This is a genomic window from Kitasatospora sp. MAA4, assembly GCF_029893355.1.
Lineage (GTDB): Bacteria > Actinomycetota > Actinomycetes > Streptomycetales > Streptomycetaceae > Kitasatospora.
Window position 1 is genome coordinate 1 of sequence record NZ_JARZAI010000043.1, and the last position, 56,220, is coordinate 56,220.

Genomic DNA, 56,220 nt, shown 5'->3' on the forward strand with positions numbered 1-56,220 from the left:
GGGGGTGGGTGACCCCGGTTTTCTGCGGCTACCATGGGGGGGGGGCGGGGCGTGGGGGGCGCTGGGGGTGCCCCGGGGGGTGGGGGGGGCGGGGGGGCCCCCCCCGGCCGGCGCCGTGGTCCTGGCCGGTCCGGCGCAGCCGGCGCCGGCTCAGGACGGCTCGCTGCCCGGGCCGTTGTGCGAGCTGCGGGAGCTGCTCGACCTGCGGCCGACCGGACTGCTGGTGGTGGAGGACGTGCACCGGGCCGGGCCTGCGGACCGGGCCGAGCTGCGCGGGTTGCTCGAATACCCGCGGGACGGCCTGTGCATCGTGCTGACCTGTCGGCCGGAGGAGCTGGCCGAGCCGGGCCTGGTGCTCGGCGCGGCGCTGGAACTGCCGGCGGAGCTGGCCACCCTGCGGATCGCACTGCGCCCGCTCGACCACCGCGAGGTGCGCCAGCTGGCCCTGGAGGCCATCGGCGAGAGCTGCTCGACGGAGTTCACCACCCGGCTGCACCAGCGTTCCGGCGGGGTGGCGCAGGTGGTCGTGGACCTGCTGGCCGATCTGGCCCCGGGGTCGGAGGCGGACTGCGAGCGCCTGACGGCACGGCAGGTGGACGAGGTCGTACTCCCCGTGCGGCCGGCCGAACTGATCCTGGGGCGCACCTGCGCGCTGACGACGGCCCACCGGCCCATCGCCTGGGCGGCCGCGGTGCTGGACGAGCCGGCCGGGGCGGCCGCCCTGGCCGAGGTCGCCGGTATGCCGGGCGCGGCCGGCCACCTCGCGCTGCTGGCTGCGCTGCGGACCGCCGCGCTTCACCAACTCGGCCAGGACCGCTACGGGTTCCGGGTCCCGATGGCGGCCACCGCGGTGTACCGGACGGTTCCCGGCCCGGCCCGGCAGGCCCTGCACAGCCGGGCCGCGGCGCTGCTGGAGCGGCGGGAACAGGTGCCGTGGGCACAGCTGGCCAGGCACCGTTTCGCCGGCGGGCGCAACCACGACTGGGTGGAGGGCGTGGCCAGGTCGGTCGAGGAGGCAGCCGGGACGGGCGCCCATGAGTCGGTGGTCACGCTCCTCGAGGAGGCACTGGCCGAACCCGGCCTGCCCAACTCCGCCCGGCAGCGACTGGCCCCGACCCTGGCCCGCAGCGCAGTGTTGGGCCTCAGCTCGGAGCAGACGGCGGTGCTGCTGCGCCGCGTCGTCGACGAGGGCGCGCTGCCCGGCGCGGCCCGTGGCGAGATCCGGCTCGGGCTCGGCCTGCTGCTGCTCAACCATCTCGACCAGGGAGTCGAGGCCTATCGCGAACTGATCCGAGCAGCGGAGGAGCTGGAGAGTGACCCGGCGCTGGCGGCACGCGCGCTGGCGGCCCTCGGGGCGGTGGACGTGCCGGGCGTCCCGGTGGCCGAAGGCCTCGACTGGCTGGCCAAGGCGGCGGCCCGGGCGGAGGAGAGCGGGGATGCCGCCGCCCGGACGGCGGTGATGGCCAACCGCATCAGTCTGCTGACCTCCGTGGGGGATTCCGCGGCGTGGCGGCTGCTGGAGGGGCTGCCGCAGAGCAGTGACGATCCGCACTGCCTGCACCACTGCGCCCGGGCGCTGTGCAACGCCGCCGGCGGCGCGTTCTGGCTGGGCGAGTACGGCCGCTCGGCCGACCTGCTGGCCCAGGCCCTGGAGCCGGCGGTCCGCAGCGGGTCGCGGCGGGTCGAGAAGCTCGTGCGGTGGAGCGCGGTGCTGCTGGACTGGGCCACCGGGCGCTGGGACGGCCTGGCCGCTCGCGCGCGGACGCTGGTGGCCGAGGCGGAGAACATGCCGTCGGTCGTCAACGAGGCTCATCTGGTGCTCGGCGTGGTCGCGTTGGCGAAGGGCGACTGGGTGCAGGTCGGTACCTCGCTGGCGAGACCGGACCGGCCGGGCGGCGACGTCCCGCAGGCCGCGGCGGCGGCCGGCGCCCGGATCCGCCTGGCGCTGGCCCGTGGGGACGTGCCCGCCGCCGCCGAACGGGCGGGCGCCGTGTGGGCCGCGCTGCAGACCAAGGCGGTGTGGGCCTGGGCGGCCGGCCCCGCGCCCTGGGCGGTCGAGGCGACCGTGTGCGCAGGTCGGCCGGACGCGGCCCGCGAGATGGTGGAGGAGCTGGCGGCGGGTATCGCGAGCCGCACCGCCCCGCTGGCCGATGCCGCGCTGACCTGGTGCCGGGGCCTGCTCGCCGAGGCGGACGGTGACCTGGCGCGGGCCGCGGAGTGCTACCGCGAGGCCCGAGTCGGCCACCTCGCGCTGCCGCGCCCGTACGAGGCGGCGCTGCTTGCCGAGCGGATCGCCCGCTTGACGCTGGCGGCCGATCTCTCCTCGCCCGATGGACTGGATGAACTACGCCTCGCTGAGGGTGAGTTGGAGAAGCTCGGGGCCTCCTGGGACCTGGCCCGGGTGCGGACGGCGATGCGCGGACACCCGTCGGTCGACCGTCAGCCGGTCGGCCGGCCTTCGTACGGGGATCGCCTCTCGCCACGGGAGCAGGAGGTCGCGGCCCTGGCGGCCGGCGGCCTGACGAACCGTGAGATCGCCACCACCCTGTACCTGTCCCCGCGCACGGTCGAACAGCACGTCGCCCGGGCGATGCGCAAGCTGCGGGTGGCCTCCCGTGCCGACCTGTCCGTCGGGGACGGTCCGGGAGCCGAGTGAACCGCGCAGTACGGAAGCCCGTCGGCACGGATACCCGGTCTTGTTCGACGAACAGTTGCGTAGTGTCCGGGAGTTGACCGTCAATTCGGCGCGCTGCTTTGCTTCTGTTGCCCGGGGCGGCGCCGATTCGCAAGCCGTCCAGGTGGTGCGGAGGAATCGCGCTGACGATTGCTCAGCGATTCCCGATCCGCAGGCATATGACGTCTCATCGCCGTATTTCGGGGAGACGCACGTCCGCTTTCTGTCCTCGTGGACAGATCCGACCAAGGAGTCGAACACCAGTGCGTATCAAGAGCTTCTCCGCCATAGCCGCCGTCCTGGCGCTGTCGTGCCTGGCGCCGGTGGCCAGCGCCGCCGCCGCGACCAGGTCCGACGAGCCGTCCGCGGGCTCCGAGCAGCATGGTCTGGGCCTCAACATCTCCGCCCTGCGGGCCCACGCCTTCGGCGCCGGCGCGCAGGAGGACACGGCGCAGGCGCCCCTCCAGCGCGAGGGTGCCGTGCCGTCCAGCGCGGACCTGACCCAGTACGCACCGACGCCCGGTGACCAGGGGCCGGTCGGTTCCTGCGTGGCCTGGGCCACCGGCTACACCTCGTACGGCCTCCTGATGAACGAGCAGCACATCAGCGGCTTCCCGACGGCGCCCATGTTCATCTACGCGCAGATCGCCCAGGGCAACGACCAGGGCACCTACGCGGGCGTCGCCCTCCCCATGGAGCAGGCGCAGGGGATCGACACCAAGTCCGACTACTGGCAGGGGGACTTCGACTACACCACCCAGCCCGACGCCAACGAGCGCGCGAACGCGGCGAACTACAAGCTGTCCGGCTTCAAGACGCTGCCCGTCAGCGGCCCGGACGCCCGGGCTGCCATCGAGGACGCGATCTCCCAGGGCGAGCCCGTGCCGATCGGCTTCACGGTGCACCAGAGCTTCATGGGGCTGAACGCCCAGAGCGCGTCCAACTACAGCTACCTCCCGGGCAACTCCAGCAGCGACCCGGTGGTCGGCGGGCACGAGGTGACCATCGTGGCCTACAACGACCAGGGGGTGAAGATCGAGAACAGCTGGGGCAGCGGCTGGGGTGACGGCGGCTTCTTCACGGTGCCGTGGAGCTTCTTCAACACCGGCGACGTCGACGAGATCCACGCCGTGGGCGGACTCGTCCAGAACTGATCCACCCGGCCCCTCCCCGGCCGTGCTGCCGGGGAGGGGCCGGCCCGCTCCCGCAACCACGTTCTCGTTCGGAGAGGAATCCTCATGTCCGAGACAAGCTCCGCCCGTCTGCTCGCGGTGGCCGCCGGCCTGGCCGTCGCGGTGCTCGCCGCGCCTGCGGCAGCCGCCGCCACCCCGGCCGGCACCGCCACGTCCGGGATCTGGGCCGGCTACCAGGCCGGCGGCCCTCCCGGCAGCTTCACCTCCGTCTCCGCCTCCTGGGTCCAGCCCGCCGTGACGTGCGGCGCGCAGGACACCTACGCCTCCTTCTGGGTAGGCCTGGACGGCTCCGGCCCGCTGGAGCAGACCGGCACCGAGGCGGACTGCTTCAACGGCCAGCCCGTCTACCGCGCGTGGTGGGAGGTGCTCCCGGCCGCCGAGACGCCGTACTCGGTGACCGTCCAGCCCGGCGACCACCTGACCGGCAGCGTGGTCGACAACGGTGACGGCACGTTCACCATGACCGTGGCGGACAGCACCCAGAACTGGACGCAGAGCACCGTCCAGCAGGGGTCCGCAGGATCGCAGGACAGCACCGCCGAGGTCATCGCCGAGGCACCCCAGCTCGGTGGGCAGCGAGCGAGCCTGTCCAACTTCGGAACGGTGAACTTCACTGGCGCCACCGCCAACGGCGCCCCGCTCGGTAGTTACTCGCCCCTCGAAGTCGTGCTGGGCGACGGGGACGGAGGTGCCGTGCTGGCGCAGCCCGGCCCGATCTCCGCCGGGGACTTCGCCGTCACCTGGGAGAACGGCGGCTGACGCGCCGTCGGCCTCGCTCACGGCGCTCCGAGTGCGGCGGTGACGCCCGTGTCGCACAGGGCTCTTCTGGGGACGCCGAGTTTCTTCAAGGTGTCGGCGACGTGGTGCTCTGCGGTGCGCGGTGACACGCACAGGGCCTGGGCGATGTCCAGGTTGCTGGCGCCGTCGGCGAGGAGCAGTGCGACCTGCAGCTGTCGAGGGGAGAGCTGCCGGTCGCAGCCGCGTCGCCCGCGCGGGCGGGGGAGTGTCAGACCCAGGTCGCGCAGGGTCCGCTGGCAGCGGGAGGCATCCGCAGTGGCGCCCAAGCGTGTGTAGACGTCGGCGATTCGGGCCAACTGCTGGGTCGCGGCGTGCGGTTCGGCGGGCAGCCTGGTGTGGGCGAGGTACTCGTCGGCCTGCGCGGCCTGGTAGGGCCGGCCGGCGGCCTGGTAGATCAGCTGGGCGCGCTGGAACTGCTCGCCGGCCGCAGCGGCGGCGCCGGCGTCCGCCAGCAGCAGTCCGTGGCTGAGGGCGAAGGCGGCGGCCGCGGCGGGGCTGTCGTGGCCGGCGGTGGGGTGTTCGGCATGGGTGACCAGCTGGCGGGCGGCCTCCTGGTGCCCACAGGCCAGTGCGGCTCGCACGGCGACCGGGAGTAGGCCGCCGACCCAGGGGCGCGGTGTGCTGGGCAGGACGTCCGCAAGCGCGGCCCACGCGCCGTGTGGATCTCCCTGGGCCAGCCGGACGTGGGCGATGCCCGCGATGGCGCCGAGTACCTCGCCGGCCTCGGCGGGCGGCTCCTCCAGGGCTGCGGCGCGGCCGAACTCGGCCAGGGCGCGGTTCCACTGCCCGCGCACCGCAGCCAGGTTCCCGCGGACGACGGCGGCGGCCCGGTCGACCCGCGGCGTGCCGCCGGCGTCCGCGGCGAGCGCCGTGACCCGGTCGGCCAGGCCCGTCCACCGGCCGGCCAGCCAGTCGAGGACCAGCAGGCCGGTGCGGCCGCGCAGCTCCAGGTCGGCAGCGCGGCTGCGCCCGCCCAGGTTCTGGCACTCCGTCAGCAGGTCGGCGGCGCGTTCGTCGTGGCCGTGCTCCATCGCGGCGACGCCGACATCGTGGATCGCGCGCGCGTACTCCCGCAGTACCTCGCGATCGGCATCGGAGCGGGGCAACCGGTCGACCAGCGTCCAGACGGCCGGGTCCCCGTCCCGGGCCATCAGGCCCAGCCGGGTGCCCCGCACCGCGGCGTGTGCCACGGGGCAGGACAGCGCCGCGACGGTCCGCTCGGCGTGCTGCAGCCACGTCCGGTACAACCGGGGCTCGCTTCGGGCGAGCCCGGCCATGGCGCGCACGGCCAGTTCCGGTCGGCCGGCCAGCTCTCGCACGGCCTGCCGCAGCTCGGGGGAGCCGGACCGGTCGGCCTGGTCGACCAGGACCAGGCCCAGGGCGAGCCGGATCTCCCCGCGGACCTCCACCGCGAGGCCGGGGTCGGCCAGCAGCCGGCGGAGTTCGTCGGTGTTGGGAGCGACCTCGTCGCCGTCCCGCGCGAGGCGGGCCAGCGCCAGCGCGCAGCGGGCCCGCGAACCGGGGTCGAGCTGCGGCTCGGCCAGGACGGCCCGCAGCAGCGGCCCGGCGGTGCCGCCGTCGCCCCGGGCGGCGGCCTGCGCGGCGGCGGCCTCGGCTTCGGGCAGCCAGTCGGCCAGGTCACCCAGCGCCTTCGCGTGGTAGGCGACCTGCACCAGCGGGGGAGCCGGCTGAGCACCCAGGACCTGGCGGGCGGTGCGGTGCAGGCTCTCGCGGCGCGGGCCGGGGATGTCCTGGTACACGGCCTGCCGGGCCAGGGCATGGCGCAGTCCGTACCGCCCCGGGACGTGCTCGTGCAGCACCGCCGCCCGCAACCCCTCCGCCAGCGCGGCGGGCGCCAGCGCGGCGTCCACTCCGGCGACCTGCGCGAGCGTCCCGCAGCCGGCGGCGGTGCGGAGCACGGCGGCCGCGTGGGCGAGGGCCGTCGCCGCGGGGGACAGGCCCGCCAGCCGGCCCAGGACGGCCTCGGCCAGCGCCCGCGGCACCCTGGCGCGCTCCAGAGCCTCGACCACGTCGCCACCCGGCCGGCCCTGCCTGCTCCAGTCCGCCAGGGTGGCCAGGTCCTCCTGCACGACCAGCGGCAGCCCGGCGCTGCGCTCGAAGAGCGTGCGGGCGACGGCGGGTCCGGCCCAGGAGCCGAGGGCGGTGGACATGCCCTGTACGTCAGGTTCGGTCAGCGCCTCCAGGGCGATCTCCACGCCCGCCGTCCCGGGCGGACGGCGGTAGGGGGTGCCGAGCACCGGAGTGCCGGCCGGGAGGTCCTGGTGCCGGTAGGTCAGCAGCAGTCCGACGTGCTCCGGCACGTCGCGGGCCAGCAGGAACAGCAGATCGCGGGTGGCCGGGTCGGCCCACTGCACGTCCTCGACGACCAGCACCACCGGGCCCAGCGCCGCCAGGATCCCGCGCACCGCGCCCACGATCTGGAAGCGGGCGGCGCGGTGGTCGGCCGGTTCCGGCGGCGCGGGCGGCAGGCGATCGGCGAGCCCGGGCAGCAGGCGGGCCAGCGCACCGGTCTGCGGGGGCAGACGGTCCGGCGCGGACCAGCCGTCGGTCCCGGCGGACACCGCCTCCAGGACGGGCCCGTACGGCAGCGACTCGCGCAGCGGATGACAGCAGCCGGTCAGCACCCGTGTCCCCTGCCGGCGCATCGCGCCGGCGGCTTCGTGGACCAGCTGGGACTTGCCCACCCCGGCCTCCCCTTCCACCAGCGCCACGGCGGGCAGCTGGGACAGCACGTCGCGCAGTCGGGCCGCCTCGCGGCTCCGGCCGACCGTTTCCGCGCTCATCCGAAGCTCCCCTCGCCGACCGGCCCGGCAGCTCGCGCCGCCTCCGCCGTCCGCAGCGTGGCGCCGTGGTCGCCGCCGCCGGCACCCTCCTCGCTGACGGTGCCGTTCGCGAGCGCCGCGACGATCTGCCGGCCGCGGCCGTGCTCGTCGGCCGCGCAGCTGCTGGTCCACTCCCCGTCGTGTGCGGCCGGGCCGCCGTCCATGACGTCGACCTGCAGCTCGGTGCGCCCGTCGGTCGCGTGGGCCTGCAGCCGCAGGGTGGTCGGCGGCAGCGCGTGCTCGACCGCGTTGGTGACCAGCTCGGAGACCACCAGGAGGGCGTCGAAGACCAGCTCCTCCGCGAGTCCCCAGTCGGCCAGCACCTGCCGCGCGTGGTGCCTGGCCTTCGAGGGCGCCGTGGCGTGGTGCGGCAGGCTGTACTCGTCGTGCTGCTCGACCACCGGAGCGGCACTCACGGGAGCGGGCTGAGCGGGGATCGCAGTCATGATCGTTCCAAGCTGTGAGAACCAACTGGTCATGTGATCAGTTCTATGCGGCGCCCGCGTCCGCGACATTAGGGAAACCCCCTAACCCCCGCCCTGGTATCCCCGGCACTCTGCGTGAGTGACACCCGGAACGCATACTGGTTTGGTGGAGTACAGCAGCGCGCTGTACGAGCGCGAAGCCGAGATCGACGCTCTGGCCGGCCTGGTGACCAGGGCCCGGAGCGGGCGGGGAGGCTTTGCTGCCGTCGAGGGGCTGCCGGGCATCGGCAAGAGCAGCCTGCTCGCCGCGGTACACGCCGTCGCCAGGAGCCATGACCTGTGGGTGGCCACCGCCCGCGGCATGGAACTGGAGAGCGACTTCGCCTTCGGCGTCGTTCGACAGCTGTTCGAGCCGCTGCTGGCAGGGAGTGACCCTCAGCAGCGCCGGCAGCTGCTCTCCGGCGCGGCCGGCCAGGCCGACCCCGTCTTCGGGCCGGTCACGACCGGCGACAGCGCCGAGCATGACTTCGCCGTCCTGCACGGGCTGCTCTGGCTCACCACCAACCTGTCCGAGCAGCGGCCGCTGATGCTGCTCGTGGACGACATGCACTGGGCGGACGTCGCCTCGCTGCAGTTCCTGGCCTACTTACTGCCGCGGCTGGACGCGCTCGGCGTGTGCGTGGTGGCGGCCCTGCGGCGCGGCGAGCCCGGCAGCGGGCGCCAGCTGCTGGAGCGCATCACCACCGACCGGGCCTGCCTGCTGCTGCGTCCCCGGGCACTGAGCCCCGCCGCGGCCTTCAGCCTGGTGCGCGGTGAGTTCGCCCGCGGTTCGCCGGCCGAGCAGGTCGACGACGAGTTCCTGGCCGCCTGCCACAGCGCCACGGGCGGCAATCCCCTGCTCCTCAAGGAGACGGTGGCCACACTGATGCTCGAACGCGTCGCGCCGCAGGTCGGCAACGTCGGGCAGGTCGCCGAGGTCGGTCCGCGGGCCGCCGCCCGCTGGGTGTCGCTGTGGACCCGACGCCTCACCCCGGCGGCCCTGGCGCTGGCCCGGGCAGTGGCCGTCCTCGGTGACGGCGTCTCCCTCGAACAGGCCGCAGCACTGGCCGAGCTGCCGCTGACCACCGCCATGCAGGCGGGCGCCGATCTCCGGCGGATCGACCTGCTGCGCGCCGAGCCCGGTCCGGGGTCCCGGCCGGGGATCGGTTACACCCATCCCGTGGTCCGGGCGGCGGTCTATCAGGCGATGGCTCCCGAGGAGACCTGGGCGGCCCACCGGCGAGCCGCCGAGCTGCTCTTCGAGGACGGGGCCGAGGCCGAACAGGTGGCCGCGCACCTGCTGCGCTCGCCGCCCACCGGCCAGCCCCACCTGGTCCCGCTCCTGACGCGGGCGGCACACGAGGCGCGCACCCGCGGCTCCCCGCACGCGGCCGCCACCTATCTGCAGCGCTGCCTCGGCGAGGCGTCGGGCGACGACGACCGCCTGGCGGTGCTGTCCGAACTCGGCCTGACCCTTCAGCTGACCGACACCGAGGCCTCGGTGCGCTACCTGCGCCAGGCGCTGCCGCTCGCCCGGGACGGGCGCCGACACGCCATGATCGCCAGCCTGCTGGGCACCGGCCTGCTGCTGACCCAGCGCATTCCCGAGGCCCTCGACGTGTGGCGGCACGCCCTGGCCCAGCTACCGCCCGACGAGGCGGACCTCACCGCGAGGCTGCAGGCCGACATCCTGTCGATCCCCCTCCTGGAACCGGCCGGCCCCGGCCTGCGCCAGGACATCCTCCGCCAGGTCGGCCGGCAGCGGCAGCGGCAGCCGGGGCTCGCCCCGACCCCGGGTGGGCGCATCCTGGACTGCGTCATCGCCGGACACGACGCCATCGTCGGCGACCCTCGCGCGGTGCCGCGGGCGCTGCGTGCCCTGGAGGACAGCCGGCTCCTCGGGAAGGCCGTCGGCGTCACCCCTGCGGTCCTGGCCTGGTGGGTGCTGATCTGCGCCGACCGGCCCGAGGCGCTTACCAGCCTGGACCTTGCGGTCACCCAGGCCTACCACGAGGGTTCGACCGCCAGCCTCACCTCCGCCCTCACCTACCGCGCCCTCGCCTGGCTGCGCCGCGGCAGCCTGGCCGAGGCCGAGGCCGACGCGCTGGATGCCGTCTCGGCCACCGAGACCTCCGGCATCAGCCTGCACCGCCTCGTCCTCGGCCCGATCTGGGCCGAGGTCCTGATGGAACAGGGCCGGTTGCCCGAGGCCGAGAAGGCGCTGGAGTGGGCGCTGGAAGGCGACACGCTCCCGCTGACCGGCCTCATTTACCACCTGCTGCTGCGCCGCGCCCGGCTCCTGCGCCTGCTGGGAGACATCGGTGGGGCCCTGGAGACCGCCCTGGCCGCAGGCGAGGCCTTCATGGCGGCGGGCGGCCAGAATCCCGCGGTCCTCCCCTGGCAGTCCGAGGCGGCCCTCTGCCTGCACCTGCTGGACCGGGACGCCGAGGCACAGGTGCTGGCCCTGGAGGAGCTGCGGCTGACCCGTGACTGGAGCGCGCCGCTGGCACGAGGCCGCGCGCTGCGGGTGGCCGGGCTCGTCCACCGCGGTGAACCGGGCACCACGTTCCTCGAACAGGCCGTACAGCGGCTGGAATCGACCCAGGCCCGCCTGGAGTACGCCAAGGCCGCCGCCGAGTACGGGGCGTCCCTGCGCCGCGGCGGCCAGCGCACGGACTCCCGGCGTGTCCTCACCGAGGCTCTCGACGTCGCCCGCACCTGTGGTGCGACAGCGCTGATGGAGCAGGTCCTGGCCGAGCTCAAGGCCGGTGGCGGCCGCCCGCGCCGACACATGGTCAGCGGATCCGAGTCGCTGACCCCCAGCGAGATCCGGGTCGCCGAGCTGGCCGCGGCCGGCCGGTCGAACCGCGAGATCGCCCAGACCCTGTTCGTCACGCCCAAGACCGTGGAGGCCCACCTGGCCAGCTCCTACCGCAAGCTCGGCATCACCAGCCGACGCCAACTCGCCGACCAGCTCCCGCCCCCGACCTCGACCTGAGCCCCCGTGAGCGAGACCGACAAGGAGCCCCGCATGCGGCACACCACTGGCGCAGAGCGCACGACCCGGTCCTCCACCGGGAACGAGCGCAGCCGCAGGGCGCGTCGCCCGCGGTTCCTGCCCAGGCCGCGCATCTGGCACAAGCTGGCGGCCATCTTCCTGGCCCTCACCCTCCCACTCGGCCTCACCGCCGCCTTCCTGGTCAACGAGCAGAACAGCCGGATCACCCTCTCCCAGAACGAGGTCAACGGGCTCAGCGTGATCCGCCTGCTCAACCCGCTGCTCCTGAACGTCTCCACGCACCGCACCCTGGTGCGGCATCAACTGACCGGCGAGCCGGTCCCGCCGGGCCAGATCGCGGCCGTGGAGAGCACCATCGACCAGGAGTTCGGCGCCCTCGACTCCGTCAACCGCTCGCTCGGGTCGGTCCTGGGGACCTCCGCCCCCGCCCTCGCCCAGAGCGGAATGCCCCAGTTGCTCCCCGCCACGCTGACTCAGGAGTGGAACAGGATCAAGACCGGGCCGCTCGACCTGGCCACCAGCGAGGCCATGAACGAGCAGCTGACCACCGGCCTGATCAACCTGATCTCCTACGTCGGCGACCACAGCGGACTGCTCATCGACCCCGACCTCGACACCAGCTACGTGCTGATCGCCCTGTCCCTGTGGGAACCGCGGATCACCGACCACCTGGCCGACCTCGGGGACACCACCGAGGCCCAACTGGGACAGGCCTCGGCCACATCCGGCGGCGCGCGCGCCGTCGCGAACGCCGGTGACGACCTCGGGCAGGACATGGAGCAGCTCCAGACCACCCTGTCCCGGGCCTTCGCCGACACCCCCCACATCAACAACGACCGGAACCTCCAGCCCACGGTCGGTCCACTGCTCCAGCAGCTCGGTCAGTCGGTCACCAGCCTGGCCGCCGTCAGCAACCAGCTCGCCACCTCCAGCGGCCCGCAGAGCGTCTCGGCGAGCGCCTACACCACCCAGTTGGCCGCGACCCGGCAGGCGGACGGCCGGCTCTCCGACGCCCTGTGGGGCCAGGGGAACGCGATGCTGCACACCCGGGAGCACCGGGACTTCCTGCACAACGTGGCCACGCTCTCGATCATCGGCGCCGCCCTCGCCCTGGTCACCGCCATGACCGTGTTCATCGGCCGCCGCATGGTCAAGGATCTGGGCAACGTCGCCGAGGCCGCCGACTCCCTCACCCGGGGCGACCTCGGGTGGCGTGCCCGCGTGAAGAGCCGGGACGAGATCGCCACCGTGGCCGCGGCGTTCAACGCCATGGCCGCTCGGCTCCAGGACAGCTACACCGCCATCGAGCGCAAGGTCCGCCAGCGCACCAGCCAACTCGACCAGCGCAACGCCTCGGTCGAACTGCTTGAGGGCGTCGCCTCCGCGGCCAACGTGGCCGCCACACCGGAGCAGGCGGCCCAGGTCATCCTCGATCTGGTGTGCGCCTACACCCGATGGCCGGTCGGCCGCGCCGGCCTCGACCATCCCCCGATTCGGCCCCCCGACGACCAGCCGGCCACGCCCGCCACGGTCACCTCGGTCTGGCACCTGGACGCCACGGGCGGTCCGCTCAGGGAACTGCTGGAGGCTGTCCAGGCCTCGGCGCACGGGGGACTCGCCGATCAGGTCCGGACCAGTGGCGAACCCGCCTGGATCAGCGACCTCGACCAGGACCCGGATCTGGCGGCCGAGCGGAGGAACAGCGGGACGCAGCTGCGCAGTTACCTGGTGTTTCCGCTGTTGCAAGGCCAGCAGGTCTCCGGCGTACTCGAGTTCCTCGCCCCCGGGCCCACCGAGCCGGACGAGGCGCTGTGCAAACTCGTCCTCAATGCCGGCACCCAGCTCGGGCGAGTCCTCGAACGTGCCCACTCCGCACAGCAGTTGCAGATCTCCAAGGAGACCGCAGAAGTCGCCAACCAGGCGAAAGGCACCTTCCTCGCCACGATGAGCCACGAGATCCGCACTCCGCTCAACTCCGTGATCGGCATGACCGACCTGCTCCTGGACACGCGCCTGGAGAGCGAGCAGCGCGAGTTCGTCGAGATCATCCACGACAGCGGGGAGAGCCTGTTGATGATCATCAACGACATCCTCGACTTCTCCAAGATCGAAGCCGGCAAGCTCGACCTGGACAACAAGTCCATTGACCTGCGCCGCTGCATCGAGGGTGCATTCGACCTGATCGCCAGCCGAGCCGCCCAGAAGAACCTCGACCTCGCCTACATCGTCGACCCGAGCATCCCGCACGAGGTGATGGGCGACCCGCTGCGCCTGCGCCAGGTCATCGGCAACCTGCTCAGCAACGCGGTCAAGTTCACGCCCGAGGGCGAGGTGGTGCTCTCCGTCGAGCCCGGGCCGGACCTGGCCGACACCGCCGGCGGCGATCACCTGGACCACCTGGACCTGCACTTCGCCGTCCGCGACACCGGCATCGGCATCACCGCCGACCGCATGGAACTGCTCTTCCACGCCTTCGAGCAGCTCGACACGTCCAGCAGCAGGCGCTTCGAGGGCACCGGCCTGGGGCTGGCGATCAGTCAGCGCCTCACCGAACTCATGGGTGGAACGATCTGGGCGGAGAGCACCCCGGGCCAGGGGTCCACCTTCCACTTCACCATCCGTACCCGGCAGACACCCGCCGCGATGCGGATCCGCTCCAAACCGACCCGGCTGCCCGACCTCCAGGACAAGCGCCTGCTGGTGGTCGACGACAACGCCACCAACCGCATGATCCTCACTCTCCAGGGAGAGTCCTGGGGAATGGTCGTCCGCGCCACCGAATTCCCGCACGAGGCCCTCGACTGGATCCGCCGTGGCGATCCCTTCGACATCGGCATCCTGGACTACCAGTTCCCGGAGACGAATGGTGCCGCGCTCTCCCACGAGATCCGCCGCTGGCGGGACCGGGCCGCCCTGCCGCTCATCCTGCTCACCTCGGTCGGCCGCCACAGTGCCGAGACCCTCACCGAGTTCGACAGCTACCACACCAAACCCATCAAGGCGGACCACCTGTACGACGAGATCCGCAGCGCACTCCAGAGCCTGCCGCAGGCCGCCGCCCAGCCGTCCGCGTCCCGGCCGGCGCCGACCCGTGCTCCCCAAGCGCAGCCGCCCGCCCACGACCTGCGCATCCTGCTCGCGGAGGACAACCAGACGAACCGCGTGCTGGTGCTGCACATGCTCAAGCGGCTCGGATACCGCGCGCAGGTGGCCGAGAACGGCGTCCAGGCCCTGGACGCCCTCCGGCAGCAGCCCTACGACGTGGTCCTGATGGACGTCCAGATGCCCCACATGGACGGGCTCGAAGCAGCACGCCGCATCCACCGGGAATGGCCTCGCCAGACCCGGCCGCGCATCATCGCCATGACCGCCAACGCCATGGCCGGCGACCGCGAGGCCTGCCTCGCCGCGGGTATGGACGACTACCTCAGCAAGCCGCTGCGCCTGGGAGAACTCAGCCGCGCCCTGCGCCGCTGCCGGCCGAACGACCACCCGCCATCCGCCGACGCGGCGCCGTCGGAGGGGGAGTCGGCGTGGGAGCCGGAGGGGGAGCAGCCCCTCGACGCCGGCACCGTGCAGCGGCTCGTCGAGTCGCTCACGCCGGCCTTCGCCGCCGAGGTCATCGGGGCGTTCCTCGAGGACTCGCCCGCTCTCCTGGCGACCATCGGTTCGGCGATCCCGGCAGGCGATCCCGACGAGGTCCACCGCGCCGCCCACACGCTGCGATCCAACGCGACCACCTTCGGCGCAACTGTCCTGGCCGCCCTGTGCGCGGACCTCGAGCACCGCGCGGCACAAGGGGCGCTGGCCGAAGCCGCACCCGTGGTCCCACGCATCGAGACCGAGTACCGCAGATGCCGAAAGGCCCTGGAACGACTGAGAGCAGAGCTCACACCATGACCACGGACACAGGCCGCGTACTGGTGGTCGACGACGACCGCACCAACCGCATGATGCTGACCTACCGGCTGGAGATCAACGGAATCCACGCCACGGCCGCCGAGAACGGGCAGCAGGCACTGCGCCTCATGAGGGAGGAGACATTCCACGTCGTGCTCCTCGACATCGTCATGCCTCAGATGGACGGCTACACCACCCTGGAGATCATGAAAGGCGACCCCGCACTCCGCCCGACCCCCGTGATCGTGATCTCCCAGCTGGACGAGATGGACAGCGTCATCCGGTGCCTGGAGCTCGGCGCCGAGGACTACCTGCCCAAACCCCTCAACGCGTTGCTACTCATGGCCCGCGTCAACGGCATCCTGCTGCGCAGTCGGCTCAGCCGGATCGAGGAGGACCACCAACGGCAGGTCGCCCGGCTGATCGAGGCCGTCACCGCCGCGGAGAACGGCACCTTCGATCCTCCGTCGCTCGACGCCGTCGCCGAGCGCGACGACCACCTCGGAGAACTCGCCCGGGCACTGCAGCGGACGCTACCCAGCCTCCCCCGGTAGCGGCATCCCTCGCTACGGCAGCCTTTCCTGACGAACCGTCATTCGCCTCGTGTCGCGTTCTGTACTCTTTCGATGCTGTGCATGGGGGAGCTGTCAACGCGAACGCCGGGGGAGGCAGAGTGAGCGTCCAGGAGGCGCGGCGCGGCAGCGGGCAGGCGGTGCGGATCGAGGACGAGGACGAGCAGCGCCGGTTATCCGTCTACCATCTCGTCGGCTTGGCGGCCGGGGGCGTTTTCGGCTCGGGCTGGCTGATGGGCGCGCAGGAAGCGTACCAACAGGCCGGTTCCAGCGCCTGGTTGGCTTGGCTGGTCGGCGGCGGGCTGATGCTGGTGATGGCCTGGGTGATGGTCGAGCTGAGCACCGCCGCCCCCAAGACCGGCGGGCTGATCTTCCTACCCCTGCAGAGCAGCGGCCCACTGGTGGCGACCGTGATCGCCGCGGGGCTGTGGATCTTCTACGCGATCAACTCGGCCAGCGAGGCCCTGGCGATGACCCAGGGGCTCTCCTGGAAGTTCCCCTGGCTTCTCGCCGACCACGGTCTCACCCTCATGGGCTGGGGATACGCGCTGGCCTTCATGATGGTGATCTCCGCGGTCAACCTGATCGCGCCGCGGCTCCTCTTCCGGTTCTCCACCGGGCTGACGTTGGCGAAGGTCGCCATCCCCATCATGGCCGTCCCGCTGCTGCTCACGAGCGCCTTGCACCACGGCATTGTTCAATCGACTGCCCGCGGACACGGCTACGGTGCGGTCCTGGCAGCCGTGGTCGACAGCGGTGTCATCTACGCGTATGTGGGCTTCCAGGCACCGCTCGAGTTCGCCGGGAACATCAAGCGGCGCGGGATCGGCGAGGCGGCCCGACTGCGCTGGGCGGTCTTCGGGACGATAGCCGCCTCGACCGCGCTGTACATCGCACTTCAGGTGGTCTTCAGCAAGTACCAGATACTCCGGCAACCACACGCGCCCAGCGCGTCCCAGACCACGGGCAGGTCCGACTCGCCCTTCGTCGACTTCGCCTTCGCCGCCAACCTGAACGTGTTGGGGTGGCTGCTCAGGATCGACGCCGTGGCCTCGCCCTTCGGCGCCGGCCTCGTCTTCGGACAGTCGGTGACCCGCGAGGTCGCCGCGCTCAGCCGTGCGCACCTCACGCACCGGGGCCTGCAGAGCGCCCGCAAAGCCTCCCTGCGGCAGCGCTACGACGTCTACTGGCTGATCCTGCTGGTCGACTTCTTCATCGGGGCGATCGTGTTGCGGCTGGCCGGCGGGAACCGGGCCCCACTGACCGCGGTCACCGGGATCCTGACGCTGATCATCTATGCGTTCCCGGCTGTGGTTCTGGTGTCGCTGCGGAGCAACCTGGGGCTCTACTCAGCGCGGCGGCGCACCGTCCACGAGGGGGTGGCACGGGTGAGTTTCACGCTGATCGCACTGATCCTCTACGGTGCGGGCTGGGCGAGCATGTGGCGCGCCATGACATCCCTCGCCGCGGGCAGCATCCTGCTGCTGGTGCTCCCCGTCCTCTCGCGGCGGCTCCCGGTCCTCGGACGGGTCTACGACGCCAAGGAGCACATGACGCTACTGCGCCACTGGCGCACCAGTGCGGCGGCCCAGGCGGCGATCTGGTTGACCGCCTATCTGGGCGCACTGATGCTGCTGACGCTGCTGGGCAACTCCTCGGTCGGGACGCACCGAGAGTTCGCGGTGGGGGTGCTGGTGGTCGCCGTGGCACTCGGGGCATTCGAGGCCCTGGTCAGAACGTCGCGCCAGCACGTGGGGAAGGAGGCCCCCCTGCTGCCGGCACCGACACCCGCCCCCGCGGCCGCCGCCGCCCGGACTAACGAAGCGAGCGGATGACTTCCGCTGCCTCCTCGTCGTAACCGTTCTCCCGCAGCAACTCGACCGCGTCCTCGCGGGCGTGCGTGTCCGCCCAGCGACCCACCGTGGCGCGCAGCAGAAAGAGCCTCCTGCCGTCCGGCAGCGTGCTGTCAGGCTCGCGCAGCCGGGTGACGACGGCCGCCACGTCCTGGTGGCTGATCCGCTGCTCGTTCTCCAGGCAGCGCTCCAGCAGATCCCAGCCGTCGCGCGCCGCATCCCGGGCGTACAGGCGGACCGCGATCTCCGCGATGACCTGGGCCGACCCTTCGGGCCAGGTCAGCGGGTCGGAGGGGTCCGCCAGCTCCTTGAGGGAGAGGAAGACGGCGTCCGACCGCCCGTCGACGCGCAGCCTCGTGACGTAGTCGACGAACAGTCCGGGGTCGGCGCCGTCCCGCAGGACGTGCGCAGTGAGCTTCCGTGCGGTCGTCCGGGCCACCCGGTAGCGGTCGCTCGTGCGCTCGACCCTGCCGAGCAACTCGGCCAACTCGATCCCCGAGCGGCCGTCGACGTGCTCGGCCGCGACGATCCACAGCAGTCGCCGGCACTCCGCTTCGGCGTTGAAGTTCGCCAGAATCTTGTCCAGGTCGTCCACCTTCGATCGCGGTCGGGGCCCGGTCGCCCCGCCGGTCTCGATGGCGACGATGTCGGCGAGGAGGTCCTTGGTGGTCCTGGTGAGGGCCTGCGAGCGGTGCCAGGCGATGACGATCTCGGCCAGCTCGTCGTTGCTGCGCAGTGCCGCGGCGTGCCTGCGGATCTCGTCGCACTTCTCGGGCCGCGTCGTCGCCAACTGGCCGCAGATCTCGACGATGTCGTGCCGGGACAACCGGGCGCCGACGTGCTCGACCAGGGTGTCGGGACTGCCCGTCTCGCTGGCGATCAGCCGCGCGACGATGCGCCTCGTCGTGATCACCTGCTCCGGGTCACCCAGCTGCGCATCGACCCAGTTCTCCAGGATCTGCTCGGCGGGACTGAGCTGGTACAGCGCCCCGACCAGATCGTGGAACTCCGCCGGATCGGTGTCCGCCGCCTGCGTCGAACCGTGCCGGTCGATCGCGGACAGGGTCTGGAAGAGCAGCTTGGTGGCTTCCGCGTCGCAGCCCTGGTCACGCAGCAGGATGTAGAGCAGGACCTTGTCGAGATTGGTCCGTCCGGAGCTCGGCCGGGTGAAGACGCGCAGCGTCTTGTCCACCAGGCCCTCCGCCCGCCCGCACTCCCGGACGAAGACGGCGACATCCGGTGCGGTCCGCTGGCAGGCGACGTCGTGGACGATGCCGTCGGTCAGCGGCGTGCCCCGCCACGTCGCACCGCGGCCCTCGGCATCCCACTGTTTGCACGCCAGCTCCGCCGCGTGCTCGGCGCTCCGGCACAGGGCCGCAGTCGCCAGCATGTTGACGGAGTCCCAGTAGTTGAGGCGGTCCTTCGGTGGGGAGCCCGACCTGGACGCGGGCGTCGATGCCGACGCCGCCGTGAGCAGATCGTCGATGGAGCGGCTGACGGCGAAGGCGTGCAGCAGACGGAGCGCTGTGGCCGGCTGCGCCCCGTCGTCGTTCGCGGTGCCCAACCGGATGGCCTGCATGCGCCGCACGAAGCTCTCGATCGAGCAGGTGGTCACCCACGCGTAGCCGGGGACCGAGGGGCGCTCATGGCCGTTCCCGGAGCCTTCGCTCGTCTGACCATCACTCATGTACGCAGCGCCCGCTCCACCCGGTTCCAGTAGCGGGCGAAGGTCTCGGCCTCCTGGAACCTCACGTTCGCCTTCTCGTCGAGGTAGTGCGCGAGAGACCGACTGGCGTCGTCCGACCTCTTGTTCAGGGAGCCGACAATGTCTCCGAGCATCCGCTCGTCCCCGAGCAACTCGTCGAGGAGGTGGTCCTGGTCCAGCATCAGGTGCCTGATCCACTCCTCGGCGGTCGCCGGGATCTGGCTCTGGTCCCGCAGCCTGCGCTCCATCTGGTTGGTGAAGAGGGGGGTGCCGTCACGGGCGTCGTTCAGCAGCATGCCCGGCGCATGGTGCGCACAGCCCTCCATCTCCCGCTTCACAGCCTCGCGCAGCAGGCCGATGGTGAGCCTGTCCATGTGGTCCTTGGTGCCGCCCTCCAGGACGCGCAGCAGATGTCCGCTGAACGGCGTGCACCGGTCCAGCGGCGCGGGCAGGGTCGAGCAGCCCTCAGCGTCGGCGGCCCTGACGTTCCTGACGGCCGTGAAGACGCAACTGCCCTCGTCCCGCCTGCCCAGCACCCCGGGGAGGACCGTCGCGTCGTCCTCGCCGCTCAGGACCGGCAGCATGTTCGAGTAGCAGCAGTCGGCTATCAGGACTTTCAGTCGTGCCTCGGCCTTGCGCATAGCGCGGTACAGGTACCAGCTGGACAGCCAGGTCCATGGCTTGTCCTTGTACGAGGAACCCACCGAGAAGTGGACCTGCCCGCCTGGAACGTCGCTCCAGTACTGGCCGTGGCCGACGTAGACCACCAGCAGGATGTCCTCCGGCCCTGTCGCGTCCGCAGCCTCCTGCAGCGCCCGCATGACGCCGTCCGCGGTCCGCACCTCCTCACCGACCAGCACCCGGTAGCTCTCCGGGCCCCACATCGCATCGCCGGCCAGGGCCTCTCCGTACATCAGGGCGCTCGGGCGGATCGTGGGATGACCGGGAATGCCCGAGTCCTCGGCGTACTCACCTGGTCCGATCACCAATGCCCTGGACGCCATCTCAGCTGTCCAGCCCCTCCGCACCGGTCGCCTCGGAATCGGGTAGGGACTCCGCCCGGACCGATGCCTCCGGCTTGTCCAGCCGCTCCTCGCGCCAGCGCTCGACGACCTGCTTCGCACGCTCCATCGCTGCCTCGTAGGCCATCTCGGCCGTCTTGCTCGCCACTGCCACCAACAGGATCTCGACGAGGCCACCGCTGAGGACTTTGCCCTCCTCGACCGGCTCCTCATGCCATCGCAGACCCGTCTCCGCAGCCAGCTCGTCAAGTAGCCGCGACGCATCGTCCAGCCCCAGCAGCCCCTTGAGCGACACCGAAATCCTGGTCCCCACGCCCGCCCCCAGCCAGATGACAGCCCGTTTCACTCAGACTACCCGCACCAACAAGCCTCCATCTACTGAACACTGATGAAAGGTCAGCTGCGGCTGAGTTGGTGCGGAAGCGGGCGCAGCGAGTGCCATCATGTGGCCTTGACGTAGTCCTGGACGACCTTCGGCGGCCAGACGCCCACCTTGAGAACCCCCATGGAGTAGGCCCGGGAGACGAGCGCGGCACGGTTGGGGACCCGGAGCTTACGCAAGAGACAGGTCACGTGGTACTCGACGCCCTGGCGGCTCAGGTACAGCCTCGTGGCCAGCGGAACGGTGGAGACACCGGCCGCTATGCCTTCGAGGATGCGCGCGTCGATCTCGCTGAGGATCTTCTTGCCGCTGGTGGCGACCCCCGCGTCCGCCGAGCCGTATCCGGTGGGCATCATCACCAGGATCGAGGAGATGTCGGGTGTCCCGCCGCGTACCGCAACAGCGGTGAGCGGGACGGTGAACGCCGGGCCCTCGGCCCCCATGGCGATGACCTCGGTGGCGAACCGGTCGCGCCGCCCCTCGATGAGGCCGGAGAACTGACGCAGCAGCGGCTGCTGCACGCTGGGGTGCACGAGATCGCAGAAAGTGCGGCCCCAGAGACCCCCGAAGGAGTCCCCGAACTGCCGGAAGAACTCCTGGTTCGCCTCCTGGATGGTAAGCGTCCGGTCGAGGCAGGCCATGTTCAGACCCGGCTGATCGGGCAGTGGACAGGCCTCTGCCGACCCGGCACGGTCGGGCTCGGCATCGTGCGCCACGGTCTGTACTAACTCGACCGGAACGGGAGCGGAAATCGCCAAGGAACTCATTCCCCTTCAGATCTGTCGACGGCAGTCCCGTCGTTTGTGGCGAGCGGGGACACGGTGATCCCCAGGGTGGCGCGGCAGGCCGCCGGGAAGCACGGATACCGGCCCGGCCGCCTGATCTGCGTCCGATTGAGTGCGGGATCAGCATCCGCCCGAGTCACGGCGGTGCACCGGCGTACAACCACCCGCGCCAGTACCTGTATCCGGACATCTGCCGGTGGCAGTAGGCCTCCGGCTGAGAAGCGTCAGATGTCGTATGCCACGGTCACCGGCGCGTGGTCGGACCAGCGCTCCGGGTGGGTGGCTGCCCTTTCCACCTTGGCCCACTGGGCCTTCTCGGCGAGTCCAGCGGTTGTGCAATGTAGGTCGATGCGCCAGCCGGCGTCGTTGTCGAAGGCGCGGCCGCGGTAGGACCACCAGGAGTAGGGGCCCTCCTGGTCGGGGTGGAGGCGGCGGACGGTGTCGACGTAGCCGGCGCCGGCGGGGTCGAGGACCTGGGTGAGCCAGGCGCGTTCCTCGGGGAGGAAGCCGGCGGACTTCTGGTTGGACTTCCAGTTCTTGAGGTCGGCCTGCTGGTGGGCGATGTTCCAGTCGCCGCAGACCAGGACCTCGCGGCCGTCGGCGGCGGCGCGGGTGCGCAGGGCGGTGAGGTGGAGGAGGAATTCCGCCATGAAGCGCTCCTTCTCCTCCTGGCGTTCGGTGCCGACTTCGCCGGAGGGGAGATAGAGGCTGGCGACGGTGAGGCCAGGGAGGTCGATTTCGACGTACCTGCCCGAATTGTCGAATTCCTCCGAGCCGAATCCGATCTGCGTGCGGGCGGGTTCGGCGCGCGAGAGGATCGCGACCCCGGCGCGGCCCTTGGCGGCGGCCGGCGCCCAGATCGCGTGCCAGCCCGGCAGGTGGCTCAACTCGGGTGGGAGCTGGTCGGCTTCTGCTCGGACCTCCTGCAGGCAGAGCACGTCGGCCTTGGTGGTGGACAGCCACTGGGCGAAGCCCTTCTTGGCGGCTGCCCGAATCCCGTTGACGTTCACAGTGGTTACGACGATCACCGGGGCAGCGTACCGGGGTCGCGGGGGAGCGCGGGAGTGCCGCGCTGGCGTCATTGGTCTTGACCATCTCCTCGGGAACCCCCTAGGGTCACTTACTGCAAGGACCTTTAATAAAGAAGGACGGATAAAGCCCGAGCTCCCACCTGGCAGGACCCGCGGGTGGGACGGGGACACGGTCCTTCGGCGATGCCGGCGGCCCGCCCCAGGCGGTCGAGGCCCGGCGAGGGTGGAGGACAGGGTGGCGACAGCACAGCTCGCGGCGGTTCCGGAGCCGAAGTACTGGCACCTGCGCACGGTCCTGCTGCGCGCCATCGACAACGAGTTCTCCACCGGCCAGGTGCTGCCCAACGAGCGTGACCTCTCCGCCCGTTTCGGGGTGGCCCGGGCCACCCTGCGCCAGGCGCTGGACCAGCTGGAGCTGGAGGGCCGCCTGGTCCGCCGTCGCGGTATCGGCACGCTGGTGGCCGCGCCGCGGGTCGGCGTCCCGGTCAGCCGCCGCGAGGAGGGCTGGCCCGGCAGCAGTGGCCGCGACCAGGCCTGGCGTGCCGTGGACTGCACCAGCGCAGGTGCCTCCGAGCAGCTGGCTCGAGCGCTCGGTATCCCGGCGGGCGAGATCGTGCACACCGTGCGGCGGGTCCGCGTGGTGCAGGGGCAGATCGTGGCCACCGAGTCGCTGCACGTGCCGGAGTCGACGCTGAAGCTGCTGCCCGCGATCCGCCTGTCCGCCGGTGCGGCGCAGGCCGGCGCGGCACAGGGCGAGGGCGGCGACGACCAGGCCCGGTCGGTGCTGCGCCGCCTGGAGCGCCTGGGCGTGGACGGCGAGTCCCGCTCGGTGGAGCTCGGCGTCGCCGAGGCCGAGGAGGCCGCGCTGCTGGAGCGTCCGCCGGGCACCCCGGTGCTGGTCGTGACGACGCAGTACGCGGCCGGCGGCCGGCTGGCGGCGCTGGGGACGTCGACCTACCGCGCCGACACCTGCAAGCTGACCTTCGGCGAGACCGGCCTGGTGGAGGTCACCCCGGTGCCCGCCGTCCCCGCCGCCCGTACGGCTTCCTGACCCCGGCAGGCTCAGGCGCGCGAGGCCGGCTGGTCGACGGCGAAGAGCTGCTCCTCCACCTGGTCGAGCGCCAGCCGCAGGGCGCCGAGCGCGACCACGTCCTCGCCCAGCGCGGAGAGGGTGACCTCCGGAGCCCGCAGGCAGTACAGCGCCAGCTGCTCGCGCAGCGGGTCCAGCACGCCGTCCAGCCCGGCGGCCCAGCCGCCGATCACCACCAACTGCGGGTCGATGGCCACCACCAGGGCCGCCACGTCGTGCACCAGCCGGCCGAGGAAGCGGTCCATCGCGACCCGGGCCACCTGGTCGCCCTCGCGGGCCAGCCGCAGGACGCGCGCCACGGCGGCCTCGTCCAGCGGGTCGAGCGGCTTGCCGGTGGTGGAGAGCAGGCGCTCGGGGGTGGCCTCCTGACCGAGCAGGTGCAGGGCGCCGATCTCGCCCGCGGCGCCGCCGAAGCCGCGGTGCAGCCGTCCGTTGATCAGCGAGCCGGCCCCGGGGCTGAGCCCGGCCAGCACGAAGACCACGTCGCCCATGCCGACCGCGGCGCCCTGCCAGTGTTCGGCGATGGCGGCCAGGTTGGCGTCGTTCTCGATCAGCACCGGGCAGCGGAACGAGCGCCGCAGCCGGGCGCCGAGGTCCAGGCCGGTCCACCCGGGCATCGCGGTGCCGAGCCGGACGGCGCCGTCCTTGTCCACGATCCCGGGGCTGCCGACGCCGACCGCCCACAGGTTGTCGCGCGAGATGCCGGCCTTGCGCAGCAGCTCCGCGACGGCGGCGCGGACCGCGCCGACCCGCTCCTCGGCGTCCAGGCCCTCGTCGACCGGACGGGAGTGACTGCCGATCAGCTGCCCGGCCAGATCGGCCAGGACGACCCGGACGGTGTGCACCCCGATCTCGATGCCCAGCGTGTGGCCGGCCTCCGCGCGGAACCGGAACCACCGTGCGGGACGGCCGCGTTGGCGGCTGCTGTCCTGGGTCTGCTCGACCTCGGCGACCAGTCCGGACTCGACCAGGTTCTCGATCACGCCTTCCACGGTCGGCCGGGAGAGGCCGGTGTCGCCGACCAGTTGGGTCAGCGTGACGGACTGCCCGTCGCGCAGCGCGCGCAGGGTGACCGCGGCGTTGATGCGACGCAGCAGCGAGGAGTCTCCTCCGGTGAGCCGATCCGCCAAGACGCTGCCTTTCCGCGTTCGCGCGACAGCACTGGCGCGCGGTGACGAGTGCGCGGTGACGTCCGGTGCCCCGCGAGGACCGGCCGCCGGTGCCGTCACGCGGGCGCGCCGTGCCGGAGGCCGTCAGCCGGATGGTACTCGTGACGACCTCCGGCCGCGAGCGTTTGCGCAGCTCATGACCGGTTCGGTATCGAAAGGTGAGGCAACTGCGATCACCTGGCGCGGGTTGTCCGGCGGCCTGCGGGCAGGGCTCTATGCTGCGGGAATGCCGAACCAGACGCGCACGCTCCTGCCGGGCACGACCGCGATGTCCGATGCGGCCTTCGTCCGGGAGAGTACCCGGCCGACTCCCGTTCCCTTCGTGCCCGAGGTCTGCCTGTCGATGGCCGACGACGCCATCGCGCTCTGGGAGACCACCGAGGAGGCGCGCGGCGAGATCGGCCTGCCGCCGCCGTTCTGGGCCTTCGCGTGGGCCGGTGGAGTGGCGGTCGCGCGCTACGTGCTGGACCACCCCGAACTGGTCGAGGGGCGCACGGTGCTCGACGTGGCGGCGGGGTCGGGGCTGGTCGGTATCGCCGCCGCCCTGCGCGGCGCGAAGTCGGTGCGGGCCGCCGAGATCGACGCCTACGCCGTCGCGGCCATCGGGATCAACGCCCAGGCGAACGGCGTCCGCGTCGACGCGGCGGTCGAGGACCTGCTCGACGGCGACGGCGGCCCTGCCGAGGTGGTGCTCGCCGGGGACGTGTTCTACGAACGGGCCATGGCCGGACGGTTCCTGCCGTTCCTGGAGCGGGCGCAGGCCCGGGGAGCGCTGGTCGTCGTCGGCGACCCGGGACGGGCGTACCTGCCGCGCGAGCGGTTCACCGCCCTGGCCGCGTACGAGGTTCCGGTGGTGGCCGATCTGGAGGACACCGCTCTGAAGGCCACCACCGTCTGGCAGTTGACGGCCGCCGTTCGCGGGTAGCTGCGTTACGGCCGGTGCGCCGCCGCGAAGGCGTCCGCGTCCCAGTGGCCGCCCAGGGCGGGGGCCAGTGCGGCGGCGGCCAGGTCGGCGAAGGGGACGCCGGGGGTGGCGGTGGCGGCGGCCGGGAGTGCGCCGAGCAGCGGGGCTCCGGCGGCGGTCGGCAGGTCGGCGAGGTTGCAGCGGGTGGCCAGGTCGGGTTCGGCGGGCCAGCAGCCGATCACCACGCCGGCCAGCCGCAGCCCGCGGGCCCGCAGTGCTTCGGCGGTCAGCGTGGTGGCGTTGAGGGTGCCGAGTCCGGCGGTGGCGACGAGCAGCACCTCGGCCTCGACGGCGGCGGCCATGTCGGCCAGCGTGAGGCCCTGGTGGTCGTAGCGGACCAGCAGGCCGCCCGCTCCCTCGACCAGGGTGATGTCATGACGTTCCGTCAGTTCACCGACGGCATGCGTGAACTGATCGAGCGTCAGGAACGGCAGCCCGGACCGCCTGGCCGCCGTCTCGGGAGCCAGCGGCTCGGGGTAGCGGGCCAGCTCCCGGGTGGTGAGCGAGGCGCCGACCAGGCGGGCGACCTCCTCGGCGTCGCCGGGTTCGGTCGCGCTCACGCCGGTCTGGCCGGGCTTCAGGACGGCCGTCGAGCGGCCCGCACGCACCGCGAGCGCGGCGAGGGCGGCCGTCACCGCGGTCTTGCCGACCTCGGTGCCCGTGCCGGTGACGAAGAGCAGGCTCATCCGGCCACCGCCGCAGCCGTGACCGCCGCCGCGATGCGCGCCAGGTCGTCGTCCCCGGTCACGTACGGCGGCATCGTGTAGATCAGGTCCCGGAACGGCCGCAGCCAGACGCCCTCGCGGGCCGCCGCCTCGGTGGCCGCCGGCACGTCGACGGGGTGGTCGAGCTGGACGACGCCGATCGCGCCCAGTACCCGGACGTCCGCGACCCCGGGCAGAGCGGCCGCGTCCGCCAGGCCGTCCAGCAGGCCGGTCTCGATCCGCTTGACCTCGGTCCGCCAGTCCTGGCCGAGCAGCAGGTCGATCGAGGCGTTGGCGACCGCCGCGGCGAGCGGGTTGCCCATGAACGTGGGCCCGTGCGCGAGCACCGGCACCTCGCCCCGGCTGATCCCGTCCGCGATCTCGGCGGTGCACAGGGTGGCGGCCATCGTGAGGTAGCCGCCGGTCAGCGCCTTGCCCAGGCAGAGCACGTCCGGCGAGACACCGGCGTGTTCGGCGGCGAAGAGCGCGCCGGTGCGGCCGAAGCCGGTGGCGATCTCGTCGAAGATCAGCAGCACGCCGTGCCGGTCGCACAGTTCGCGCAGCAGCCGCAGGTAGCCGGGGGAGTGGAAGCGCATCCCGCCGGCGCCCTGGACCACCGGCTCGACGATCACCGCGGCCAGCTGCGCCGCGTTGCGCTCGATCAGGTCGGCCAGCTCGGCCGCGTACGCCGGGTCCACCTCGGCGTCGAAGCCGGCCGGCGGCTCGCCCGCGAAGAGCTGGTGCGGCAGCACGCCGCCCCAGAGCTGGTGCATCCCGCCCTCGGGGTCGCAGACCGACATCGGGTGGAAGGTGTCGCCGTGGTAGCCGCCGCGCCAGGTGAGCAGCCGCTGCTTCTCCGGCCGCCCCACCGACTGCCAGTACTGCAGGCACATCTTCATCGCGACCTCGACCGCGACCGAGCCGGAGTCGGCCAGGAAGACGTGCTGGAGCGGCTCCGGGGTGATCTCCACCAGCCGGGCGGCCAGCCGGACGGCGGGCTCATGGGTGAGCCCGCCGAACATCACATGGCTCATCCGCCCCAGCTGGTCGCGCACCGCCTCATTGAGGACGGGGTGGTTGTAGCCGTGCACAGCCGCCCACCAGGACGCCATGCCGTCGACCAACTCCCGGTGCCCGCCGACCGGTTCGGCCATCCGCAGCCGTACGCCGGAGGCCGACTCGACGATGTGCGGTGTCGAGGTGCCGGGCATCGGGCCGTACGGGTGCCAGACGTGCGCCCGGTCGAGGGCGAGCAGGGCCGAGGTGGAGAGCTGTGCCACGGTGTCGCAGATCCTTCGGAGAGGTGCCTTAGAAGGGGTAGGGCGTCAGGCGTTCGGGGCGAGCGTGGTGCCCGCGCCGCGGCGGCGCACCCGCACCAGGTCGGCGGCGGCCTCGTCGGCCGGCGCGGCCTGCGCGAGCGGCGCGGACTCCCCGCACGGCCCGCAGCCGCCACCGCTGTGACCGCCGCAGCCGCCCGAGGCCTCGGCCTCGCCGTGGCTGCCGCACCCGCCGGCGCTCTCGCCGTGGCTGCCGCAGCCGCCGCCGACCGCCTCCGAGCGGTGCCTGGGCAGCGTCGTCTGGCCGGTGCCCTCGACCTCGAAGCCGGCGTCCGCGATCATGTCGAGGTCGGCCTGGCCGGCCTGGCCCTCGCTGGTCAGGTAGTCGCCCAGGAAGATCGAGTTGGCGATGTGCAGGCCCAGCGGCTGCATGCTGCGCAGGTGCACCTCGCGCCCGCCGGCGATCCGGACCTCGACGTCCGGGCAGACGAACCGGACCATCGCCAGGATCCGCAGGCAGTGCTGCGGGGTGAGGTTCCACTCCTTGGCCAGCGGCGTGCCCTCGAACGGGATCAGGAAGTTCACCGGCACCGAGTCCGGGTTCAGCTCCCGCAGCGAGAAGACCACGTCCACCAGGTCCTCGGCGCTCTCGCCCATACCGGCGATCAGGCCGGAGCAGGCGGAGAGGCCGGCGCCGTGCGCCTTGTTCACCGTGTCGACGCGGTCGGCATAGGTGTGGGTCTTGGTGATGGTGCCGTAGGTGCTCTCGGAGGTGTTCAGGTTGTGGTTGTACGCGTCGGCGCCGGCCGCGGCCAGCCGCTCGGCCTGGTTGTCGGAGAGCAGGCCCAGGCAGACGCAGATCTCGACGGCCGGGTCCTGGTCCTTGATGGCGGCGATCGTGTCGGTGACCCGGTCGATGTCGCGGTCCGTCGGACCGCGCCCGCTGGCCACCATGCAGACCCGCTTGGCCCCGCCCGCGACACCGGCGGCGGCGGCCTCGGCGGCCTGATCCGGCTTCAGCCAGGTGTACTTGAGGATCTCGGCCTTGGAGCCCAGGCGCTGCGAACAGTACGAGCAGTCCTCCGGGCAGAGGCCGCTCTTCAGGTTCACCAGGTAGTTGAGCTTCACCCGGCGGCCGAACCACTGCCGGCGCACCCGCCCGGCGGCCGCGACCACGTCCAGCAACTCGTCGTCGGTGGTGGCCAGGACGGCCAGCGCCTCCTCCCGGGTGGGGAGCTCCCGGCGCAGGCCCTTTGCAGTGAGGGTGTCAAGCAGATCCATGCTCTGAATCCTGCCTGGACGACCTCCAGTGGCGCCAGAGGGAATCCGCCAGAAGATCGCTCCTGAGGTGTGCGAGTTGTCACAGTTCCACTGCGAGCGGTTGCTACGAGGACGTCCGACGGTTGCCGCGAGGGCGTCCGAGTCCCGGGGCAGGGCCACTGACCTGGGCCATCGGATCCCCCCTTAGAATCTGCGCCATGACCACGCAGGGGGATCCCCACCCGATACCCGAAGGCGCCGACGACGGCCAGGAGCACGGGCAGGAAAGCGGATTGGGGCACAGTCAGGTGCGCCACCCGCAGGCGGGCAGAGCGGGCAGAGTCGGTCGGCGAGCCGCTGCGCTGCGGATCCTCGGCTGGGGTGCGGCGGCGCTGGCGGTCGGCGCGGTCGGCTTCGTGGTCACCCGGCCGACCCCGGGGGACTGGGTGCCGGGCCTCGGCCCGTCCAGCAAGGACGCCGACCGGACGCCGCCGGTGGTCGGCACCCCGCCGCCGACCTCGGCCGCCGACCCCAACCCGTTCACCGTGGACCGGTACTTCCCGGTCGCCCGGCCGATCGACCTGAACGGCTACCACGGCAAGCGCTCCGGCGTGCGGCAGGGCAGCGACTGCGCCGAGACGCTCCAGGACCGGACCAGGAACCCCTTCCAGGCCACCAACTGCCAGGGCTACCTGACGGTCAGCTTCAGCCGCACCGACGGCCACGTGCTCTCCAGCGTCACCATCCTGCGCTTCGGGGACGACGTCACCAGCCAGCGGGTCGCCGACCAGCTGAACGCGACGCCCGGCCTGCTGGCCTTCATGCAGCCGGACGCCACCATCGCCGCGCCCTCGCCGGTCGCCGACCCGCAGCACCGCAAGCCGGTCGCGCGCGCCGAGGCCGTGCACCACTACGTGACCGTGGCGACCTCCCGGTACGCGGACGGCACCAGCGGCACGGCCGCCACCCCGGACCAGCAGCTGGTGGACGCCACCTGGGCCACCTCCTACACCGCCTCGGCCGCCTTCCTCTGGGGCTGACGCCTTTACTGGCCCCTGACGATGCGTCAGGGGCCGGTAGGCACAGGGTCGTTCAGCCCAGTCGGTCCACCGCGGTGACCCGCAGCACCGCGCGGCCCTCCTCGTCCGAGCCGTGCAGGTCGACCTCGGCGCTGATGCCCCAGTCGTGGTCGCCCGCCGGGTCGTCGAAGATCTGCCGGACCCGCCAGGAGTCCTCGTCCTCCTCGATCAGCAGCATCTTGGGACCGCGCGCGTTCGGGCCGGTCCCGAGATCCTCGTGCTCCTCGTAGTACGCGTCCATCGCGTCGCCCCAGCGGTCCGCGTCCCAGCCGTACTCGCCGTCCAGCTCGCCGAGCACGTTGTAGTGCTCCAGCGCGCACAGCTCGACGCGGCGGAACATCTCGTTGCGCACCAGCACCCGGAACGCGCGGGCGTTGGCCGTGACCGGCAGCGGCTTGGCGTCCAGCGCGACGGCCGGCGCGTCCTCGTCGGCGGGGTTGGCCAGCTGCTCCCACTCGTCCAGCAGGCTGGAGTCCACCTGGCGGACCAGCTCGCCCAGCCAGGCGATCACGTCCTTGAGCTCGTCGGTCTTCGCGTCCTCGGGGACGGTCTGCTCCAACGCCTTGTAGGCGCCCGCGAGATAGCGCAGCACGATGCCCTCGGTGCGGGCCAGGTCGTAGTGGCCGACGTAGTCCACGAAGGTCATCGCGCGCTCGAAGAGGTCGCGCGCCACGGACTTGGGCCGCAGCGGGTAGTCGCCGATCCACGGGTGCGCCCGCTGGTAGACCTCGTAGGCGTGGGTGAGCAGCTCCTCCAGCGGCTTGGGATAGGTCACCTCCTGCAGCCGCTCCATCCGCTCCTCGTACTCCACGCCGTCGCGCTTCATCTCGCCGATCGCCTCGCCGCGCGCCTTGTTCTGCTGCGCGGCCAGGATCTGGCGCGGGTCGTCGAGGGTCGCCTCGACCACCGAGACCACGTCCATCGCGTAGGTCGGCGACTCCGGGTCCAGCAGCTCGAAGGCGGCCAGCGAGAAGGTGGAGAGCGGCTGGTTGAGCGCGAAGTTCTCCTGGAGGTCGACGGTCAACCGCACGATCCGGCCGTCCGGGTCCGGCTCGTCCAGTCGCTCGACCACGCCGCCGGCCAGCAGCGAGCGGTAGATGGCGATCGCCGAACGGATGTGGCGGCGCTGGGAGCCCCGCTCCTCGTGGTTGTCCGTGAGCAGCTTGCGCATCGCCTCGAAGGCGTTGCCCGGGCGGCCGATCACCGAGAGCAGCATCGCGTGGCTGACCCGGAACCGCGAGACCAGCGGCTCGGGGTCGGCGCCGATCAGGCGCTCGAAGGTCTCCTCGGTCCAGCTGACGAAGCCCTCGGGCGCCTTCTTGCGGACCACCTTGCGCTTCTTCTTCGGGTCGTCGCCGGCCTTGGCGATCGCCTTGTCGTTCTCCACCACGTGCTCGGGGGCCTGCGCCACCACCTGGCCGACGGTGTCGAAGCCGGCCCGTCCGGCGCGGCCGGCGATCTGGTGGAACTCCCGGGCGCGCAGCGTGCGGACCTTGACGCCGTCGTACTTGGAGAGCGCGGTGAAGAGCACCGTGCGGATCGGCACGTTGACCCCGACGCCGAGCGTGTCGGTCCCGCAGATCACCTTCAACAGGCCTGCCTGGGCCAGGCGTTCGACCAGTCGGCGGTACTTGGGCAGCATCCCCGCGTGGTGCACGCCGATGCCGTGCCGGACGTACCGGGACAGGTTGCGGCCGAACTTGGTGGTGAAGCGGAAGTGGCCGATCAGGTCGGCGATGGCGTCCTTCTCGGCCTTGGTGCACATGTTGATGCTCATCAACGACTGTGCCCGCTCCACCGCCTCCTTCTGGGTGAAGTGCACGACGTAGACCGGTGCCTGACCGGTCGTCAGCAACTCCTCGAGGGTGTCGTGCAGGGTGGTGCGGCGGTACTCGTAGAAGAGCGGTACGGGCCGGGTGACGGAGCGCACCACGGTGGTGGCGCGGCCGGTGCGGCGCTTGAGGTCCTCCTCGAAGCGGCGCATGTCGCCCAGGGTCGCCGACATCAGCAGGAACTGCACCTGCGGCAGCTCCAGGATCGGGATCTGCCAGGCCCAGCCGCGGTCCGGCTCGGCGTAGAAGTGGAACTCGTCCATCACCACCTGGCCGATGTCGGCCCGGTCGCCGTCGCGCAGCGCGATGTTCGCCAGCACCTCGGCGGTGCAGCAGATGATCGGCGCGGTCGGGTTCACGCTCGCGTCGCCGGTCATCATGCCGACCTGCTCGGTGCCGAAGATCTTGCACAGGTCGAAGAACTTCTCCGAGACCAGGGCCTTGATCGGCGCGGTGTAGAAGGTCCGCTTGCCCTCCGCCAGCGCGGCGAAGTGCGCACCGGCCGCCACCAGGCTCTTTCCGGAGCCGGTCGGGGTCGCCAGGATCACGTTCGCGCCGGTGAAGAGCTCGATCAGCGCCTCCTCCTGGGCGGGGTAGAGCGTGATGCCCCGTTCCTCCGCCCAGCCCGCGAAGGTGGTGTACAGCGCGTCGGGGTCGGCCGGCTTGGGCATCAGGTCTAGGAGGGTCACCGGCCTATCTTGCCTGTTCGCGCAGGTGCACGGCAAAGATCGGTGTGCCACGCAGCACGTTGCCCCCTCGCGGCGGCCCGTGCCAGGCTGCCGCTCATGGTCCTTTCCTCCTCCGCGCCCGCCCGGGCCGTCGCCCCCGCCGCCGTCTTCGACTGGCTCGACGAGGCCGCCGAGCTGCGCGCCCGGGCCGGCCTCACGCGTACGCTGCGCAGCCGCCCGGCCGACGACCCGGTGCTCGACCTGGCGAGCAACGACTACCTGGGCCTGGTCCACCACCCCGAGGTCACCCGCGCCGCCGCCGACGCCGCGCTGCGCTGGGGCGGCGGGGCCACCGGGTCGCGGCTGGTCACCGGCACCACCGAGCTGCACACGGAGCTGGAAGTCGAGCTGGCCGACTTCTGCGGAGCGGAGGCCGCCCTGGTCTTCTCCTCCGGCTACGCCGCCAACCTCGCCGCCCTCACCGCGCTCAGCGACCCCGACACCCTGATCGTCTCCGACGCCTACAACCACGCCTCGCTGATCGACGGCTGCCGGCTCGCCCGCGGCCACGTGCAGCGCGCCCCGCACAGCGACCCGCAGGCCGTCGCGGCGGCGCTGGCCGAGCGCACCCAGCCCCGCGCCCTGGTGGTCACCGACTCGCTCTTCTCGGTGGACGGCAACGCCGCCCCGCTGCGCGAGCTCTCCGCCGCCGCCCGCGCGCACGGCGCCGCCCTGCTGGTCGACGACGCGCACGGGCTGGGCGTGCTCGGCCCCGGCGGCAGCGGCGCCCTCGCCGCCGCCGGCCTGGCCGGCGCGCCGGACACCGTCGCCACCGTGACGCTCTCCAAGTCGCTCGGCTCCCAGGGCGGCGCCGTGCTCGGCCCGGCCCGGGTGATCCGGCACCTCACCGAGACCGCCCGCACCTTCATCTTCGACACCGGCCTCGCCCCGGCCGCCGTCGGTGCGGCGCTCGGCGCGCTGCGCCTGCTGCGGGCCGAGCCGCACCGCGCTGAGCGGGCCCGCGAGGTGGCCCGCACCCTCGCCGACCAGCTCACCGCCGCCGGACTGCTGGCCAGCCGCCCCGACGCTGCCGTGGTCTCGGTTCGCGCGCCGAGCCCCGAGCAGGCCGTCGCCTGGGCCGCCGACTGCCGGCGCGCCGGGCTCGCGGTGGGCTGCTTCCGCCCCCCGTCCGTCCCGGACGGCTACTCCCGGCTGCGCCTGACGGCCCGCGGGGACCTGACCGCGGAGCAGATCCGCTTCGCGGTCCAGGTGATCACGACGACAGCGCCGTAGCCGGCCGGCTGCGCCGCAGGCCCGTCCCCAGGACCGGCACCGCCCCGACCGCGAGTAGCGGGACGGCGGCCAGCGCGAAGCAGACGGCCGGCGGGAGAGCGCCCGTCGCCAGGCCGGCCGCCGCGGTGCCGGCCGTCGAACCCGCATTGAACGCGGTGTTCAGCCACGCGCCCGCGCGGGTGCGCTGCTCGGGTGCGGCGCACTCGTCCGCGACCAGGTAGGCGGTGGCCAGCGCCGGGCTGACGAAGAGCCCGGCCAGGCCGACCAGCACCGCCAGGCCGCCCAGCCCAGGTGCCAGCCCGGTGACGGCGAGCACCGCGCCGAGCCCGGTCACCACCAGCCCCAGCCGCACCCGGGCCGGCCGCCGCCAGTGCACCGCGCCGTACGCCAGGCCGCCGAGCGCGCTGCCCGTGGCCAGCGCCGCCTCCAGCCAGGCGACGGCGCCCGGCCGCCCCTGCCCGGCACAGACCATCAACAGGCCGAGCGCGCCCAGGCTCAGGCCCAGCGCGGCGCTCACCAGCACCGGCCGTCCGATCCCGGGCACCAGGCCGGACCTGCCCGCCTTCGTGGCCGCCGCGCTGGGCCGGGGCGCCCTGGCGACCGGTGCGCCGACCAGCGCGAGCGTCCCGCCGAGCACCAGCGCGGCGCTCAGCAGTAGTCCCGGGGTGGGCCCGATCAGCCCGACGAGCAGCGGGCCGCTGACGTACAGCAGCTCCTCGGCGACCGTGTCCAGGCTGTAGGCCCGCTGCAACAGCTCTTCCTGCGGCAGCAGTTCGCTCCACAGCCCGCGCATCACCGGGCCCAGCGGGGGAGCGCAGGCCCCGGCGGCCAGGGCGAGCAGCGACAACGGCAGCACGCCGTGTGCCGCGGTGATCCCGAGCAGCGCCGCCGCGTACAGCAGCGCCATCGGCGGCAGCGCCCGGCGCGGCCCGTGGCGGTCGATCAGACCGGCCCGGACCGGCGAGAGCACGGCGACGGTGACACCGAACAGCGCCAGTACGCCCCCGGTGGCGGCGTACGAGCCGGTCGAGCGGGTGAGGGTGAGGGTGAGTGAGAGGGAGACCGTCCCGTAGGAGAGCCGGCCGATCAGCGCGGCCGAGAAGGTGCGCGCGGCCTGCGGCGCGCGCAGCACGGCGCGATACGAAGGAGAAGAAGACATGGGGATGTTCCTCGAAGTACGGAGCGGAGGTGCGGGGACGCCGAGGCGCCGCACCGGCTCGGGCCCACGGGGCCTGGCTCGGGTGCGGTCGCTGCCTGGGTCCTACGCACGGGAGAGGAACATGGGGGGCACGCTAGCAGGGCACGGGCCGCTAGTCTCTGGAGTTCACGACTGTTAACGATGCTTAACACCTTCTGGAGGACTCGCCATGACGCGGTTCGTCACCCTGGACGTCGAGGACGCCGTCGCCACCATCCGGCTGGCCCGGCCGCCGATGAACGCCCTCGACGTGGCCATGCAGGACCAGCTCAAGGAGGTCGCCGAGGAGGCCGCCGCCCGGGCCGACGTGCGGGCCGTGGTGATCTACGGCGGCGAGAAGGTGTTCGCGGCCGGCGCTGACATCAAGGAGATGCAGCGCATGTCGTACACCGACATGGTGCAGCGCGGCGGTGCCCTCCAGGACGCGTTCACCGCGGTGGCCCGGATCCCCAAGCCGGTGGTGGCCGCGGTGACCGGCTACGCGCTGGGCGGCGGCTGCGAGTTGGCGCTCTGCGCGGACATCCGGATCGCCGGCGAGAACGCCAAGCTCGGCCAGCCGGAGATCCTGCTCGGCCTGATCCCCGGCGCCGGCGGCACCCAGCGCCTGGCCCGCCTGGTCGGCCCGTCCAAGGCGAAGGACCTGATCTTCACCGGCCGCATGGTGCGCGCCGACGAGGCGCTGCGGATCGGCCTGGTCGACCAGGTCGTCCCGGCCGAGGAGGTCTACTCCGCCGCCCTGGCCTGGGCCGGCAAGCTGGCCGCCGGCCCGGCCTGGGCGCTGCGTGCGGCGAAGGAGGCCGTGGACCGCGGCCTGGAGAGCGACATCGACTCCGGCCTCGCGCTGGAGCGCTCGCTCTTCGCCGGCCTGTTCGCCACCGAGGACCGCGACACCGGCATGCGCAGCTTCGTCGAGGACGGCCCGGGCAAGGCCAAGTTCGCGTAGCCGTCAGCCGTCAGCCGTCAGCCGTCAGCTGTCAGCCTTCAGTCGGCCGCCGGCCTCCACCACCGCCTCTGGGGGAGGCCGGCGTGCCGCGTCCGCAGGCCGGGGGCCAGTGCCAGGGTGACCGCTGCCGACAGCACCGCCACGCAGGTCATCGCCGTTGCGGGGGAGGTCTGTTGGGCGACGGCGCCGGCCAGCGCGGCGCCCGCGCCCTGCATTGTGAGCATGCCGGAGGAGTGCAGCCCCAGCGCCTGCCCGCTCAACTCGTCGGGCGTCAGGGCCATCAGGCGCTCCTGGAGCAGCAGGCTCGCCGAGTAGCCGACCGAGGCGAGGACGACGGCGGCCACCGCGAGCGGCAGCGCCGGGTTCAGCGCGAAGACCAGGTAGGGGACGGCGAGCAGCAGGCGCAGCGGTGATCCGAGCCGCTCCTTCCACCGGGCCGGCAGGAAGCGGCCGGTGACGGTGTCCCCGACCAGCATGCCGAGCGCGGCGAACGCGAACAGCATCCCGGCGTGCCGGGGAGAGTAGGGGACGAAGAGCGACTCGCAGCCGACGATCAGCCCGTTGGGCACCCAGAGCGCCAGGAAGACACAGCGGCGCGGTGCGGACGACCACAGCCGCGCGTTGGTCCGCCAGGTCTGCGCGACGGACGGCCGGCCGGTGGCACGCGGCGCCCGCCGTCCCAGGCCGAACCGGGCGACAGCAGCCGCGGCGAGGCCCAGTGCGGCGCCGACGAGCAGGGTGCCGCGCGGCGACACGGTGGAGACCAGCACGCCGCCCAGCGCGTACCCGCAGACCTGCAGGACGCCGACGGACATGTTCAGCACCGAGCGGCCGAGCAGGTAACCCTCCCTGGAGAGGATCTCGTTGAGCAGCCCGTACCGCACGCCGCCGCCCAGCGAGCCGACCATCCCGAGGGCTAGCAGCACGGCGAAGGCGGCCCCCACGGGCAGCCCCGGGACGGCCTGGGCGGCGTCGCCGAGCCCGAAGAGCAGAGCAAGGCCGGTCAGTGCCGCGCGCGGCGGCAACCGGTCGGCCGCCGACAGCAGCGTGGTGGCGCCGACCACTTGGGCCAGCGAGGGGCCGAACATCGCCAGGGCGGAGAGCAGCGGCGAGCCGGTGGAGGCGTAGATCAGCGTGCCGAGAGCCGGCCCGGCGACCGTCGAGGCCGCCACCTGCAGCGCAGACGTCAGAAAGTAGGGCGTGAACTCCGGTGTGCGGAAGAGCTCTTGGTAGGTGCGCATGATCGAAGTCTCGGCGGCCCGGCCGCCGGGGCGTTACTCTTTCGTGCTGGAGCGAAACCACGGGACCTGCGGAGGGTCGGACGATGGGCTGGTGGCAGGTCAACGCGGACACCCTGGTGAGCAGCCGGTTCGTCCTCTCGCCCGTCGCCGAGACCGTCGCGAGCCTGATGGAGTTGGAGTGGGGACGCGCCGCACACCCCGCCGAGCGCGACTGGCTGAACGCCCACCAACCCGCCCACCGGGCGCGGTTGGCCGAGGACCCGGTCACCGCGCAGCTCGTCCGGGTCGGGCTCGGCGGGCACTGGAACGCCGACTTCCTCACCCCCACGCCGAGTGGCCGGGGTGAGCAGTCGTTCGAGGAGGAGCTGGCGAGGATCCGCGCGACGCCGCCCGAGGAGGCCCGAGCAAATCTGACGATCTCTCAGGGCGGGCCGCTCCCAAGCGCGTTGTGCCGATCCGATCTGCCGGACCGCGCCGCCGACCTGCTGGAGTGGGTCTGGACCGAGACCGTCCTACCGTACTGGTCGCGGCGTCGACGGATCATCGAGGCCGATGTCGTGGCCCGCACCGCGCAGTTGAGCCAGGGCGGCTGGGCGGCGGCACTGGACGACATGCGTCCGGGGATGCGGTGGCTGGGGGAGGGCCGACTCCAGATCAACGCCTACGACTACCCACCGCGCGAGATCTCCGGCGCGCAACTGCTCTTCGTCCCGATCACCCCGCGCCGGGGCTGGGTCTCCTGGGACGCGCTGCCCGCCTTCGGCCCCCGGTACGCCGTGGTGTACCCGTGCGCGGGGGTGCTGGCCGGAGCGGACCGGGCCGGGCCGCCCGAGGCGCTGGGCGCGCTGCTCGGCCCGGCCCGGGCGGGCGTGCTGGTCCTGCTGGACACCCCGAAGAGCACGACGCAGCTGGTGGCCCTGACCGGCCAGGGCCTCGGATCGGTCGGCCGCCACCTCAAGGTCCTGCTGGACGCCCGGCTGGTGGGCCGCCGCCGCGCCGGCCGGTCCGTCCTCTACTACCGGACGGACGCCGGCGAGACCCTGGTCCGGGCCCAGAACTAGAGCTTTACGAGCAGCGCTTCCGCGCCCACCGGACGGTACCCGGCGGCCTGGAAGGTGCGGACGCTGGTCGCGTTGCCCGGCGCCTGCTGCGCCCACACCGCCTCGCCCTCGGGCAGCAGATGACGGGCGCTCAACGCCAGCGCCCGGCCCAGCCCTTGGCCTTGCGCCTGCGGGTCGACCTCGATCGCCGCCTCCCACCGCCCGGCCACCGCCCGCCCGAGCACCAGCAACCCACCGGGCACCGTCCAGGCTCGGACGCCCTCGCGGTAGCGCAGCGCCCGGACGATCCGCGGGTGCTCGCGGTCCTCGATCTCGCGCAGCGCCAGCGGCGGTTGGCCCGGCAGGCGGCCGGCGACGGTGAGCAGGTCAATGGTGTTCACCGCCCGTCCGGTCCGCTGCTCGAACGCGGACAGGAACGCCGGACTCATCGGCGCCGCCAGCGGATCGGCCGCCGTCCCGGCCAGCGTCTCGTGCACCCACGCCGGATCCTCGTCCGTGAACACCACCGCATGCGCGCTGAATGCCAGTACCCCCGCATCCCGCTCCGACGGCTGCGGCACCACCGTGAGCGTTCCGTCCGGGGGCGGGAACACCCCGCGCGCCGCGTTGTCGAGGAAGCCGGCCAGTGTCTGTTCGTCCATGATCACCACTGTAATCGGCCGATGTCCGGCGGGGGTTGCCCAGTACGCTGCAACGGCTGGATGCTCTGCGGAGGACGAACGGGTGGGTGGCCGGGATGGCGGTGCCGGAGAACACGATCAACGGGGGGACGGTCGGCGCCTCGGTCATGGCAGGGGTCGCCCATGTGACCATCCAGCAGCCGCCGGAACCGGCCGCGGCCGTGTTGCCGTTGCTGCCCGAGCCGGCGCCGCTGCCGTCCGTTCCGCCCGGGTTCACCGGCCGTGAGGACGAGGTCGACGGGCTGCTCGACCTCCTCGGCCGGACGACCCCCGGTGACGACCCCGAGGTGCCGGCGGTGGTGGTGACCGCGGTGGCCGGGATGGGCGGGATCGGGAAGACCACCCTCGCCCTGGCCGCCGGGCGCGACGCCCTGCGCTGCGGCCTCTTCACGGGAGCGCTGTTCCTCGACCTCCAGGGCTACGACGACACCCCCGTGGAGGCCGGACAGGCGCTCGACGGCGTGCTGCGGGCGCTCGGCGTGGCGGTCGAGCAGATCCCGCCCGAGGACCACGCCCGCGCCGCCCTCTACCGCGCGCAACTCCAGCTCCGCACGCGGCACGGGCAGCGGATCCTGGTGATCGCGGACAACGCCTCGCACCTCGGACAGGTCCAGCACCTGCTGCCGCCAGCAGACGGCCCGCACCGCCTGCTGGTCACCTCCCGCGACGACCTGCCCGGGCTCGGCGCCCGCCTGCTCGACCTCGACGTCCTGGCACCCGAACCCGCCGCCCGGCTGATCCGCACCGCCATCGCCATCCCGCTGCCCAAGGACACCCGGGTCGCCGACGATCCGGCCGGCGCCGCCCGGGTGGCGGAGCTGTGCGGCTTCCTGCCGCTGGCCCTGCAGATCGCCGCCGCCCAGCTGGTCGCCGAACGCCACCTCAAGCCCGCCCAACTCGCCGATGATCTGGACGACATCGACGGACGGCTGGACGTCCTGGACGACGGGAGCCGAACCGTCCGAGCGGTACTGGACCGCTCCTACCGGCGCCTGGCGCCCACCCACGCCGAACTCTTCCGGATCCTGGCCCTCAACCCGGGACCCGATGTGTCCACCGAGAGCGTCGTCGGATTCACGGGAGCGGCGAAGGCGAGGGACGTACGGGCACGGCTTACTGCGCTGGCCCGGGCCAGCCTCATCCGCCAGGACGCCGAGTCGGGGCGCTGGCGGATGCACGACCTGGTGCGGGCGTATGCGACCGAGCGGGCACACGCGCACCCGGCTGCGGCGGCCGCCGCATTGCGCCGGATCCTGGAGTACTACGACCGCACTGCTTGGGAGGCCAACGCCCAGCTGGATGGGCCGCCCGCCCGGCGGCCTCGAGTGCGGTTCCAGGACCGGGCCGAGGCGCTGGCATGGTTTGACGAGGAACGTGAGAACGCTATCGCCGCCGTTCACAGTGCCCTTGGTGCTGGCCGTTTCGACATCGCCCACGGCCTTCCGACGTATCTGGCGAAGCATCTGTCGCTGCGTCGGCGTCTTGGAGAGTGGCTGACCATCGCCATCATCAGCCGTGACGCCGCAAACGCCACCGAGAACCGCCACGACCAAGCTGGCGCGGGGGACAACCTCGGCATCGCCCTGAGAGAGCTGGGGAGGTTTCATGAGGCCGCCGACGTTCACCAGAGTGCGCTGGTCCTTTACCAGGACCTCGGCGACCAACACGGCGCCGCCGGAGCGTGGGACAGCCTCGGCATTGCCCTTCAAGGACTGGGGAGGTTTGAGGAGGCTGCCGACGTCCACCGGAGTGCTCTGGCCCTTTATCAGGACCTCGGTGACCAGCAGGGTACTGCCGGGGCGTGGGACGGCCTCGGTGCCGCCCTTCGGGGGCTGGGGAGGTTTGAGGAGGCTGTCGACGCCCACCAGATTGCTCTCGCCACCTACTTGAGCCTCAGCGACGAGCAGGGTGTCGCCAGGGCATGGAATAACCTGGGCAACGCGCTTGAGGACCTGGGGAGGTTTCAGGAGGCTGCCGACGCCCACCTGACCGCTCTCGCCATCCACCAGGACCTCGACGACCAGCACAGCGCCGCTACGGCCTGGAACAATGCTGGTGTAGCCCTGCGTGGTCTGGAGTTATTCGAAGAGGCCACGGCGGCTGCGAATCGAGCGGTCGCGATCTTCAGGGAACTACGCGACGCGCGCCGCGGAGGCGAGGCCCTGGACGAACTCGCCGACACCCTGCGTGCCGCCGGCCACCCGGCGGCCGACGTCCGCTCGGTGCGCGAGGAATCCGCAGACGCCTACCGACGGGCCGGCGCGGCCGACAAGGCCGCGGACGTCCTCGCCAAGCCCGACGAGTAGCGGCCCCCCGTACTGCTCCGGTGATCGAATGCCACCAACCCGCCGGAGCACTGCTGGTAGGGCGCGGGGAGTTGTCCGGTGGCGGCTGGCAGCGCGCCGCCGGACAGCTCCGACCCGCCCTCAGGACGGGGCTCAGTACTTCAGGACGGAATGCTGAGCACCGTCCGCCCCCGGGCGCGCCCGCGCTCCACCTGGGTCAGGGCGTCGGCGGCCCGGTCGAGCGGCAGCACCGTCTGCACGACGGGCCGCAGCTCGCCGGACGCCACCAGTTCTGCTATCCGGGCCAGTTGGGCGCCGTCCGGGTGCATGAAGAAGGCGCTGGCCTGCACGCCCCACTGGGCCTTCTTGGCCTCGACGTCGGGGATGAAGACGATCGACACCAGGGTGCCGCCCGGCTTGAGCAGCGCGAACGACCGGTCCTGGGTGTCCCCGCCCACGGTGTCGAGGACGACGTCGACGGGCGCGACGACCTCCTCGAACTTCTCGCTGCGGTAGTCGACCACCTGGTCGGCGCCCAGCCCCCGGACCAGCTCCACGCTGTCCGCGCTCACCGTGGTGACGACCTCGGCGCCCAGGTGCTTGGCGATCTGGATGGCGGCGGCCCCCACGCCGCCCGCACCGCCGTGGATCAGGACCCGCTGCCCGGCCAGCAGTTGGCTCTGCTCGGTGAGGGCCTGCCAGGCGGTGAGCGCGACGAGCGGCAGTGAGGCGGCCTCCTCGAAGGAGATCGACGCGGGCTTGGCCGCGACCAGGGACTCGTCCACCGCCACGAACTCGGCGAAAGCCGCGCCCAGTTGGGGATCGACCCGGGCGAAGACCTGGTCACCCACCGCGAAGCCCGTGACCGCGTCGCCGACCGCGGCCACCACGCCCGCGACCTCGTTGCCCAGCACGCGGGCCTGTGCCAGGCCCTCGGGCTGCATGAAGCCCTTGGCGATCAGGTGGTCGATCGGGTTGACCCCGGCTGCCCGGGCCTCGATCAGCACGTCCCGGGGGCCGACCGCGGGAGCGGGGACCTCGCCGACCGTGACGACGTCGGCGACCGGGCCGTAGCTGTGGATGACTGCTGCCTTCATGGTGCTTTCCTCAAGTATCAATGCTGTATGGGCGGGTGGGAGTGTTTACGCCTCGGCGGCGACCTTCGTCATGACCTCCAGGAGCAGCTCCGGGCTCTGCGCCCCCTGCACGGCCACCGCGCCGTCGAAGACGAAGGTGGGCACCGAGGTGATCCCCAGCTGCGCGGCCTCGGCCAGTCCGGCGCGGACCTCCGCGACGCCGTCCTGCGAGGCGAGGAAGGCGGCGACCTCGGCGCGGTCCAGCCCGGCCGCCGCGCCGATCTCCGCCAGCGCCGCGTGGTCACCGAGGTGGCCGCCGTTGGTGAAGTAGTGGGCCATCAGGGCCTCCTTCACGGCGCCCTGCCGCCCGTGGCGCTCGGCGAACCAGAGCAGCCGGTGCGCGGTGAAGGTGTTGGTGGCCACCGCGTCGTCCATCCGGAAGGTGACGCCCTCGCCGGCGGCCGCCTCGGTGAACGGGCCGAAGATGCTCTGCGCGGGGCGGCCGAACTTCCGCTCGTAGGCCTGCGCGGCCGGCTCGCCGGCCTCGGAGGCCGCCGGGTTCAGCTGGAACGGGCGGTAGACCACCTCGACGTCGGCCGCTCCCGGGAAAGCCGCCAGGGCCTTCTCGAAGCGGCGCTTGCCGATGTAGCACCACGGGCATACGACATCCGAGTAGATCTCGACCTTCACGACTGCTCCTGACGGGTCCGGTGACGGCGAGAGGAGTATTTGACCTCTCGTTCCAGAACATACCCATTCTGGAACGATAGGTCAAATAGTTGTAGCGTTGGCCCCATGGGAAGACCGCGCACGTTCGACGAAGAGGCGATCCTGGACCGGGCGATGCTCCTGTTCTGGCGCAAGGGCTACGAGGCCACCAGCATGAATGACCTGGTGGACGGGCTGGAGCTGGGCCGGGGCTCGATCTACGCCGCGTTCGGCGACAAGCACCGCCTCTTCGTGCTGGCCCTCGGCCGCTACCTGGCCCGCCAGGACGAACTGCTCGCCTCGGCCTTCGACGACCGCCGGCCCGCGCTCCCGCAGCTGCGGGAGCTCTTCGACCGCCTGATGGCGGCCGACTCGGTGTGCAGCGGGTCGGGCTGCTTCAGCGTGAACAGCATCGCGGAGCTGCTGCCGTACGACGAGGAGGTCGCCGAGCTGGCACGGCGCAGCCTGCGGCGGTCCGAGGAGACCGTCGCCGCCCAGCTGGAGCGCGCCCGCCTCAGCGGCGAGCTGTCGACCGCGGTCGGCCCGGGCCAGGCCGCACACCTGCTGGTGACCCTCGTCCAGGGCCTGCAGATCATGCGCAAGGCCGACCCGGACCCGGCCCGCACCGCTGCCTGCCTGGACTCCGCCTTCGCCCTCCTGCAGAGCCCCGCCGCCGCTCCCGCCGGCGTCCTCGTGCCGTCCTGAACGCCTGACGCCTGACGCCTGACGCGTGACGCCTGACGCCGCTCAGTCGTCCAGGATCGTCAGGTCGAGCCCGCTCAGCCGCTCGGGATCGGCCAGCAGGTTGAGCTCCACGATCCGGCCGCCCACCACCGTGAAGCCCAGCACCGAGAACGGCTGCCCGCCCGGCGCGGTGACCAGGCCCGGCAGGCCGTTGACGAGCGCCGGCCGCGCGAAGGGGGCGAACCGCGAGAAGGTCAGCGCCTGCTCGGCCACCGCCGGCGCGCCGCGCACCAGGCGCGAGCCGCCGCCGGTGAGTCCGGCGCCGGCGTCGGCCCGCAGGACCACGTCCGGGTCGAGCACCGCGACCAGCGCCTCGAAGTCCCCGCCGCGCGAGGCGGCGAGGAACGCGTCCACCACCTCGCGCTGGCGGGCGAGGTCGGCGTCGGGCGTCGCGGCCCCCTGCACCCTGTGGCGCGCCCGGCTGGCGAGCTGCCGGGCCGCAGCCGGCGTCCGGTCCACGATCGGGGCGATCTCGTCGAACGGCACCGCGAACATGTCGTGCAGCACGAAGGCGAGTCTCTCGGCCGGCGGCAGCGACTCCAGTACCACCAGCAGCGCCAGGCCCACCGAGTCAGCCAGCAGCGCCTCCTGCTCGGGGTCGCCGCCGTGCTCGCCGCTGACGATCGGGTCGGGCACGTGCACGTCCATCGGCTCCTCGCGGCGCGACCGGCGCGTGCGCAGCATGTCCAGGCAGACCCGCCCGACCACTGTGGTCAGCCAGCCGCCGAGGTTGTGCACCTCACTGGTGTCCGAGCGGCTGAGCCGCAGCCAGGCCTCCTGCACCGCGTCGTCCGCCTCGCTCAGCGAGCCGAGCATCCGGTAGGCCACCGCCCGCAGGTTGCGGCGGTTCTCCTCGAAGCGCGCTGCCAGAAATTCGTCGTCGGTCATCGTCACACTCTCCCGTCGAGTTCCGTCAGTGGTGTGACGGATGACGTCCGGCCGATGTGACAGCCGAAGCGATATCCGCCGCAAACCCGCTGCGATCCTCTCCGAACAGAGACGCTCACGACCGGAGGTCCCATCATGCGCATCACGATCCTCGCGGCGACCGGTGGCATCGGAAGCCACCTGCTGGACCAGGCCCTCGCCGCCGGCCACGAGGTCACCGCCGTGGTCCGCTCCCCGCAGAAGCTCCCCGCCACCCGGGCCCGGGTCGTCGCGGCCGACCTGGCGGACCCCGACCCGGCGGCGCTGCGCACCGCCGTCGAGGGCGCCGACGCCGTCCTGTCGGGCCTCGGCCCGCGCTCGAAGTCGGACGCCGAGGCCGGGGTCGTCCGGCGGGGCACCAGCGCCGCCATCGCCGCCATGCGGGAGGCCGGCGTGCGACGCCTGGTGGTGGTGAGCGCCGCACCCGTCGGCACCGTCCCCTCACCCGCCCGCCCCAACCCGCCCCGGCACGATCCCGGCGACGGCTTCCTGCTGCGCACCGTCGCCTACCCCGTCCTCAAGGCGGCCCTGCGCCCGAACTACGCGGACCTGGCCCGGATGGAGGACGCCCTGCGCGACAGCGGCCTGGACTGGACGGCCGTCCGCCCGGTCCGCCTGACCGACCAGCCCCTGACCGGCCACTACCGGACGGCCCAGGGACGCAACCTGCGCCACGGCCTGCTCATCTCCCGCGCCGACGTGGCCCACTGCATGCTCGCCGCCCTCGACCGACCCGACTCGATCGGCCGGACCATCGGCATCGCCCGCTGACGCGACGGGAGCTGCGGGGCACCCGAACGGGTGGTGCTCGGCACGGCGGCGGGGTGGCCGGGGGGCTGCTCGGGGACGATCGTGAAGCCCAGCTGTCGCCGCCGTTAAGAATTCCTCGATGGACCGCACCCCCTCCCACCAGGCAGATTGCAGGAGCCCGGTGTGGAATGGCGCCGACGCCGGGCTTCTCCCCACTCTCGCGCGTCAACCAGGTGTCAGGAGCCGTCGCCGTGAAGGCACTCGTCAAGAAGCACGCCGAGCCCGGTCTGTGGATGACCGATGTCCCCGAGCCGGAGACCGGCCCGGGCGACGTGCTGATCAAGGTGCTGCGCACCGGCATCTGCGGCACGGACCTGCACATCCGCAAGTGGGACGGCTGGGCCCAGCAGACCATCCGCACGCCGCTGACGCTCGGTCACGAGTTCGTCGGCGAGGTCGTGTCGATCGGCGCGGCGGTCGCGGACATCGCGGTGGGCGACCTGGTCAGTGGGGAGGGCCACCTGGTCTGCGGCAAGTGCCGCAACTGCCTGGCCGGCCGCCGCCACCTGTGCCGCAACACCATCGGCCTGGGCGTCGGGCGGGACGGCGCGTTCGCCGAGTACGTGGCGCTGCCGGCGTCCAACGTGTGGGTGCACCGGGTGCCGGTCGACCTGGACGTGGCGGCCATCTTCGACCCGTTCGGCAACGCGGTGCACACCGCGCTCTCCTTCCCGCTGGTCGGTGAGGACGTGCTGATCACCGGCGCCGGCCCGATCGGCATCATGGCGGCGGCCGTCGCCAAGCACGCCGGCGCCCGGCACGTGATGATCACCGACGTCAGCCCGTACCGGCTGGACCTGGCCCGCGAGGTCGGCGTCACGCTGGCGCTCAACGTGGCCGAGCACACCATCGAGGAGGGCCAGCAGAAGCTGGGCATGCGCGAGGGCTTCGACGTGGGCCTGGAGATGTCCGGCCGCCCCGAGGCGCTGCAGTCGATGATCGCCAACATGACCCACGGCGGCAAGATCGCCATGCTCGGCCTGCCCGCCGAGGACTTCCCGGTGGACTGGGCGCGGATCGTCACCTCGATGATCACCCTCAAGGGCATCTACGGCCGCGAGATGTTCGAGACCTGGTACGCGATGTCGGTGCTGCTGGAGGGCGGCCTCGACCTCAGCCCGGTGATCACCGGCCGCTACGCCGCGCAGGACTTCGAGGCCGCGTTCGACGAGGCCGCCGGCGGCCGCTGCGGCAAGATCATTCTCGACTGGACCGTCTGACCTTCCCCCCTTTAGGAGCCCTTGTGTTCGACTCCGTTCGCGAAGACGTCGCCGCCACCCTCGTCGAGATCACCGAGGCCGGACTCTTCAAGCCCGAGCGCGTGATCGGGACCCCGCAGAACGCCTCCGTCAGCGTCACCTCCGGCGGCCGCCCGGGAGAGGTGCTGAACTTCTGCGCCAACAACTACCTGGGCCTGGCCGACCACCCCGCCGTGCTCGCCGCCGCCAAGGACGCGCTGGACCGCTGGGGCTACGGGATGGCCTCGGTCCGCTTCATCTGCGGCACCCAGGACGTCCACAAGCAGCTGGAGGAGCGGCTCTCCGGCTTCCTCGGCCAGGAGGACACGATCCTCTACTCCTCCTGCTTCGACGCCAACGGCGGCGTCTTCGAGACCCTGCTCGACGAGCGCGACGCCGTCATCTCGGATGCCCTGAACCACGCGAGCATCATCGACGGCATCCGCCTCAGCAAGGCCCGCCGCCACCGCTACGCCAACCGCGACCTGGCCGAGCTGGAGCAGCAGCTCAAGGAGACCCAGGACGCCCGCCGCCGCCTGATCGTCACCGACGGCGTCTTCTCGATGGACGGCTACGTCGCCCCGCTGCGCGAGATCTGCGACCTGGCGGACCGCTACGACGCCATGGTGATGGTCGACGACTCGCACGCCGTCGGCTTCGTCGGCTCCGGCGGGCGCGGCACCCCGGAGCTGCACGGCGTGATGGATCGCGTCGACATCATCACCGGCACCCTGGGCAAGGCGCTCGGCGGCGCCTCCGGCGGCTACGTCGCCGCCCGCCGGGAGATCGTCGCGCTGCTGCGCCAGCGCTCGCGCCCGTACCTGTTCTCCAACTCGCTCGCCCCGGTCATCGCGGCGGCCTCGCTGACCGTGCTGGACCTGATCGAGACCTCGCACGAGCTGCGCGAGCGGCTGAACGCCAACACCGCGCTGTTCCGCTCGAAGATGACCGAGGCCGGCTTCGAGATCCTGCCCGGCGACCACCCGATCGCCCCCGTCATGATCGGCGACGCAGCCCAGGCCGGCCGGCTGGCCGAGCTGCTGCTGGAGCGCGGCGTGTACGTGATCGGGTTCTCGTTCCCGGTCGTCCCGCACGGCAAGGCCCGGATCCGGGTGCAGCTCTCCGCAGCGCACTCGACCGAGGACGTGGAGAAGGCCGTCGCGGCGTTCATCGACGCCCGGGCGGCCCTGTAACACCTGACAGAATGGGTGCGTGATCGACGCCAGACGACTGCGGACCCTGCGGGCCGTGGCGGACCACCGGACGGTGACCGCCGCGGCCGCCGCGCTCTACCTGACCCCCTCCGCGGTCTCCCAGCAGCTCGCCGCCCTGGAGCAGGAGACCGGCCACGAGCTGCTCGCCCGCGACGGCCGGGGCGTACGCCTGACGGCGGCCGGCGAGATCCTGGTCGCCCACGCCGACGCCGTGCTCGCCCAGCTGGAGCGGGCCGAGGCGGACCTCGCGGCGTACGCGGCCGGCGCGCAGGGGCAGGTCACCGTCGCCTCCTTCGCCACCGGCATCTCGCTGGTGCTCGCCCCGGCGATCACGGCACTGGCCGCCTCCGCGCCCGGGGTGCTGCTCAAGGTGCTGGACGCCGAGGGCGACGCCAGCCTGCCGATGCTGCTGGACGGGCAGGCGGACCTCGCCGTCGCCGTGGAGTACCGCGGCGCGCCCCGCGCGGGCGACCGGCGGCTCGCCCGATTCCCGCTCTACGCCGAGCCGTTCGAGGCCGTCCTGCCGCTCGGGCACCGGCTGGCCGGCCGGCCCGGACCGGTCGCGATGGCCGAGCTCGCGGCCGAGCCGTGGATCGGCCCCTACCCCGGCAACCCGTGCCACGACGTGGTGCTGCTGGCCTGCGAGCACGCCGGGTTCACCCCGCGCCTGGTGCACTCCTCGGACGACTTCCGCGCGGTGGTCGCGCTCGCCTCGGCGGGCGCGGGGGTGGCGCTGGTGCCGCGCTCGGCGCTGGCCGGGGTCGACCTGGGACGGGTCGCGGTGCGGGCGGTGGACAGCGAACTGGCGACCCGCAAGGTGTTCGCGGCGGTCCGCAGCGGCGCCGAGCAGCACCCGCTGATCCGGCCCGTACTGCGCGCGCTGGGCGAGGCCGCGGAGCAGGTGGCGGGCCACTCCTGAGGAAACGTCAGGACGGCGTACGGGGGTTTCCTCCACCCTGCGAACTGGGCCCAGCACCAGTGTTCTTCGCCTCCGGACCCGGGAGGCTGGAGTGGCCGGGAAGGCGTCGACCGATCAGGTCCGCCGCCCGTGCGCCATCCCCAGGAGGACCCTCATGACCCGACCCACGTCGTCCCCGCGCCACCGCCGGCAGGCGGGGCTGACGCTCGCGCTGGCCGCCGCCCTGACCGGGACGCTCGCCGCCTGCGCGTCGGCAACCGCCGCACCACCGGCCAGTCCTGAGACCCGGCCCGCTCAACTCGCCCAGCTCTCCCTGCTCTCCCAGCTCTCCCAGCAGGACGTGGAAGCCGGCGCGCCCGGCGTGATCGTCCGGGTGGACGACGGCAGCGGGCGGCCTGTCGAGATCGCCCGGCAGGCGCCGTGGACCAGGGCCGACCACGTGCTCGCCGCGGGCGACGCGTTCCGGATGGGCTCCAACACCAAGACGATGGTCGCCACCGTGGTCCTCCAACTGGTCGCCGAGCAGCGGCTCCAGCTGACCGACCCGGTCGGGAAGTGGCTGCCCGGCCTGATCCCGAACGGCGCCGCGATCACGTTGCAGATGCTGCTCAACCACACCAGCGGCCTCTTCAACTACGCCAACGACCCCGAGGTGCTGCAGGCGTTCACCGGCCAGGACACCCGGCAGTGGACTCCCGCGGAGCTGGTCGCCGCCGCCGTCCGGCACGACCCGCTGTTCGCTCCCGGCACGCGGTACTCCTACAGCAACACCAACTACGTCGCGCTCGGACTGGTCGCCGAGAAGGCGTCAGGACGCAGCCTGGCGGACCTGATCCAGCAGCGGATCGCTGGGCCGCTGCACCTGGCGAACACCTACCTGGTGGCCGGCTCCGTCGCCGGTTCCGTCGCCGGTTCCGTCGCCGGCTCCGACGAGGCGAAGCACCCCGCTCTCGCGCACGGCTACGAACCCGACGCCGCCCATCTCGCCCCGCTGCTGCCGCCCGGCACGCCGGCCGGAGCCGCGTTCGCCGGCCCGGCCAGGCCCGACGGCCACGTCGACACCACGTGGGTCAACCCCAGCACGGAATGGGCCGCCGGGGGCATGGTCTCCACCGCGCAGGACTGGGCCCGCTTCGACGCCGCGCTGATGTCCGGCAAACTCCTGCCGCCCGCCCAACTCCAGCAGATGCGCACCACCGTCGCCGAGGAGAGCGGCAATCCCAACCGGTACGGGCTGGGCCTGGAGCAGGTGGTCACCCCCTGCGGCACCGTCTGGGGCCACGTCGGCCAGGTACCCGGCTACTCCAGCGAGGACTACACCGACAGCACCGGGCACCGCACCGTCTCGGTCTTCACCGCGACCATCTTCGGCCTGGCCGAGCCGAAGGCCGGCGCCGCCGACCAGGCCCTGGTGAACGCCGCGGTCTGCGCCATGCTCGACAAGCCGATCCCGGCCGCGCCGTCGTCCGCCGCCCGCTGATCGGGCCGACGCCTGCCTACGGGGGTCTTGGTCCGATCGGATGACGGGCCCGCGACGCCCGGCGCGCCGGGTCGCTGCGGGCCCGTGGCCGCAGCACCGACCGACTAGGTTCGAGCGTGTGACCGGAAACGACGCGGTCCTGGCGCTGGTGGTCCTGACGGCGCTGGGCTTCGACTTCACCAACGGATTCCACGACACCGGCAATGCCATGGCGACCTCGATCGTCACCGGCGCCCTGCCCCCGCGCGTTGCGGTCGCCGTTTCGGCGGTGCTGAACCTGATCGGGGCGTTCCTGTCGACCGCCGTCGCGGCGACCATCGCCAGCGGCCTGGTCAACAGTCATGGCGTCACCCTGACCGTGGTCATGGCCGGGCTGACCGGCAGCATCCTGTGGAACCTGACGACCTGGTACCTCGGGATCCCCTCCAGCTCCTCGCACGCGCTGATCGGCGGCGTGGTGGGCGCGACGATGGCGGCGGCCGGCTCCTCGGCCGTCAAGTGGCAGGGCCTGGTCGCCAAGGTGATCGTGCCCGCCGCGCTGTCGCCGTTCATCGCCGGCGCAGTCGCGGCGATCGGCACGTACCTGGTCTACCGCCTCAGCCGCGACGTGCCCGAAGGCCCGCGCGGGCACGGCTTCCGGATCGGCCAGATCGGCTCGGCCTCCATGGTCTCGCTCGCCCACGGCACCAATGACGCGCAGAAGACCATGGGCGTCATCACCCTGGCCCTGATCGCCAACGGGACCCTGCACAGCGGGGCGAAGTCCCCGGACTGGGTGATCGCCTCCTGCGCGGTGGCGATCGCGCTGGGCACCTACCTCGGCGGCTGGCGCGTCATCCGGGCGCTGGGCAAGGGGCTGGTGGAGATCGAGCCGCAGCAGGGGATGGCCAGTGAGTCGGCCTCGGCCGCGGTGATCCTCGCCTCCACCGACTTCGGGTACTCGCTCTCCACCACCCACGTCGCCACCGGGTCGATCCTGGGGGCGGGGATGGGCAAGAAGGGCGGCGTGGTGCGCTGGCACGTCGCCCGCCGCATGATGGCGGCCTGGCTGCTCACACTGCCGGCCGCGGCGCTGGTCGGCGCGATCGCCTACTGGGCGGCACACGGGATCGGCGGGACCGCCGGCGTGGTGGTGATCTTCGTCGTGCTGGTGCTGGCCTCGATCGCCTTCTTCGCCGCCTCCCGCCACCCGGCGGTGACGCCGGAGAACGTCAACGCCGCGTGGACCGGACCGGGCTCCCGGACGCCGGACACGAAGACCCCCGCGTCGAAGGGAGCGGCCTCGTGAACTGGATCAACCTGAACGCGCTGTGGAAGATCGTCGTGGTCGGCCTGCTCACCGGCGCCGGCCTCCCCGCACTGTTCGCCGTCGGCCTGCGCCTGCTCGCCCCGCCGGCCCCGGCGGCCCCTCCCGGCGGTGCCGCCGAGCGGCCCGCCGTGGGGCCGGCCGGCTACGCCCTGGCGGGACTGTGCTTCGCGGTGGTGCTCGCGGCGATCGGCTGGGGGATCTCCGTCATCGTCAACCACAGCTGACCGTCCGATCCCGGCACGTAAGGTGGGTGCGGTCGATGATCGTCCGTACGCCAGGAGATCCCATGAGTCAGAGCCCCACCCCCGACGCCCTGCTCCCGGTCGGGGTGATCGGACTCGGTGACATCGCGCAGAAGGCGTACCTCCCGGTCCTGGCGGCCCTGCCCGGTCTCGACCTGCGCCTGATGACCCGCGACCGCGCCAAGCTGGACCGCATCGGTGACGCCTACCGGATCGCCCCCCGCTTCACCGACCTCGGCGAGCTCATCGCGAGCGGCATCCGCGCCGCGTTCGTGCACGCGGCCACCTCCCAGCACGTCCCGATCGTCGAGGAGCTCCTCACCGCCGGCATCGACGTCTACGTGGACAAGCCCCTCGACTACACCCTCGAGGGCGCCCGCCGACTGGTCGAACTCGCCGACGGCTGCGGCCGCTCACTGATAGTCGGCTTCAACCGCCGCCACGCGCCCGGCTACATCCAGGCCAAGGAGCGCCCGCGCGACCTGATCGTCCTGCAGAAGAACCGCGAAGGCCTGCCGGAGGCCGTCCGCACCCTGGTCTTCGACGACTTCATCCACGTTGTGGATCTACTCCGGCTTCTTGTCCCCGGCGACATCCAGCATGTGGACGTCCGGGCTCGCAAGCGGGAAGGCCTGGTCGAGCATCTTGTCCTCACTCTCGCCGGGGACGGCTTCACGGCGCTGGGCATCATGAACCGGATGAGCGGCTCGACCGAGGAGGTCCTGGAGGTCTCCGGCGGCGATTCCAAGCGCGCGGTGGTGAATCTTGCGGAGGTCATCGACCATCGCGGTCAGCCCACCGTTCGCCGGCGCGGCGACTGGGTCCCCGTCGCCCGCCAGCGCGGTATCGAGCAGATCGTGGTGAGCTTCCTGGACGCCGTCCGGTCCGGCAAGACCGTAGACGCCCATGATGCGCTGCGCACCCACGAGTTGTGCGAACTGATCGTGCAACGGGTGGGGGAGTAGCAGCCGCCTGGCGCGCTGGCGCCTGGATGCCTGGCCAGAGGGTGGGCGGAGCCGACCCTCGATGTCATCACTGTCTGACACTTCCGACAGCCCTGCGTTCGAGTCAGTCCGGGCCACCCGGTCGGGCGCGGCTCGTCGCATGCGAGCCGCGAGCTCTCGACCGCGACTGAACGGTGGGGCTGAGTCTCCGTCATCGCAATTGGTCACGCGCTGGGCAAACCCCTGTTGGGCGCAGCGATTTCGACCAGCTGCCCCCGCTCGCGCAGGGTGGGCAGGTAGCTGGTGGCGAGCTGTTTGGCCTCGCGGGTCTCGGGGCGCCCATGAGGCGGTCGCGGAACAGGACATCCTCGCCGGGTCGCACGCCCGGCGGGGCGATGTCGCGCGGGGCCGGCCCCAGCCGACGGTGGCACGGGCACACCGAGGAGGAGATCCGCTACACGAGGCGCCGCTACCTCACCCTGGAGTCGGCCCGCCAGATCGCGGTGGAGATCGCCAACGCCACCTTCGCCGCCCGCGACAGCGCTCTGTGGGGCGCCGGTTCGACCGCGGTGGCCTCGGACTCCACGCACTTCCGCTCCTGGGACCAGAACCTGTTCACCGAGTGGCACTCGCGCTACGGCGGCCGGGGTGTGCTGGTGTACTGGCACGTCGAGCGCGGCTCGGTGGTGGGTGGAGGGCCATGGACAGCATGGCCTCGTCGGTGACATGCGCGCCGCCGATGGTCTTGCCGCGCCGGCGGGCGGATTCGTGGCCTTCGGGGGTGCGGTCGCGGATGTACTCGCGTTCCATGCCGGACAGCGCGGCCAGTACGGTGAACACCATCCCGGATGGGTCGTGCGAGCCCTTCAGCTCCCCGGTGAGGAACTCCAGGCCGACATCGCGGGCCTTGAGGTCCTCGGCGAGCGCGGCGAGTTCGATGCCGCGGCCGAGCCGCTTGTGCTTGTGGACGACGAGAGTGACGTGCACACCGGAGGCGCGCAGTTCGCCGGCGAGGGCGACGGCCGCCGCCAGTTCGGGCCGCTTGGTGGCGCGCGTGGAGATCTTCTCCGCGAAGATCCGGGTCGCCCCGGCCTCGGCTAGGGAGTCGAGCTGCGAGTCCAGGGACTGCCGCGCGGTCGATGCACGGGCGTACCCGAGGCGGACGTGCCCGGTTGGCTCGGCGCCCGCGTTTCACCGGCCGCGGCAGCTCCACCCATGCCGAGCCTGGCCTGCGTACGGCCGGGGTGGGCACGCCAGTGCCTTGGCCAGCGAGGGCACGAGCCTGAAGCGGGCGGTGCGGTACTGGACGGCCACCTATGAAACACCCGCCATCACGCCGCAGACCGGGAGGCCGGAGGGTGATCCTGAAAGGCCGGGAGCCTCCGTGTGGCGGCTTTCGTGGCGGGTGCCCGTTGACGAGGCGCCGGGGCAGGGGTGTTCACGTCGTCTCGGGTGGGTCGGTGGGGCGGGAGCGGCGAAGAAATCGGCGAAGGACGGCCAAGAGCGTGGCGGTGGCGAGGAAAGCGAGGAAGACGAGGACATTGTCGGTGTAGTACCGGAGGTCGACGTCGGTTATCCCGGGCACGAAGAAGTCGGGCGGGGCGAGCAAGCCGTATTGGCCCGGGTCGAGCATGGCCATCCAAGGCAGGACTGCCAGCGCGATGCCCGCGGCGCGCAGGCGGTCGGGTCGCCGGCCGCCGAGGTGGAGGAGCGCGGCGAAGCTCATCACGGCGGCGGGCCAGGCGTTGGATGCCTCGATCAGGTTTGATGCGGTGTATGTGGTGGACGCGTTCCAGGGAATGACGAGGACGCTCATGGGGACCGCGATGGCGGCCGCGGTGAGCACGGTCTCGTTGCGGCCGCGCGGGGAGAGGTCGACGGCGTCGGGCGGGGCGATCAGCAGCAGCGTGCCGGGCACGATCCCGAACGGCAGCAGCAGGAGGTACGGGGCGATGAACAGCCCGGGAAAGGACGTGCACGCCAGCGCGGGGACGACCCATCCGAGGACTCCCAGCAAAACCAGCAGCCGGGCCGGCGTCCACCGGCCGAGGAAGGCGCAGAGCAGGGCGAGGATCCAGGCGCCGGTCTGTGCCACAAGCAGGGCGGTCCAGATGGCGGGGTGCCCCACGTGTCCTGGGTCCTCGATGGGGTCGGGCAGGAAGAGTTTGGTCAGCAGGTTGAACATGTTCAGGCCTGCCCCGCCGGCGAGGATGAACGGTGCGGCGCCGGCGGCGATCCGGCCGGCGGGGTCGGTGGAGCTGAGTCGGGTGCGCAGCCGTGCTGCGTGGGCGGCGAGCGTGGCCCACTCACGCAGGGCCGTACCCGGCCCTATGTCCTGGACGGTCTCGGCGAAGACGGCGGCGATCTCCTCGCCGTACGCGGCACGGTACTTGGCCGGGTAGAGGCTGAGCAGCGGGAGCCTTGCTGCAAGGGGGCGCCGCGCGGGCGGTAAAAGGGTCTCGGGTGTGGTCATGGGCGGGGCGGTCATGCGGTGCCTCCGTTCGGCTGGGGCCGGCCGAGGGCGAGGCGGCGTTCGGCCTCGGCCACCCCGGCGCGCAGGTGCTGCGCTTCCGCGGTGAGGACGTCGCGTCCCTGGTCGGTCAGGGCGAAGTAGCGGCGCAGTTTTCCGGCGACGACCTCCTCGTGGTCGACCTGGATGAGTTCCTGTTGGAGGAGGCGGTCCAGGGCGGTGTAGAGGGTGCCGGTGAGCAGTTTGGTGCGGCCGCCGGAGATGGCCAGGACTTCCTGGAGGATCGCGTAGCCGTGTCTGGGGGCGTCGGCCAGGGCGGTGAGTACGAGCCGGGTGGGCTCCTGTAGGTGACGGGCTGCCATAACCCGATCTTACATTGACCATTGAGATACGTCGATGAGTTAGCTACGCTCCTGGCATGTCGCTCACACCGGGCTTTCAACGGTGTGTCACCAGACGGTCGGCATAGTTGGTCGCATCCCGCCGGGCCCCATCCCGCCGGGCTGTTCCGGCTATTGGCATGCGCATGCCCACTGAGTGGCCACTGATGGACCGTCAGGGGCCGTGTCAGCACGCACTCCCTCCCAGGAACCAAGGAGAAGATCATGCACTCTGCCACCAAGACCGCGCTTCGCGCCCTGGCCCACCTCCAGCGACGCGGATCCGCCAGGAGCACCGCGCGAGGCCGCGTCGCCGCCGCTGCGGGTGTCGCCGCAGCCCTCCTCGCAGTGCTGCCCGGGGCGACGGCTTCGGCCGCCTCACATGCCTTGCCGAAGGCCCAGGGCACGGGCAGGGTTGCAGTCCCCGCTCAGGATGGCGCGGCGCACCACCTCTACAACCTGAATTCGGGCCTGTGCCTCAACGTTTCGGGCTACAGCCAGAGCCCCAGCTCCAGCACCCAGATCTGGAACTGTCTCAGCCCGTCCGCGCAGCAGTGGCAGCTCCGCGGCGACGGCACCATCTTCAACCCGAACTCCGGCCTGTGCCTCAACGTCAACAACTACGCCACCAGCCCCAGCAGCCCGACCGAGATCTGGGGCTGCAACGGCAACCCCGCGGAGCAGTGGCAGCTCCGCGGCGACGGCACCATCTTCAACCCGAACTCCGGCCTGTGCCTCAACGTCAACAACTACGCCACCAGCCCCAGCAGCCCG

At 72.4% G+C, this 56,220-nt stretch carries 45 protein-coding genes and 1 pseudogene; 25 read left to right on the top strand and 21 right to left on the bottom strand.

Going from position 1 to position 56,220, the window contains the following annotated elements; translation table 11 throughout:
* Window positions 1-115 precede the first annotated feature (115 nt).
* The 3 genes from P3T37_RS34745 (at window position 116) to P3T37_RS34755 (ending at window position 4,626) form a co-directional block, all read left to right on the top strand.
* Entirely contained in the window at window positions 116-2,656 is a 2,541-nt protein-coding gene (locus P3T37_RS34745; RefSeq protein WP_280727947.1) for a LuxR family transcriptional regulator, read from the top strand.
* Window positions 2,657-2,937: 281 nt separating this feature from the next.
* Window positions 2,938-3,828 carry a C1 family peptidase gene (locus tag P3T37_RS34750; protein WP_280727948.1) on the top strand — a complete coding sequence of 297 codons (891 nt, stop codon included), beginning with the start codon at window positions 2,938-2,940 and terminating at the stop codon, window positions 3,826-3,828.
* 84 nt (window positions 3,829-3,912) lie between these two features.
* A complete protein-coding gene (locus P3T37_RS34755) occupies window positions 3,913-4,626 on the top strand; it encodes a G1 family glutamic endopeptidase (protein WP_280727949.1) in 714 nt (237 codons plus the stop codon).
* 17 nt (window positions 4,627-4,643) lie between these two features.
* Here the strand turns inward: P3T37_RS34755 and P3T37_RS34760 are convergent, their stop codons facing one another.
* Both P3T37_RS34760 and P3T37_RS34765 read right to left on the bottom strand, forming a co-directional pair.
* The gene (locus P3T37_RS34760; RefSeq protein WP_280727950.1) at window positions 4,644-7,469 is read right to left on the bottom strand and encodes an AAA family ATPase; all 2,826 of its coding nucleotides are present in this window, start codon (window positions 7,467-7,469) and stop codon (window positions 4,644-4,646) included.
* A complete protein-coding gene (locus P3T37_RS34765) occupies window positions 7,466-7,954 on the bottom strand; it encodes an ATP-binding protein (protein ID WP_280727951.1) in 489 nt (162 codons plus the stop codon). Before P3T37_RS34765 ends, P3T37_RS34760 begins: the two co-directional genes overlap by 4 nt.
* Before the next feature lie 145 nt (window positions 7,955-8,099).
* Here P3T37_RS34765 and P3T37_RS34770 point away from each other — a divergent pair, with 145 nt between their 5' ends.
* The 4 genes from P3T37_RS34770 (at window position 8,100) to P3T37_RS34785 (ending at window position 17,298) form a co-directional block, all read left to right on the top strand.
* On the top strand, window positions 8,100-10,970 hold the full coding sequence (locus P3T37_RS34770; protein WP_280727952.1) for an AAA family ATPase: 2,871 nt from the start codon (window positions 8,100-8,102) through the stop codon (window positions 10,968-10,970).
* A gap of 33 nt (window positions 10,971-11,003) precedes the next feature.
* A complete protein-coding gene (locus tag P3T37_RS34775) occupies window positions 11,004-14,891 on the top strand; it encodes a response regulator (RefSeq protein ID WP_280727953.1) in 3,888 nt (1,295 codons plus the stop codon).
* Window positions 14,888-15,445, top strand: a complete 558-nt coding sequence (locus P3T37_RS34780) for a response regulator (protein ID WP_280727954.1) — start codon at window positions 14,888-14,890, stop codon at window positions 15,443-15,445. Before P3T37_RS34775 ends, P3T37_RS34780 begins: the two co-directional genes overlap by 4 nt.
* A gap of 119 nt (window positions 15,446-15,564) precedes the next feature.
* Entirely contained in the window at window positions 15,565-17,298 is a 1,734-nt protein-coding gene (locus P3T37_RS34785) for an APC family permease (RefSeq protein WP_280727955.1), read from the top strand.
* Here the strand turns inward: P3T37_RS34785 and P3T37_RS34790 are convergent.
* From P3T37_RS34790 to P3T37_RS34810, 5 genes are all read right to left on the bottom strand, one after another.
* Window positions 17,279-19,003 carry a hypothetical protein gene (locus tag P3T37_RS34790; protein WP_280727956.1) on the bottom strand — a complete coding sequence of 575 codons (1,725 nt, stop codon included), beginning with the start codon at window positions 19,001-19,003 and terminating at the stop codon, window positions 17,279-17,281. The two genes, P3T37_RS34785 and P3T37_RS34790, sit on opposite strands and share 20 nt — an antisense overlap.
* A complete protein-coding gene (locus P3T37_RS34795) occupies window positions 19,000-20,025 on the bottom strand; it encodes a hypothetical protein (RefSeq protein ID WP_280727957.1) in 1,026 nt (341 codons plus the stop codon). The genes P3T37_RS34790 and P3T37_RS34795 overlap by 4 nt, the downstream gene beginning before the upstream one ends.
* A gap of 1 nt (window position 20,026) precedes the next feature.
* Window positions 20,027-20,338: a hypothetical protein gene (locus P3T37_RS34800; protein WP_280727958.1), complete on the bottom strand. Its 312-nt coding sequence runs from the start codon at window positions 20,336-20,338 to the stop codon at window positions 20,027-20,029.
* Window positions 20,339-20,484: 146 nt separating this feature from the next.
* Complete coding sequence (locus P3T37_RS34805; protein WP_280727988.1) at window positions 20,485-21,066, bottom strand: LuxR C-terminal-related transcriptional regulator; 582 nt, start codon at window positions 21,064-21,066, stop codon at window positions 20,485-20,487.
* A 368-nt stretch (window positions 21,067-21,434) separates the two neighbouring features.
* Window positions 21,435-22,238, bottom strand: coding sequence for an exodeoxyribonuclease III (locus P3T37_RS34810; protein ID WP_280727959.1), 804 nt, complete (start codon window positions 22,236-22,238; stop codon window positions 21,435-21,437).
* Between the two features lie 238 nt (window positions 22,239-22,476).
* Between P3T37_RS34810 and P3T37_RS34815 the strand changes: the two genes are divergently transcribed.
* Window positions 22,477-23,292 (top strand): GntR family transcriptional regulator, encoded by an 816-nt coding sequence (locus tag P3T37_RS34815; RefSeq protein ID WP_280727960.1) that lies wholly within the window; start codon window positions 22,477-22,479, stop codon window positions 23,290-23,292.
* A gap of 11 nt (window positions 23,293-23,303) precedes the next feature.
* On the opposite strand, the gene P3T37_RS34820 is transcribed toward P3T37_RS34815, so the two are convergent.
* A complete protein-coding gene (locus P3T37_RS34820) occupies window positions 23,304-24,461 on the bottom strand; it encodes an ROK family protein (protein WP_280727961.1) in 1,158 nt (385 codons plus the stop codon).
* Window positions 24,462-24,726: 265 nt separating this feature from the next.
* Here P3T37_RS34820 and P3T37_RS34825 point away from each other — a divergent pair, with 265 nt between their 5' ends.
* Window positions 24,727-25,425, top strand: a complete 699-nt coding sequence (locus P3T37_RS34825; RefSeq protein ID WP_280727962.1) for a 50S ribosomal protein L11 methyltransferase — start codon at window positions 24,727-24,729, stop codon at window positions 25,423-25,425.
* 5 nt (window positions 25,426-25,430) lie between these two features.
* Here the strand turns inward: P3T37_RS34825 and bioD are convergent, their stop codons facing one another.
* The 3 genes from bioD to bioB are packed head-to-tail and all read right to left on the bottom strand — an operon-like array spanning window position 25,431 to window position 28,726.
* Window positions 25,431-26,150 (bottom strand): dethiobiotin synthase, encoded by a 720-nt coding sequence (bioD, locus tag P3T37_RS34830; protein ID WP_280727963.1) that lies wholly within the window; start codon window positions 26,148-26,150, stop codon window positions 25,431-25,433.
* Window positions 26,147-27,448, bottom strand: coding sequence for an adenosylmethionine--8-amino-7-oxononanoate transaminase (locus P3T37_RS34835; RefSeq protein ID WP_280727964.1), 1,302 nt, complete (start codon window positions 27,446-27,448; stop codon window positions 26,147-26,149). The genes bioD and P3T37_RS34835 overlap by 4 nt, the downstream gene beginning before the upstream one ends.
* A gap of 45 nt (window positions 27,449-27,493) precedes the next feature.
* Window positions 27,494-28,726 carry a biotin synthase BioB gene (bioB, locus tag P3T37_RS34840; protein ID WP_280727965.1) on the bottom strand — a complete coding sequence of 411 codons (1,233 nt, stop codon included), beginning with the start codon at window positions 28,724-28,726 and terminating at the stop codon, window positions 27,494-27,496.
* A gap of 197 nt (window positions 28,727-28,923) precedes the next feature.
* Between bioB and P3T37_RS34845 the strand changes: the two genes are divergently transcribed.
* Entirely contained in the window at window positions 28,924-29,745 is an 822-nt protein-coding gene (locus tag P3T37_RS34845; protein ID WP_280727966.1) for a hypothetical protein, read from the top strand.
* A 52-nt stretch (window positions 29,746-29,797) separates the two neighbouring features.
* Here the strand turns inward: P3T37_RS34845 and P3T37_RS34850 are convergent, their stop codons facing one another.
* Window positions 29,798-32,305, bottom strand: coding sequence for a DEAD/DEAH box helicase (locus P3T37_RS34850; protein ID WP_280727967.1), 2,508 nt, complete (start codon window positions 32,303-32,305; stop codon window positions 29,798-29,800).
* A gap of 96 nt (window positions 32,306-32,401) precedes the next feature.
* On the opposite strand from P3T37_RS34850, the gene P3T37_RS34855 reads away from it, so the two are divergent.
* The gene (locus P3T37_RS34855; protein WP_280727968.1) at window positions 32,402-33,577 is read left to right on the top strand and encodes an 8-amino-7-oxononanoate synthase; all 1,176 of its coding nucleotides are present in this window, start codon (window positions 32,402-32,404) and stop codon (window positions 33,575-33,577) included.
* On the opposite strand, the gene P3T37_RS34860 is transcribed toward P3T37_RS34855, so the two are convergent.
* Complete coding sequence (locus P3T37_RS34860) at window positions 33,558-34,736, bottom strand: MFS transporter (RefSeq protein WP_280727969.1); 1,179 nt, start codon at window positions 34,734-34,736, stop codon at window positions 33,558-33,560. The genes P3T37_RS34855 and P3T37_RS34860 overlap by 20 nt on opposite strands.
* 208 nt (window positions 34,737-34,944) lie before the next feature.
* On the opposite strand from P3T37_RS34860, the gene P3T37_RS34865 reads away from it, so the two are divergent.
* Window positions 34,945-35,718 (top strand): enoyl-CoA hydratase-related protein, encoded by a 774-nt coding sequence (locus P3T37_RS34865; protein ID WP_280727970.1) that lies wholly within the window; start codon window positions 34,945-34,947, stop codon window positions 35,716-35,718.
* Between the two features lie 38 nt (window positions 35,719-35,756).
* Here the strand turns inward: P3T37_RS34865 and P3T37_RS34870 are convergent, their stop codons facing one another.
* A complete protein-coding gene (locus P3T37_RS34870; protein ID WP_280727971.1) occupies window positions 35,757-36,959 on the bottom strand; it encodes an MFS transporter in 1,203 nt (400 codons plus the stop codon).
* Between the two features lie 83 nt (window positions 36,960-37,042).
* Between P3T37_RS34870 and P3T37_RS34875 the strand changes: the two genes are divergently transcribed.
* Window positions 37,043-38,020 carry a helix-turn-helix domain-containing protein gene (locus tag P3T37_RS34875; protein ID WP_280727972.1) on the top strand — a complete coding sequence of 326 codons (978 nt, stop codon included), beginning with the start codon at window positions 37,043-37,045 and terminating at the stop codon, window positions 38,018-38,020.
* On the opposite strand, the gene P3T37_RS34880 is transcribed toward P3T37_RS34875, so the two are convergent.
* A complete protein-coding gene (locus P3T37_RS34880; protein ID WP_280727973.1) occupies window positions 38,017-38,661 on the bottom strand; it encodes a GNAT family N-acetyltransferase in 645 nt (214 codons plus the stop codon). The genes P3T37_RS34875 and P3T37_RS34880 overlap by 4 nt on opposite strands.
* Window positions 38,662-38,756: 95 nt before the next feature.
* Here P3T37_RS34880 and P3T37_RS34885 point away from each other — a divergent pair, with 95 nt between their 5' ends.
* Window positions 38,757-41,006 (top strand): tetratricopeptide repeat protein, encoded by a 2,250-nt coding sequence (locus tag P3T37_RS34885; protein WP_280727989.1) that lies wholly within the window; start codon window positions 38,757-38,759, stop codon window positions 41,004-41,006.
* A gap of 140 nt (window positions 41,007-41,146) precedes the next feature.
* Here the strand turns inward: P3T37_RS34885 and P3T37_RS34890 are convergent, their stop codons facing one another.
* A complete protein-coding gene (locus tag P3T37_RS34890) occupies window positions 41,147-42,082 on the bottom strand; it encodes an NADP-dependent oxidoreductase (RefSeq protein WP_280727974.1) in 936 nt (311 codons plus the stop codon).
* Window positions 42,083-42,127: 45 nt separating this feature from the next.
* Window positions 42,128-42,751 carry a DsbA family oxidoreductase gene (locus P3T37_RS34895; protein WP_280727975.1) on the bottom strand — a complete coding sequence of 208 codons (624 nt, stop codon included), beginning with the start codon at window positions 42,749-42,751 and terminating at the stop codon, window positions 42,128-42,130.
* A 105-nt stretch (window positions 42,752-42,856) separates the two neighbouring features.
* On the opposite strand from P3T37_RS34895, the gene P3T37_RS34900 reads away from it, so the two are divergent.
* On the top strand, window positions 42,857-43,474 hold the full coding sequence (locus P3T37_RS34900; protein ID WP_280727976.1) for a TetR/AcrR family transcriptional regulator: 618 nt from the start codon (window positions 42,857-42,859) through the stop codon (window positions 43,472-43,474).
* 42 nt (window positions 43,475-43,516) lie between these two features.
* Here the strand turns inward: P3T37_RS34900 and P3T37_RS34905 are convergent, their stop codons facing one another.
* Complete coding sequence (locus tag P3T37_RS34905; protein ID WP_280727977.1) at window positions 43,517-44,401, bottom strand: sigma-70 family RNA polymerase sigma factor; 885 nt, start codon at window positions 44,399-44,401, stop codon at window positions 43,517-43,519.
* A 135-nt stretch (window positions 44,402-44,536) separates the two neighbouring features.
* Here P3T37_RS34905 and P3T37_RS34910 point away from each other — a divergent pair, with 135 nt between their 5' ends.
* The 9 genes and pseudogenes from P3T37_RS34910 to P3T37_RS34950 form a co-directional block, all read left to right on the top strand.
* Window positions 44,537-45,211: an NAD(P)H-binding protein gene (locus tag P3T37_RS34910; protein ID WP_280727978.1), complete on the top strand. Its 675-nt coding sequence runs from the start codon at window positions 44,537-44,539 to the stop codon at window positions 45,209-45,211.
* A gap of 230 nt (window positions 45,212-45,441) precedes the next feature.
* Complete coding sequence (gene tdh, locus P3T37_RS34915) at window positions 45,442-46,470, top strand: L-threonine 3-dehydrogenase (RefSeq protein WP_280727979.1); 1,029 nt, start codon at window positions 45,442-45,444, stop codon at window positions 46,468-46,470.
* A 23-nt stretch (window positions 46,471-46,493) separates the two neighbouring features.
* Entirely contained in the window at window positions 46,494-47,681 is a 1,188-nt protein-coding gene (locus P3T37_RS34920; protein WP_280727980.1) for a glycine C-acetyltransferase, read from the top strand.
* Between the two features lie 19 nt (window positions 47,682-47,700).
* On the top strand, window positions 47,701-48,621 hold the full coding sequence (locus P3T37_RS34925) for a LysR family transcriptional regulator (RefSeq protein ID WP_280727981.1): 921 nt from the start codon (window positions 47,701-47,703) through the stop codon (window positions 48,619-48,621).
* A gap of 154 nt (window positions 48,622-48,775) precedes the next feature.
* Complete coding sequence (locus tag P3T37_RS34930; protein ID WP_280727982.1) at window positions 48,776-50,101, top strand: serine hydrolase domain-containing protein; 1,326 nt, start codon at window positions 48,776-48,778, stop codon at window positions 50,099-50,101.
* A 118-nt stretch (window positions 50,102-50,219) separates the two neighbouring features.
* Window positions 50,220-51,389, top strand: coding sequence for an inorganic phosphate transporter (locus tag P3T37_RS34935; protein ID WP_280727983.1), 1,170 nt, complete (start codon window positions 50,220-50,222; stop codon window positions 51,387-51,389).
* On the top strand, window positions 51,386-51,634 hold the full coding sequence (locus P3T37_RS34940) for a hypothetical protein (RefSeq protein ID WP_280727984.1): 249 nt from the start codon (window positions 51,386-51,388) through the stop codon (window positions 51,632-51,634). The genes P3T37_RS34935 and P3T37_RS34940 overlap by 4 nt, the downstream gene beginning before the upstream one ends.
* 62 nt (window positions 51,635-51,696) lie before the next feature.
* The gene (locus tag P3T37_RS34945) at window positions 51,697-52,617 is read left to right on the top strand and encodes a Gfo/Idh/MocA family oxidoreductase (RefSeq protein ID WP_280727985.1); all 921 of its coding nucleotides are present in this window, start codon (window positions 51,697-51,699) and stop codon (window positions 52,615-52,617) included.
* 374 nt (window positions 52,618-52,991) lie between these two features.
* Window positions 52,992-53,282, top strand: a pseudogene (locus P3T37_RS34950) (Tn3 family transposase); the annotation flags it as partial.
* On the opposite strand, the gene P3T37_RS34955 reads toward P3T37_RS34950, so the two are convergent.
* The 3 genes from P3T37_RS34955 to P3T37_RS34965 all read right to left on the bottom strand — a co-directional run bounded on the left by P3T37_RS34955 (window position 53,212) and on the right by P3T37_RS34965 (window position 55,428).
* Window positions 53,212-53,718 (bottom strand): recombinase family protein, encoded by a 507-nt coding sequence (locus P3T37_RS34955; RefSeq protein ID WP_280727990.1) that lies wholly within the window; start codon window positions 53,716-53,718, stop codon window positions 53,212-53,214. The pseudogene P3T37_RS34950 and the gene P3T37_RS34955 sit on opposite strands and share 71 nt — an antisense overlap.
* A gap of 316 nt (window positions 53,719-54,034) precedes the next feature.
* Window positions 54,035-55,084 carry a hypothetical protein gene (locus P3T37_RS34960; protein ID WP_280727986.1) on the bottom strand — a complete coding sequence of 350 codons (1,050 nt, stop codon included), beginning with the start codon at window positions 55,082-55,084 and terminating at the stop codon, window positions 54,035-54,037.
* Window positions 55,081-55,428 (bottom strand): PadR family transcriptional regulator, encoded by a 348-nt coding sequence (locus P3T37_RS34965; protein WP_280664180.1) that lies wholly within the window; start codon window positions 55,426-55,428, stop codon window positions 55,081-55,083. The genes P3T37_RS34960 and P3T37_RS34965 overlap by 4 nt, the downstream gene beginning before the upstream one ends.
* Before the next feature lie 243 nt (window positions 55,429-55,671).
* Here P3T37_RS34965 and P3T37_RS34970 point away from each other — a divergent pair.
* Window positions 55,672-56,220: RICIN domain-containing protein (locus P3T37_RS34970; RefSeq protein WP_280727987.1), on the top strand; the 549-nt coding region annotated here is incomplete at its 3' end.

What these genes read in the sequence shown, in the direction of transcription:
- P3T37_RS34945 (WP_280727985.1), top strand. Translation starts at nt 51,697, where the DNA reads ATGAGTCAGAGCCCCACCCCCGACGCCCTGCTCCCGGTCGGGGTGATC.
- P3T37_RS34890 (WP_280727974.1), bottom strand. Translation starts at nt 42,082, where the DNA reads ATGAAGGCAGCAGTCATCCACAGCTACGGCCCGGTCGCCGACGTCGTC.
- P3T37_RS34905 (WP_280727977.1), bottom strand. Translation starts at nt 44,401, where the DNA reads ATGACCGACGACGAATTTCTGGCAGCGCGCTTCGAGGAGAACCGCCGC.
- P3T37_RS34900 (WP_280727976.1), top strand. Translation starts at nt 42,857, where the DNA reads ATGGGAAGACCGCGCACGTTCGACGAAGAGGCGATCCTGGACCGGGCG.
- P3T37_RS34780 (WP_280727954.1), top strand. Translation starts at nt 14,888, where the DNA reads ATGACCACGGACACAGGCCGCGTACTGGTGGTCGACGACGACCGCACC.
- P3T37_RS34860 (WP_280727969.1), bottom strand. Translation starts at nt 34,736, where the DNA reads ATGTCTTCTTCTCCTTCGTATCGCGCCGTGCTGCGCGCGCCGCAGGCC.
- P3T37_RS34875 (WP_280727972.1), top strand. Translation starts at nt 37,043, where the DNA reads ATGGGCTGGTGGCAGGTCAACGCGGACACCCTGGTGAGCAGCCGGTTC.
- P3T37_RS34790 (WP_280727956.1), bottom strand. Translation starts at nt 19,003, where the DNA reads ATGAGTGATGGTCAGACGAGCGAAGGCTCCGGGAACGGCCATGAGCGC.
- P3T37_RS34825 (WP_280727962.1), top strand. Translation starts at nt 24,727, where the DNA reads ATGCCGAACCAGACGCGCACGCTCCTGCCGGGCACGACCGCGATGTCC.
- P3T37_RS34885 (WP_280727989.1), top strand. Translation starts at nt 38,757, where the DNA reads ATGGCGGTGCCGGAGAACACGATCAACGGGGGGACGGTCGGCGCCTCG.
- bioB (WP_280727965.1), bottom strand. Translation starts at nt 28,726, where the DNA reads ATGGATCTGCTTGACACCCTCACTGCAAAGGGCCTGCGCCGGGAGCTC.
- P3T37_RS34795 (WP_280727957.1), bottom strand. Translation starts at nt 20,025, where the DNA reads ATGGCGTCCAGGGCATTGGTGATCGGACCAGGTGAGTACGCCGAGGAC.
- P3T37_RS34965 (WP_280664180.1), bottom strand. Translation starts at nt 55,428, where the DNA reads ATGGCAGCCCGTCACCTACAGGAGCCCACCCGGCTCGTACTCACCGCC.
- P3T37_RS34880 (WP_280727973.1), bottom strand. Translation starts at nt 38,661, where the DNA reads ATGGACGAACAGACACTGGCCGGCTTCCTCGACAACGCGGCGCGCGGG.
- P3T37_RS34865 (WP_280727970.1), top strand. Translation starts at nt 34,945, where the DNA reads ATGACGCGGTTCGTCACCCTGGACGTCGAGGACGCCGTCGCCACCATC.
- P3T37_RS34855 (WP_280727968.1), top strand. Translation starts at nt 32,402, where the DNA reads ATGGTCCTTTCCTCCTCCGCGCCCGCCCGGGCCGTCGCCCCCGCCGCC.
- P3T37_RS34930 (WP_280727982.1), top strand. Translation starts at nt 48,776, where the DNA reads ATGACCCGACCCACGTCGTCCCCGCGCCACCGCCGGCAGGCGGGGCTG.
- P3T37_RS34805 (WP_280727988.1), bottom strand. Translation starts at nt 21,066, where the DNA reads ATGGCCTGCCTCGACCGGACGCTTACCATCCAGGAGGCGAACCAGGAG.
- P3T37_RS34845 (WP_280727966.1), top strand. Translation starts at nt 28,924, where the DNA reads ATGACCACGCAGGGGGATCCCCACCCGATACCCGAAGGCGCCGACGAC.
- P3T37_RS34775 (WP_280727953.1), top strand. Translation starts at nt 11,004, where the DNA reads ATGCGGCACACCACTGGCGCAGAGCGCACGACCCGGTCCTCCACCGGG.
- P3T37_RS34910 (WP_280727978.1), top strand. Translation starts at nt 44,537, where the DNA reads ATGCGCATCACGATCCTCGCGGCGACCGGTGGCATCGGAAGCCACCTG.
- bioD (WP_280727963.1), bottom strand. Translation starts at nt 26,150, where the DNA reads ATGAGCCTGCTCTTCGTCACCGGCACGGGCACCGAGGTCGGCAAGACC.
- P3T37_RS34755 (WP_280727949.1), top strand. Translation starts at nt 3,913, where the DNA reads ATGTCCGAGACAAGCTCCGCCCGTCTGCTCGCGGTGGCCGCCGGCCTG.
- P3T37_RS34760 (WP_280727950.1), bottom strand. Translation starts at nt 7,469, where the DNA reads ATGAGCGCGGAAACGGTCGGCCGGAGCCGCGAGGCGGCCCGACTGCGC.
- P3T37_RS34960 (WP_280727986.1), bottom strand. Translation starts at nt 55,084, where the DNA reads ATGACCGCCCCGCCCATGACCACACCCGAGACCCTTTTACCGCCCGCG.
- P3T37_RS34765 (WP_280727951.1), bottom strand. Translation starts at nt 7,954, where the DNA reads ATGACTGCGATCCCCGCTCAGCCCGCTCCCGTGAGTGCCGCTCCGGTG.
- P3T37_RS34870 (WP_280727971.1), bottom strand. Translation starts at nt 36,959, where the DNA reads ATGCGCACCTACCAAGAGCTCTTCCGCACACCGGAGTTCACGCCCTAC.